41 protein-coding genes, 1 other RNA gene and 1 pseudogene (1 of these 43 running past the window's edge) are annotated in these 57,671 nt (G+C 72.6%); 21 read left to right on the top strand and 22 right to left on the bottom strand.

Annotated features, from left to right (window positions below; genetic code table 11):
* Together VT52_RS12830 and VT52_RS12825 are read right to left on the bottom strand one after the other, a co-directional pair.
* Window positions 1-1,133: the 5' portion of a winged helix-turn-helix domain-containing protein gene (locus VT52_RS12830; protein WP_046419975.1), read on the bottom strand. 43 nt of this gene lie to the left of the window's left edge; the window shows 1,133 of its 1,176 coding nt (coding positions 1-1,133); the start codon lies at window positions 1,131-1,133; the stop codon falls past the left edge of the window.
* A gap of 48 nt (window positions 1,134-1,181) precedes the next feature.
* Complete coding sequence (locus VT52_RS12825; protein ID WP_046419973.1) at window positions 1,182-1,754, bottom strand: GNAT family N-acetyltransferase; 573 nt, start codon at window positions 1,752-1,754, stop codon at window positions 1,182-1,184.
* 253 nt (window positions 1,755-2,007) lie between these two features.
* On the opposite strand from VT52_RS12825, the gene secA reads away from it, so the two are divergent.
* Window positions 2,008-4,821, top strand: coding sequence for a preprotein translocase subunit SecA (gene secA, locus VT52_RS12820; RefSeq protein ID WP_046419970.1), 2,814 nt, complete (start codon window positions 2,008-2,010; stop codon window positions 4,819-4,821).
* Between the two features lie 101 nt (window positions 4,822-4,922).
* Here the strand turns inward: secA and VT52_RS12815 are convergent, their stop codons facing one another.
* Window positions 4,923-5,453 carry an Rv3235 family protein gene (locus VT52_RS12815; protein WP_046419968.1) on the bottom strand — a complete coding sequence of 177 codons (531 nt, stop codon included), beginning with the start codon at window positions 5,451-5,453 and terminating at the stop codon, window positions 4,923-4,925.
* Window positions 5,454-5,740: 287 nt separating this feature from the next.
* Here VT52_RS12815 and VT52_RS12810 point away from each other — a divergent pair, with 287 nt between their 5' ends.
* Together VT52_RS12810 and VT52_RS12805 are read left to right on the top strand one after the other, a co-directional pair.
* Entirely contained in the window at window positions 5,741-6,244 is a 504-nt protein-coding gene (locus VT52_RS12810) for a DUF6912 family protein (protein WP_046419965.1), read from the top strand.
* A gap of 79 nt (window positions 6,245-6,323) precedes the next feature.
* On the top strand, window positions 6,324-6,992 hold the full coding sequence (locus VT52_RS12805; protein ID WP_046419964.1) for an HAD family hydrolase: 669 nt from the start codon (window positions 6,324-6,326) through the stop codon (window positions 6,990-6,992).
* 17 nt (window positions 6,993-7,009) lie between these two features.
* Here the strand turns inward: VT52_RS12805 and VT52_RS12800 are convergent, their stop codons facing one another.
* Entirely contained in the window at window positions 7,010-7,576 is a 567-nt protein-coding gene (locus VT52_RS12800; protein WP_046419961.1) for a DJ-1/PfpI family protein, read from the bottom strand.
* 582 nt (window positions 7,577-8,158) lie between these two features.
* Between VT52_RS12800 and VT52_RS12795 the strand changes: the two genes are divergently transcribed.
* Window positions 8,159-13,111, top strand: coding sequence for an NAD-glutamate dehydrogenase (locus VT52_RS12795; protein ID WP_046419960.1), 4,953 nt, complete (start codon window positions 8,159-8,161; stop codon window positions 13,109-13,111).
* A gap of 182 nt (window positions 13,112-13,293) precedes the next feature.
* Window positions 13,294-14,808: a hypothetical protein gene (locus tag VT52_RS12790; protein WP_240509735.1), complete on the top strand. Its 1,515-nt coding sequence runs from the start codon at window positions 13,294-13,296 to the stop codon at window positions 14,806-14,808.
* Between the two features lie 153 nt (window positions 14,809-14,961).
* Here VT52_RS12790 and VT52_RS12785 read toward each other — a convergent pair whose 3' ends face one another.
* The 4 genes from VT52_RS12785 to VT52_RS12770 all read right to left on the bottom strand — a co-directional run bounded on the left by VT52_RS12785 (window position 14,962) and on the right by VT52_RS12770 (window position 20,797).
* Window positions 14,962-16,635, bottom strand: coding sequence for a glycosyltransferase family 2 protein (locus VT52_RS12785; RefSeq protein WP_046419959.1), 1,674 nt, complete (start codon window positions 16,633-16,635; stop codon window positions 14,962-14,964).
* Entirely contained in the window at window positions 16,632-18,827 is a 2,196-nt protein-coding gene (locus VT52_RS12780; protein ID WP_046419958.1) for a CDP-glycerol glycerophosphotransferase family protein, read from the bottom strand. The genes VT52_RS12785 and VT52_RS12780 overlap by 4 nt, the downstream gene beginning before the upstream one ends.
* A 181-nt stretch (window positions 18,828-19,008) precedes the next feature.
* Entirely contained in the window at window positions 19,009-19,830 is an 822-nt protein-coding gene (locus tag VT52_RS12775) for an ABC transporter ATP-binding protein (RefSeq protein ID WP_046419991.1), read from the bottom strand.
* Between the two features lie 55 nt (window positions 19,831-19,885).
* A complete protein-coding gene (locus VT52_RS12770) occupies window positions 19,886-20,797 on the bottom strand; it encodes an ABC transporter permease (RefSeq protein ID WP_046419957.1) in 912 nt (303 codons plus the stop codon).
* Between the two features lie 208 nt (window positions 20,798-21,005).
* On the opposite strand from VT52_RS12770, the gene VT52_RS12765 reads away from it, so the two are divergent.
* Window positions 21,006-21,644 carry a TetR/AcrR family transcriptional regulator gene (locus VT52_RS12765; RefSeq protein WP_046419989.1) on the top strand — a complete coding sequence of 213 codons (639 nt, stop codon included), beginning with the start codon at window positions 21,006-21,008 and terminating at the stop codon, window positions 21,642-21,644.
* Window positions 21,645-21,650: 6 nt separating this feature from the next.
* Here VT52_RS12765 and VT52_RS12760 read toward each other — a convergent pair whose 3' ends face one another.
* The 4 genes from VT52_RS12760 to VT52_RS12745 all read right to left on the bottom strand — a co-directional run bounded on the left by VT52_RS12760 (window position 21,651) and on the right by VT52_RS12745 (window position 26,715).
* On the bottom strand, window positions 21,651-22,589 hold the full coding sequence (locus tag VT52_RS12760) for an ADP-ribosylglycohydrolase family protein (protein ID WP_046419956.1): 939 nt from the start codon (window positions 22,587-22,589) through the stop codon (window positions 21,651-21,653).
* Between the two features lie 83 nt (window positions 22,590-22,672).
* The gene (galE, locus tag VT52_RS12755) at window positions 22,673-23,668 is read right to left on the bottom strand and encodes a UDP-glucose 4-epimerase GalE (protein ID WP_046419987.1); all 996 of its coding nucleotides are present in this window, start codon (window positions 23,666-23,668) and stop codon (window positions 22,673-22,675) included.
* Window positions 23,669-23,758: 90 nt separating this feature from the next.
* The gene (locus VT52_RS12750) at window positions 23,759-25,399 is read right to left on the bottom strand and encodes a glycosyltransferase family 2 protein (RefSeq protein WP_079175013.1); all 1,641 of its coding nucleotides are present in this window, start codon (window positions 25,397-25,399) and stop codon (window positions 23,759-23,761) included.
* Window positions 25,400-25,443: 44 nt separating this feature from the next.
* Window positions 25,444-26,715 carry a glycosyltransferase 87 family protein gene (locus tag VT52_RS12745; protein WP_046419955.1) on the bottom strand — a complete coding sequence of 424 codons (1,272 nt, stop codon included), beginning with the start codon at window positions 26,713-26,715 and terminating at the stop codon, window positions 25,444-25,446.
* 204 nt (window positions 26,716-26,919) lie between these two features.
* Between VT52_RS12745 and VT52_RS12740 the strand changes: the two genes are divergently transcribed.
* Window positions 26,920-28,509 (top strand): glycosyltransferase family 39 protein, encoded by a 1,590-nt coding sequence (locus VT52_RS12740; protein WP_107481321.1) that lies wholly within the window; start codon window positions 26,920-26,922, stop codon window positions 28,507-28,509.
* On the opposite strand, the gene VT52_RS12735 is transcribed toward VT52_RS12740, so the two are convergent.
* Complete coding sequence (locus tag VT52_RS12735; RefSeq protein ID WP_046419954.1) at window positions 28,454-28,939, bottom strand: MarR family winged helix-turn-helix transcriptional regulator; 486 nt, start codon at window positions 28,937-28,939, stop codon at window positions 28,454-28,456. The genes VT52_RS12740 and VT52_RS12735 overlap by 56 nt on opposite strands.
* A 123-nt stretch (window positions 28,940-29,062) precedes the next feature.
* Here VT52_RS12735 and VT52_RS12730 point away from each other — a divergent pair, with 123 nt between their 5' ends.
* Window positions 29,063-29,476: an organic hydroperoxide resistance protein gene (locus tag VT52_RS12730; protein WP_046419953.1), complete on the top strand. Its 414-nt coding sequence runs from the start codon at window positions 29,063-29,065 to the stop codon at window positions 29,474-29,476.
* Window positions 29,477-29,551: 75 nt separating this feature from the next.
* Here VT52_RS12730 and VT52_RS12725 read toward each other — a convergent pair whose 3' ends face one another.
* From VT52_RS12725 to VT52_RS12695, 7 genes are all read right to left on the bottom strand, one after another.
* Window positions 29,552-31,756 carry a bifunctional glycosyltransferase/CDP-glycerol:glycerophosphate glycerophosphotransferase gene (locus VT52_RS12725; RefSeq protein WP_071387433.1) on the bottom strand — a complete coding sequence of 735 codons (2,205 nt, stop codon included), beginning with the start codon at window positions 31,754-31,756 and terminating at the stop codon, window positions 29,552-29,554.
* 2 nt (window positions 31,757-31,758) lie between these two features.
* Window positions 31,759-33,966, bottom strand: coding sequence for a bifunctional glycosyltransferase/CDP-glycerol:glycerophosphate glycerophosphotransferase (locus tag VT52_RS12720; RefSeq protein WP_071387432.1), 2,208 nt, complete (start codon window positions 33,964-33,966; stop codon window positions 31,759-31,761).
* 151 nt (window positions 33,967-34,117) lie between these two features.
* Window positions 34,118-36,367 (bottom strand): bifunctional glycosyltransferase/CDP-glycerol:glycerophosphate glycerophosphotransferase, encoded by a 2,250-nt coding sequence (locus tag VT52_RS12715; RefSeq protein WP_046426992.1) that lies wholly within the window; start codon window positions 36,365-36,367, stop codon window positions 34,118-34,120.
* A 156-nt stretch (window positions 36,368-36,523) separates the two neighbouring features.
* Window positions 36,524-37,426 (bottom strand): carbohydrate ABC transporter permease, encoded by a 903-nt coding sequence (locus tag VT52_RS12710; protein ID WP_046426993.1) that lies wholly within the window; start codon window positions 37,424-37,426, stop codon window positions 36,524-36,526.
* Window positions 37,423-38,766, bottom strand: coding sequence for a carbohydrate ABC transporter permease (locus VT52_RS12705; RefSeq protein ID WP_079175011.1), 1,344 nt, complete (start codon window positions 38,764-38,766; stop codon window positions 37,423-37,425). The genes VT52_RS12710 and VT52_RS12705 overlap by 4 nt, the downstream gene beginning before the upstream one ends.
* Window positions 38,767-38,773: 7 nt before the next feature.
* Window positions 38,774-40,150: an ABC transporter substrate-binding protein gene (locus VT52_RS12700; protein WP_046426994.1), complete on the bottom strand. Its 1,377-nt coding sequence runs from the start codon at window positions 40,148-40,150 to the stop codon at window positions 38,774-38,776.
* Window positions 40,151-40,351: 201 nt separating this feature from the next.
* Window positions 40,352-43,630 carry an FHA domain-containing protein gene (locus tag VT52_RS12695; RefSeq protein WP_046426995.1) on the bottom strand — a complete coding sequence of 1,093 codons (3,279 nt, stop codon included), beginning with the start codon at window positions 43,628-43,630 and terminating at the stop codon, window positions 40,352-40,354.
* A gap of 413 nt (window positions 43,631-44,043) precedes the next feature.
* Here VT52_RS12695 and VT52_RS12690 point away from each other — a divergent pair, with 413 nt between their 5' ends.
* The 4 genes from VT52_RS12690 (at window position 44,044) to VT52_RS12675 (ending at window position 49,452) form a co-directional block, all read left to right on the top strand.
* On the top strand, window positions 44,044-45,723 hold the full coding sequence (locus VT52_RS12690; RefSeq protein WP_046426996.1) for a serine/threonine-protein kinase: 1,680 nt from the start codon (window positions 44,044-44,046) through the stop codon (window positions 45,721-45,723).
* Between the two features lie 112 nt (window positions 45,724-45,835).
* On the top strand, window positions 45,836-47,068 hold the full coding sequence (locus tag VT52_RS12685) for a serine/threonine-protein kinase (protein WP_046426997.1): 1,233 nt from the start codon (window positions 45,836-45,838) through the stop codon (window positions 47,066-47,068).
* 104 nt (window positions 47,069-47,172) lie between these two features.
* The gene (prfB, locus tag VT52_RS12680) at window positions 47,173-48,279 is read left to right on the top strand and encodes a peptide chain release factor 2 (RefSeq protein ID WP_046429112.1); all 1,107 of its coding nucleotides are present in this window, start codon (window positions 47,173-47,175) and stop codon (window positions 48,277-48,279) included.
* Between the two features lie 306 nt (window positions 48,280-48,585).
* On the top strand, window positions 48,586-49,452 hold the full coding sequence (locus tag VT52_RS12675) for a hypothetical protein (RefSeq protein ID WP_071387431.1): 867 nt from the start codon (window positions 48,586-48,588) through the stop codon (window positions 49,450-49,452).
* Window positions 49,453-49,563: 111 nt separating this feature from the next.
* Here the strand turns inward: VT52_RS12675 and VT52_RS12670 are convergent, their stop codons facing one another.
* Window positions 49,564-49,755, bottom strand: a complete 192-nt coding sequence (locus VT52_RS12670) for a hypothetical protein (RefSeq protein WP_046423215.1) — start codon at window positions 49,753-49,755, stop codon at window positions 49,564-49,566.
* A 279-nt stretch (window positions 49,756-50,034) separates the two neighbouring features.
* On the opposite strand from VT52_RS12670, the gene ftsE reads away from it, so the two are divergent.
* The 6 genes and pseudogenes from ftsE to VT52_RS12640 all read left to right on the top strand — a co-directional run.
* A complete protein-coding gene (ftsE, locus tag VT52_RS12665; RefSeq protein WP_046423213.1) occupies window positions 50,035-50,724 on the top strand; it encodes a cell division ATP-binding protein FtsE in 690 nt (229 codons plus the stop codon).
* A 43-nt stretch (window positions 50,725-50,767) separates the two neighbouring features.
* Window positions 50,768-51,685 (top strand): permease-like cell division protein FtsX, encoded by a 918-nt coding sequence (gene ftsX, locus VT52_RS12660; RefSeq protein ID WP_046423211.1) that lies wholly within the window; start codon window positions 50,768-50,770, stop codon window positions 51,683-51,685.
* A 67-nt stretch (window positions 51,686-51,752) separates the two neighbouring features.
* On the top strand, window positions 51,753-52,919 hold the full coding sequence (locus VT52_RS12655; protein ID WP_206306498.1) for a S41 family peptidase: 1,167 nt from the start codon (window positions 51,753-51,755) through the stop codon (window positions 52,917-52,919).
* A 57-nt stretch (window positions 52,920-52,976) separates the two neighbouring features.
* Entirely contained in the window at window positions 52,977-53,519 is a 543-nt protein-coding gene (smpB, locus tag VT52_RS12650) for an SsrA-binding protein SmpB (RefSeq protein ID WP_046423210.1), read from the top strand.
* A gap of 92 nt (window positions 53,520-53,611) precedes the next feature.
* Window positions 53,612-53,980: a transfer-messenger RNA gene (ssrA, locus tag VT52_RS12645) on the top strand.
* Window positions 53,981-54,058: 78 nt separating this feature from the next.
* A pseudogene (locus VT52_RS12640) lies at window positions 54,059-54,331 on the top strand (ankyrin repeat domain-containing protein); the annotation flags it as partial.
* A gap of 9 nt (window positions 54,332-54,340) precedes the next feature.
* Here VT52_RS12640 and VT52_RS12635 read toward each other — a convergent pair.
* Window positions 54,341-55,156, bottom strand: a complete 816-nt coding sequence (locus VT52_RS12635; protein ID WP_046423208.1) for a class I SAM-dependent methyltransferase — start codon at window positions 55,154-55,156, stop codon at window positions 54,341-54,343.
* A gap of 86 nt (window positions 55,157-55,242) precedes the next feature.
* Here VT52_RS12635 and VT52_RS39390 point away from each other — a divergent pair, with 86 nt between their 5' ends.
* The 3 genes from VT52_RS39390 (at window position 55,243) to VT52_RS12625 (ending at window position 57,640) form a co-directional block, all read left to right on the top strand.
* Window positions 55,243-55,371: a hypothetical protein gene (locus tag VT52_RS39390; RefSeq protein WP_276207943.1), complete on the top strand. Its 129-nt coding sequence runs from the start codon at window positions 55,243-55,245 to the stop codon at window positions 55,369-55,371.
* Between the two features lie 186 nt (window positions 55,372-55,557).
* A complete protein-coding gene (locus tag VT52_RS12630) occupies window positions 55,558-56,970 on the top strand; it encodes an FAD-binding oxidoreductase (protein WP_206306497.1) in 1,413 nt (470 codons plus the stop codon).
* Between the two features lie 106 nt (window positions 56,971-57,076).
* The gene (locus tag VT52_RS12625) at window positions 57,077-57,640 is read left to right on the top strand and encodes a CGNR zinc finger domain-containing protein (RefSeq protein WP_046423207.1); all 564 of its coding nucleotides are present in this window, start codon (window positions 57,077-57,079) and stop codon (window positions 57,638-57,640) included.
* The last annotated feature ends 31 nt before the right edge of the window (window positions 57,641-57,671 follow it).

The following is a 57,671-nucleotide window of genomic DNA, read 5'->3' as shown; positions in this document are numbered from 1 at the left end:
AGGGCGGGATCGTCCACGCGTTCCACCCGTACGTTCGTGCAGTTCACCCAGCCGGCTGCCGTCAGCAGCGCCTGGGCGACCGCCGGGACCGCCCGGGGACCGTCCAGGGTGACCTGCCGGGCCACCAGGGTGCGGCCCTCCCGGGCCGGGTCGACACGCCCGACGAGACGGCCACCCGCGAGCACCGGCATGGCGAAGTAGCCGTACACCCGCTTGGGCTTGGGGGTGTAGGCCTCCAGACGGTGGGTGAAGCCGAAGATCCGTTCGGTGCGAGCCCGCTCCCAGATCAGCGAGTCGAAGGGCGAGAGCAGGGTGGTGCGGTGGCGGCCGCGGGCCGGGGTCGCCAGGGCCGCCGGATCCGCCCAGGCCGGCCTGCCCCAGCCCTCGACCTCGACCGGCACCAGGCCCGAGTCCGCGAGGACCGCGTCCACCTGTTCGCCCTTCAGCCGGTGGTAGTCGGCGATGTCCGCGCGGGTGCCCACGCCCAGGGACTCGCCGGCCAGCCGGACCAGACGGCGCAGGCACTCGGAGTCGTCCAGCTCGTCGTGCAGCAGGGCGGCGGGGACGGCGCGCTCGGCGAGGTCGTACACCCGCTTCCAGCCACGGCGTTCGACGCACACCACCTCTCCGTACATCAGTGCCCGTTCGACCGCGACCTTGGTGCCGGACCAGTCCCACCACTCGCTGGTGCGCTTCGCGCCGCCCAGTTCGGTCGCGGTCAGCGGGCCCTCGGCGCGCAGCTGCTTGACGACCTGCTCGTATACCCCGTCGGGGAGTTCGTGGTTCCAGTGCGGGCGGTCGCGGTAGGCGCGGCGGCGGAAGGCGAAGTGCGGCCACTCCTCGACGGGCAGCAGACAGGCCGCGTGCGACCAGTACTCGAAGGCGTGCGCGTCCTTCCAGTAGGCGTCCTCCACCGTGGTGCGGCCGACGGCGCCGAGGCGGGCGTACGGGACCAGTTCGTGCGAGCGGGCGAGGACCGAGATGGTGTCGAGCTGCACCGCGCCGAGGTGGCGCAGCACCCCGCGGACCCCGGCCCGCCGGTCGGGCGCGCCGAGCAGGCCCTGGGCCCGCAGGGCGATACGGCGGGCGTCGTCCGCGGTGAGCGCGATGGTCGGGCGCGGCAGGGTCGTCATGCCCCGGACGATAGAGGGTGGCACTGACAACCGGTCCTGAGCTGCGGCTCACCGCCCCGGGCCGGGCAGATAGGGGGCGGTGGACGGCAGGCCGAGGTCCGAGGGGAGCAGGGAGGCGATCCAGCAGTCCCTGCGCACCCCCTTGTTGTTGATCGCGGAGCGCAGGGTGCCTTCCAGGGTGAAGCCCGCGCGCTCGGCGACCCCGCGCGAGCCGTGGTTGCCGACCTCGGCGCGCCACTCGACCCGGTCGACGCCCAGGCCGGTGAAGATCCACCGGCAGGCGGTGAGCACGGCCTCCGTCACATGGCCGAGGCCGCGGTGCTCCTTGGCGCCCCAGAAGCCGACCTCCGCGGTCGCGGGGGAGCGCATGCTGAGGCTGAGCATGCCGGCCAGCTCCCCGCCGGTGAGGAAGATCCCCCAGGTGAACATCGAACCGTTCGCCCAGCCGCCCGGGACCAGCTCCTCCGTGAAACCGCGCGCGTGCTCGGGCAGGTACGGGGAGGGGATCGTGGTCCAGCGCTGGATGTCGGGGTCCTGCGCGGCCTGGTACACGGCCTCGGTGTCGGCCGGTCCGACGGCGCGCAGACGAAGCCGGCCGGTGGTGAGCGTGACGGGTTCCATCGGGCGATTCTGCTCGTACCGCCCCGCAAGGGCCATCGATTTCCGCGATCCGTGAGCGCGCGATCACATTTCGCACAAATCCCTGCGCCGATGCGGCACTATCCGCGTATCCCGTCCGTTGTTCCTGTGAAGCGGCGGCCCGGACACCGGGCACTCCCGGCGCGGCGCGGTCCTCGCATACGATGGCCGTTGCTCAGTACGTCACATGGAAAACCGACCGTCCCAGGCCCGACCGGCAAGGAGACCAGCCCCCGTGTCCGTCCTCTCGAAGATCATGCGTGCAGGCGAAGGCAAGATCCTGCGCAAGCTGCACCGCATCGCGGACCAGGTCAACTCCATCGAAGAGGACTTCGTCGACCTCTCCGACGCCGAGCTGCGGGCCCTCACCGAGGAGTACAAGCAGCGGTACGCCGATGGTGAGAGCCTGGACGACCTGCTCCCCGAGGCGTTCGCCACCGTCCGCGAGGCCGCCAAGCGCGTCCTCGGCCAGCGTCACTACGACGTGCAGCTGATGGGTGGCGCCGCGCTCCACCTCGGCTATGTGGCCGAGATGAAGACCGGTGAGGGCAAGACCCTCGTCGGCACCCTGCCCGCGTACCTGAACGCGCTGTCCGGCGACGGTGTCCACATCGTCACGGTCAACGACTACCTGGCCGAGCGCGACTCCGAGATGATGGGCCGCGTCCACAAGTTCCTCGGCCTCGACGTCGGCGTCATCCTCGCCAACATGACGCCCGCCCAGCGCCGCGAGCAGTACGGGTGCGACATCACCTACGGCACCAACAACGAGTTCGGCTTCGACTACCTGCGCGACAACATGGCGTGGGCGCAGGACGAACTGGTGCAGCGCGGCCACAACTTCGCGATCGTGGACGAGGTCGACTCCATCCTCGTCGACGAGGCTCGTACGCCGCTGATCATCTCCGGCCCGGCCGACCAGGCCACCAAGTGGTACGGCGACTTCGCCAAGCTCGTCCTGCGCCTGAAGAAGGGCGAGGCCGGAAACCCGCTCAAGGGCGTCGAGGAAACCGGCGACTACGACGTGGACGAGAAGAAGCGCACGGTCGCCATCCACGAGTCCGGTGTCAGCAAGGTCGAGGACTGGCTGGGCATCGACAACCTCTACGAGTCGGTGAACACCCCGCTCGTCGGCTACCTGAACAACGCCATCAAGGCGAAGGAACTGTTCAAGAAGGACAAGGACTACGTCGTCATCGACGGCGAGGTCATGATCGTCGACGAGCACACCGGCCGTATCCTCGCCGGCCGCCGCTACAACGAGGGCATGCACCAGGCGATCGAGGCGAAGGAAGGGGTGGACATCAAGGACGAGAACCAGACCCTCGCCACCATCACCCTCCAGAACTTCTTCCGCCTCTACGACAAGCTCTCCGGCATGACCGGTACGGCGATGACCGAGGCCGCCGAGTTCCACCAGATCTACAAGCTCGGCGTGGTCCCCATCCCGACCAACAAGCCGATGGTGCGCAAGGACCAGTCGGACCTGATCTACCGCACCGAGGTGGCCAAGTTCGAGGCGGTCGTCGACGACATCGCCGAGAAGCACGACAAGGGCCAGCCGATCCTCGTCGGCACCACCTCGGTCGAGAAGTCCGAGTACCTCTCGCAGCAGCTCAGCAAGCGCGGCATCCAGCACGAGGTGCTGAACGCCAAGCACCACGAGCGTGAGGCGTCGATCGTCGCCCAGGCCGGCCGCAAGGGCGCCGTGACGGTCGCCACCAACATGGCCGGCCGCGGTACGGACATCAAGCTCGGCGGCAACCCCGAGGACCTCGCCGAGGCGGAGCTGCGCCAGCGCGGCCTCGACCCCGAGGAGCACATCGAGGAGTGGGCCGCGGCGCTGCCGGCCGCCCTGGAGAAGGCCGAGCAGGCCGTCAAGGCGGAGAAGGACGAGGTCGAGGAGCTCGGCGGCCTCTACGTCCTCGGCACGGAGCGGCACGAGTCGCGGCGCATCGACAACCAGCTGCGCGGTCGTTCCGGCCGTCAGGGCGACCCCGGCGAGTCCCGTTTCTACCTCTCCCTCGGCGACGACCTGATGCGCCTGTTCAAGGCCCAGATGGTCGAGCGCGTGATGTCCATGGCGAACGTGCCGGACGACGTGCCGATCGAGAACAAGATGGTCACCCGTGCGATCGCCTCCGCGCAGTCGCAGGTCGAGCAGCAGAACTTCGAGACGCGCAAGAACGTCCTGAAGTACGACGAGGTGCTCAACCGGCAGCGCGAGGTCATCTACGGCGAGCGCCGGCGCGTGCTGGAGGGTGAGGACCTGCACGAGCAGGTCCAGCACTTCATGGACGACACGATCGACGCGTACATCGCCGCGGAGACCGCCGAGGGCTTCCCCGAGGACTGGGACCTGGAGCGGCTGTGGGGCGCCTTCAAGCAGCTCTACCCGGTGAAGGTCACCGTCGAGGAGCTGGAGGAGGCCGCGGGCGACCGCGCCGGTCTGACCGCCGAGTTCATCTCGGAGTCCATCAAGGAGGACATCCACGAGCAGTACCAGGCCCGTGAGGGTCAGCTCGGCTCCGAGATCATGCGTGAGCTGGAGCGGCGGGTCGTGCTGTCGGTGCTCGACCGCAAGTGGCGCGAGCACCTCTACGAGATGGACTACCTCCAGGAGGGCATCGGTCTGCGCGCGATGGCGCAGAAGGACCCGCTGGTCGAGTACCAGCGCGAGGGCTTCGACATGTTCACCGCGATGATGGAGGGCATCAAGGAGGAGTCCGTCGGCTACCTGTTCAACCTGGAGGTCCAGGTCGAGCAGCAGGTCGAGGAGGTGCCGGTCGCGGAGGCCGAGCCGGCCGGCGAGGGCGCCGAGGACGCGGTGCCGGCGCAGGCGGGCGCGGGGCGCCCGGAGATCCGCGCCAAGGGGCTCGACGTCCCGCAGCGCCGGGATCTGCACTTCTCCGCGCCGACGGTGGACGGCGAGGGCGGCATCGTCGAGCGCGACCTGGAGGACGACGGGCCGGTGCGTTCCGAGTCGGACGGGCTGACGCGGGCGGAGCGCCGCAAGCAGGCCAAGGGCGGGCGGCGTCGCAAGAAGTGACGCGCACGCCGTGAGGGGGCCGGGTTCCTTTGGAGCCCGGCCCCCTTCGCGTCGCCGGCTGCTCCGGGCGGCGACCGCCCGCGGCCGCGGCGGGCCGGGGCTCAGGGCCTCGCGCGTGGGCCTGTCTCCACCGCGGTGCAGCGCCAGCGCAGGTCCGGGCCCAGTTCGAGGCGGAAGGCGAGGGCGCGGAGCCGGCTGCCCGCGGCGATCCGGGCGAAGACCTCCAGGGCGCCCTCGCCGGCGACGTAGTAGCCGATGTCGCGGACGACCGGGCGGGTGCCCCGGGCGCGCAGGGGGCCCTCGGCGGCCAGGCGGGCCAGGTCGTCGTAGGCGCGGCCCGCGGTGTGGCGGAGCATCCAGTGCACCGGGCGCTGACCGCTGAGGACGGCCAGCAGGCGGTCCGCGAAGAGGTCCGTGGGGCGAGTGGGCCGGACGGGCGCCCGAGGGGCTGTGCGGGGCGGCTGGGCCGGTGCCGGCGGCCCCTGGAGCGGCTGGGGGCGTGCGGCGCGGGTGGCCGTACGGCCGTCGGCGGACGCCCGGCGCGGGCCCGGGGAGGGGCGGCGGGTGTCGTGGCGGGTCGGCGGGCGGTGCCGGGGGCGGGGGTGAGGGGTGCGGCTCATGACCTTGTTCATGGGGTCCCCGTTCGACGGCCCGGGGGGTACCGGGCGGTAACTAGGTGGTGGGGATCTTGTACGGGGCCGGGGACCGCGCGGCAAGGACGTGGGCGGTGGTGGCGAGGGGGCGAGGGGATTCACCCTCCGGGGGGATGGACAGAGGGCCGGGCCCCGAGATGACGCGGGTCCGCCGGGTGAAGAGCGACGCGTGGGGCTGACACTTACGGGGTGTGGGCAGGGACTCGAAAGGGGACAGCCGCACGTATCCTGAAGCCCCCCGGAACGACCAGAAGAGAGCGGCGAGCATGCGCGTCTACGTCCCCCTGACCCTCCCCGGTCTCGCCGAGGCGCACAGGACGGGTGAGCTGGGGGCCGGCCCCTTCGCCGCGTACGCCGTCACGCCCGCCCTGCGCGCCTGGTACCGCTCCGACGACGTCGAGGAACTGGAGTACGCCGCGCTCGGCCGGGCCGCGCTGGCCTCGCTGCGCCTGCTCGCGGCCGACGAGGACGCGCCGCGGCGCCGGATCGTGGTGGCCGTGGACGTGGCCGACGGCGCGGTCGCGGCCGGCCCGGAGAGCGCGGCCGAGCCGGGCGGGGTGACCGTGAAGGTGACGGTGCCGCTCGCCAAGGCGGCGGCGGTCCACGCCGACGCCGACGACGCCGAGCGGGAGGTGACCGCGGCGGCGCGGGCGCTGGCGGCGGCGGACGGCGGGGACGAGGACGCGCAGTCGGCCGTGGACGGGGCGGAGGACCACGAGCTGCTGTGGTTCGCCACGCAGGAGATCCCCAACCTTCTCGGGCGGGGCTGACCGGGCGGGACCCGGCCGCCACCGGGGGATCGCCGGCCGCCCCGGGGCATTGTCAGTGGGGGCGGGTACGGTCTTGGACATGGGGAAGCACGCACGCGCGCACATCGTCTGGGACTGGAACGGCACGCTGTTCCACGACAACGAGGCGATCATCGAGGCGACCAACGCGGCCTTCGCGGAGCTCGGCCTGGCGCCGATCACGCTGGAGCAGTACCGCGCGTTGTACTGCGTGCCGGTGCCGAAGTTCTACGAGCGGCTGATGGGGCGGCTGCCGAGCGAGGCCGAGTGGGAGCTGATGGACGGGATGTTCCACCGGCGGTACACGGAGCGAAGGGCGCGCTGCACGCTGACCGAGGGGGCGGCGGAGCTGCTCCGCGGCTGGCGGACGGCGGGGCACAGCCAGTCCCTGCTGAGCATGTACGGACACGAGGAGCTGGTGCCGCTCGTGCGGGGGTTCGGGATCGAGGAGCAGTTCGTGCGCGTCGACGGTCGGACCGGGCCGTCCGGGGGGAGCAAGGCCGAGCACATGGTGCGGCATCTGTCCCGGCTCGCGGGGTCGGTGGAGCCGGGGCGGACGGTCGTGATCGGGGACGCGGCGGACGACGCGGTCGCGGCGCGGCACGTGGGGGCCGGGGCGGTGCTGTACACCGGGGGCTCGCACGGCAGGGCCAGTCTGGAGGAGGTCGGCGTCCCGGTGGTGGACACGCTGGCGGAGGCGGTGGAGATCGCGGAGCGAATAGCCGTGTGACGGACGCCGCGCGGACCTCAGTTCGCCGGGGCCTTCGCCCGCAGCACCTTGACGAACTCCCGCATCCACCCCGGATGGTCCGGCCAGGCGCGGGCGGAGACCAGCGTGCCGTCCGTCACCGTCTCCGTGTCCTGGAAGCTCGCGCCGGCGGCCTGCATGTCGGGTTCCAGGGCCGGATAGGCCGTGACGCGCCGGCCGCGCAGGGTGTCGATCGCGGCGGTGAGCAGCGGGCCGTGGCAGATCTGGGCGACCGGCTTGTCCGCGTCGAAGAATGCCTTGAGGATCTTGCGCAGTTCGGGGTCGTTGCGCAGGTACTCGGGGGCCCGGCCGCCGGGGATGACGAGGGCGGCGTACGCGCCGGGGTCCACCTCGGCGAAGGCGAGGTCGGCCGGCCAGGTGTACCCGGGCTTCTCGGTGTACGTGTCGTAGCCGGGCTCGAAGTCGTGCACGACGAAGCGGAGCGTCTTGCGGGAGGGGGCCGCGATGTCGACGTCGTAGCCCTCCTCGCGCAGCCGCTGGTAGGGATACATGACCTCCAGGGACTCCGCGGCGTCGCCGGTGACGATGAGGATCTTCGCGGGCATGTCGGCGCTCCTCCGGGACAGACGGGGACGGACTCCTCGGCCGGTCCGGTCCCCTGGGCCGTAGCTCTCAGGGTGCGGCGGAAGGCGCGGGGCCGCTACCCCGCGCGGCCCCTCACCTGGCCGAATCCGGTTACGCCACCCGGGCGCCCCCCGGCGCTGTGCAGAACGTCAAAGTTTGACCCCCTGTTTTGTACACATACGGCTCATGACGGTTCCGGGGTGAGGGGCGATAGCCTTGTGGCGTGATCAGCGCGATAGCTCGCGGGAGCGTTACGGCTCCCGCCCCGCGCCCGGGTTGCACGGACGACCTCCGTGACCGGGCGGCGGTCGCTGGTCCTCGCGGGCGGGACGGGGGCACCGCTGCCCCCAGGACGCCTGGCCCGGCCCGGAGGACGACGGTGCCGAGAGCAGCGTCACACCCCGTGGTCGTGTCGGAAATGGCCGAATACCCCCCGCTCATCTCACCTGTCGGCATAGCGTCGGAACGGACCGGAAACTCCGGGCCGTGGCGTCGAGCCGCAGGGGAAGAGCCAGTACTTCCTTCTACGTCACGCAACGGCGCGCGACAGGAGCCAGAGGACAATGCAGACCAAGCTGGACGAAGCCAAGGCCGAGATGCTCGAACGGGCCGCTCGGGTAGCTGAGAACAGCCCGGTCGGGGGGAACCTACCGACCGGGTCGACGGGCGAGGGCTCCCCGGACACCCCGGACAGTGAGTCAACCCTCGCGTTCCTCCAGCGCTACTTCCTGCACACCGCACCGGAAGACCTCGCCGACCGCGACCCGGTGGACGCCTTCGGCGCCGCGGTCTCGCACTACCGTCTCGCCGAGAACCGCCCCCAGGGCACCGCGAACGTCCGGGTGCACACCCCGACGGTCGAGGAGAACGGCTGGACGTGCAGCCACACCGTCGTCGAGGTCGTGACCGACGACATGCCGTTCCTGGTCGACTCCGTCACCAACGAGCTGACCCGGGGCGGGCGCGGCATCCACGTCGTGATCCACCCCCAGTTCGCGGTCCGCCGCGACATCACCGGCAAGCTGCTGGAGATCCTGCCGGTCCCGGCCCCCTCCGCCGAGCTGCCGCACGACACGCACATCGAGTCGTGGATCCACGTCGAGATCGACCGCGAGACCGACCGCGCCGACCTCAAGCAGATCACCTCCGACCTGCTCCGTGTGCTCTCCGACGTCCGCGAGGCCGTCGAGGACTGGGACAAGATGCGCGAGGCGGCGGCGCGGATCGCCGGCGAGCTGGAGGACGAGCCGGTCCCGGCCGACCTGCCGAAGGCCGAGGTCGAAGAGGCCCGTGAGCTGCTGCGCTGGCTCTCCACCGACCACTTCACCTTCCTGGGCTTCCGCGAGTACGAGCTGCGCGGCGACGACATCCTGGCCGCGGTGCCCGGCACCGGCCTCGGCATCCTGCGCTCCGACCCGCAGCACGCCGAGGACGACCAGCACCCGGTCAGTCCCTCCTTCGAGCGGCTGCCGGCGGACGCTCGCGCCAAGGCCCGTGAGCACAAGCTGCTCGTGCTGACCAAGGCGAACAGCCGGGCCACCGTGCACCGGCCGTCGTACCTGGACTACATCGGCGTCAAGAAGTTCGACAAGGACGGCAACGTCGTCGGGGAGCGCCGCTTCCTCGGCCTGTTCTCCTCGGCCGCGTACACCGAGTCGGTGCGCCGCGTCCCGGTCATCCGCCGCAAGGTCGCCGAGGTCCTCGACCGCGCCGGGTTCTCGCCCAACAGCCACGACGGCCGCGACCTGCTCCAGATCCTGGAGACCTACCCGCGCGACGAGCTGTTCCAGACGCCGGCCGCCGAGCTGCAGTCCATCGTCACCAGCGTGCTCTACCTCCAGGAGCGCCGCCGGCTGCGGCTGTACCTGCGCCAGGACGAGTACGGCCGCTACTACTCGGCCCTCGTCTACCTGCCGCGCGACCGCTACACCACCGGCGTGCGGTTGCGGATCATCGACATCCTGAAGGAGGAGCTCGGCGGCACCAGCGTCGACTTCACCGCCTGGAACACCGAGTCGATCCTGTCCCGGCTGCACTTCGTCGTCCGCGTCCCGCAGGGCACCGAGCTGCCCGAGCTGTCGGACGCCGACAAGGACCGCATCGAGGCCCGCCTGGTCGAGGCCGCCCGCTCCTGGGTGGACGGGTTCGGCGAGGCGCTCAACGCCGAGCTGGGCGAGGAGCGCGCCGCCGAGCTGCTGCGCCGCTACACCAACGCCTTCCCCGAGGGCTACAAGGCCGACCACACCCCCCGCGCGGCCGTGGCCGATCTCGTGCACCTGGAGCGGCTCACCGAGGAGCCCGGCAACGACTTCGCGCTGAGCCTGTACGAGCCGGTCGGCGCCGCCCCCGACGAGCGCCGCTTCAAGATCTACCGCAAGGGTGCCTCCGTCTCCCTGTCCGCCGTGCTGCCGGTCCTGCAGCGCATCGGCGTCGAGGTCGTGGACGAGCGGCCGTACGAACTGCGCTGCTCGGACCGCACCACCGGCTGGATCTACGACTTCGGCCTGCGCATCCCCAAGTCGCCCGGCGGCACGGGCGGCGACTACCTGGGCGACGACGGCCGCGAGCGCTTCCAGGAGGCGTTCGCCGCGACCTGGACCGGCCACGCGGAGAACGACGGCTTCAACTCCCTCGTGCTCAGCGCCGGGCTGAACTGGCGTGAGGCGATGGTGCTGCGCGCCTACGCCAAGTACCTGCGCCAGGCCGGTTCGACCTTCTCGCAGGACTACATGGAGGACACCCTCCGCAACAACGTCCACACCACCCGGCTGCTCGTCTCCCTCTTCGAGGCGCGCATGTCGCCGGAGCGGCAGCAGGCCGGCCTGGAGCTGACGGACGCGCTGCTGGAGGAGCTGGACGCGGCCCTGGACCAGGTGGCGAGCCTGGACGAGGACCGCATCCTGCGCTCCTTCCTGACCGTCATCAAGGCGACCCTGCGCACCAACTTCTTCCAGCGGCGCCCCGACGGCCACCCGCACGACTACGTGTCGATGAAGTTCGACCCGCAGGCCATCCCGGACCTGCCCGCGCCGCGCCCCGCGTTCGAGATCTGGGTGTACTCGCCGCGCGTCGAGGGCGTGCACCTGCGCTTCGGCAAGGTCGCGCGCGGTGGTCTGCGCTGGTCCGACCGGCGTGAGGACTTCCGTACCGAGATCCTCGGCCTGGTCAAGGCGCAGATGGTGAAGAACACCGTCATCGTGCCGGTCGGCGCCAAGGGCGGCTTCGTCGCCAAGCAGCTGCCGGACCCGGCGCAGGACCGGGACGCGTGGCTCGCGGAGGGCGTCGCCAGCTACAAGACGTTCATCTCGGCGCTGCTGGACATCACCGACAACATGGTCGGCGGCGAGGTCGTCCCGCCCAAGGACGTGGTGCGGCACGACGGCGACGACACCTACCTGGTCGTCGCGGCCGACAAGGGCACCGCCACCTTCTCCGACATCGCCAACGGGGTCGCCGAGAAGTACAACTTCTGGCTCGGCGACGCCTTCGCCTCCGGCGGTTCGGCGGGTTACGACCACAAGGGCATGGGCATCACGGCGCGCGGGGCGTGGGAGTCCGTCAAGCGGCACTTCCGCGAGCTGGGCGTGGACACCCAGTCCGAGGACTTCACGGTCGTCGGCATCGGTGACATGTCCGGTGACGTGTTCGGCAACGGCATGCTGCTGTCCGAGCACATCCGCCTGGTCGCCGCCTTCGACCACCGGCACATCTTCATCGACCCGAACCCGGACGCGGCGACCGGGTACGCCGAGCGTCGCCGCCTGTTCGAGCTGCCCCGCTCCAGCTGGGCCGACTACAACACCGAGCTGCTCTCGGCGGGCGGCGGGATCTTCCCGCGCAGCGCCAAGTCGATCCAGCTCAACGCGCACATCCGCGAGGCCCTCGGCATCGAGGACAAGGTCGCCAAGATGACCCCGGCCGACCTGATGAAGACGATCCTCGGGGCGCCGGTCGACCTGCTGTGGAACGGCGGCATCGGCACCTACGTGAAGTCGTCCGCCGAGTCGAACGCGGACGTCGGCGACAAGGCCAACGACGCCATCCGCGTCGACGGCGCCGACCTGCGCGTGAAGGTCGTCGGCGAGGGCGGCAACCTGGGCCTGACCCAGCTCGGCCGCATCGAGTTCGCCCACCAGGGCGGCAAGATCAACACCGACGCGATCGACAACAGCGCCGGCGTGGACACCTCCGACCACGAGGTGAACATCAAGATCCTGCTGAACGGCCTGGTCGCGGACGGCGACATGACCGTCAAGCAGCGCAACAAGCTGCTCGCCGGGATGACCGACGAGGTCGGCGCGCTGGTGCTGCGCAACAACTACGCGCAGAACACCGCGCTCGCCAACGCGCTGTTCCAGGCCAAGGACATGCTCCACGCCCAGCAGCGCTTCCTGCGCCACCTGGTGCGCGAGGGCCACCTGGACCGGGCGCTGGAGTTCCTGCCCACCGACCGCCAGATCCGCGAGCGCCTGGGCCAGGGCCAGGGCCTGACCGGCCCGGAGACGGCCGTCGTCATGGCGTACACCAAGATCACGGTCGCCGAGGAGCTGCTGGCCACCTCGCTGCCCGACGACCCGTACCTGCGCACCCTGCTGCACGCCTACTTCCCCTCCGCTCTGCGCGAGCGGTTCGCGGAAGCCGTCGACAACCACCCGCTGCGCCGCGAGATCACCACCACGGTGCTGGTCAACGACACGGTCAACACGGGCGGTACGACGTATCTGCACCGGCTGCGCGAGGAGACCGGCGCCTCCCTCGAGGAGATCGTCCGCGCCCAGACCGCGGCCCGCGCGATCTTCTGCTCGGCTCCGGTGTGGGACGCGGTTGAGGCCCTGGACAACCAGGTCGACGCCGCCGTGCAGACCCGTATCCGGCTGCACTCGCGCCGCCTGGTCGAGCGCGGCACCCGCTGGCTGCTCAACAACCGGCCGCAGCCGCTGCAGCTCGCCGAGACGGTGGAGTTCTTCGCCGAGCGCGTCGAGCAGGTCTGGCAGCAGCTGCCCAAGCTGGTGCGGGGCGCGGACCTGGAGTGGTACCAGCACGTGTACGACGAGCTGTCCGCGGCCGGCGTCCCGGACGAACTCGCCACCCGCGTGGCCGGGTTCTCCTCGGCCTTCCCGGCGCTCGACATCGTCTCGGTGGCCGACCGCATGGGCAAGGAGCCGCTGGACGTCGCCGAGGTCTACTACGACCTCGCCGACCGCCTCGGCATCACCCAGCTGATGGACCGCATCATCGAGCTGCCCCGCAACGACCGCTGGCAGTCCATGGCCCGAGCCTCCATCCGCGAGGACCTCTACGCGGCGCACGCGGCGCTCACCGCGGACGTGCTCGCGGCGGGCAACGGCACCTCCTCGCCGGAGCAGCGCTTCGCGGACTGGGAGCGGAAGAACGCCCCGATCCTGGGCCGGGCGCGCACCACCCTGGAGGAGATCCGCGGTTCGGACTCCTTCGACCTCGCCAACCTGTCGGTGGCGATGCGGACGATGCGGACGCTGCTGCGCACGCACTCGTAGCGACACCCGTGAGCGGGTGAGAACGCCCCGGGCCGACGGAGAGTCGGTCCGGGGCGTTCCTTTTCTTGCCGTCCTTTGTACAAAGGAGATAGGCGGATTTACCGTTTCCTGCTTATCGATCCGTTTCGGATAGGGTCTGCGCTGTAATTACCTGGGCTTCCGCGATTGGGTGTTCCAGCAGAATGCACGCAGCACAGTCCGACCTCGAAGAACAGCTGCGCCGCCCGGAGTCGCCGGGCGGCGGCGCGCGGGTGGCCCGTGCGGTGCCGCGGGTGGCCGCGGCGCTGGTGGTGGCGCTGCTGCTGGCGGTGATCGTCCGGCTGCCGTGGATCGGCGACCTCGGCATGCACGCGGCCACGATCCAGCGGCTCGCCCACAGCCTGCTGCACCCCGGCAATCCGCTGGTCGACGCGGACACCCCGAGTCCCTACTACTCGCCGTGGATGCTGCTGCTGGGCGCGCTCGCCAAGCTGACCGGTCTGTCGGTGTTCGTGGTGCTGCGCATCGGGGCGCTGGTCGGGCTGACCACGCTGGTCACCGGGGTGTGGCGGTACGTCCGCACGCTCAGCGCCCACCCCGCGGCCCCGGCGCTCGCGCTGCTGGGCCTGGTGCTGCTGTGGGGAACGGCCGTCCTCAACTGGAGCGGTTTCATCGGGCTGCACTCGCTCGCCCTCACCATCTCCTATCCGAGCGTGTTCGCGCTCGGTCTGACCTTCCACTTCTGGGCCTGGCTCACCCGGGCGCTGCGCGCGGAAGCGTCCTGGGGGCGGTGGTCGGCCCTCGGGCTGCTGTGGGCGCTGATCCTGCTCTGCCACCAGTTCACGGGCGTCGTCGCCACGCTCGGCGCGCTGGCCATGATCGTCTCCGCGCGGCCCGGACGGCGGGTGTGGCTCCGGCTCGGGGGCGGGCTGGTGCTCGGGGCGGTGCTGCTGTGGGTGTGGCCGTACTACGACTTCTTCTCGCTGTTCTCCGCCGGGGCCGATCTGGAGGCCATCCACAAGTCGCTCTACCAGCATCTGTTCGCTCGGTTCGGGCTGGTGCTGCTGGGGGTGGCGGCGCTGGTGCCGCGGCTGCGGCGGGACCGGTGGGACGTGCTGGCGCTGTTCTTCGCGCTGGGCGTGCTGGTCGTCACGGCGGGCGGGCTGACCGGGCACTACTCCTGGGGCCGTGCGCTGCCCGCCGCGCTGATCCCGGCGCAGCTCGCGGCCGCGCTGGAGGTGGTGTCCGCGGGGCGGCGGACGGTGCGGGCCGGGTGGGCGTGTGCGCTGGGGCTCGCGCTCGCCGTCGGTTTCTGGGGCCAGGCGGGGACGATCGGGTACGCGACGGGGAAGTCCGCGCTGCCCTCCGTGCTCGCGGACAAGTACGAGACGCCGTGGGCCGGTTACCACTGGATCACGCCGTGGGTGCGGTACGGGGACGTGGTGATGGCGCGGACGGTGCCGGCGCGGCAGATTCCGGCGTACGGGGGGTACACCGTGGCGCCGGGGTATCCGGATGTGTTCCTGCGGGACTCGGCGCGCCGGTCGGAGGCGGTGTCCCGGTTCTTCGCGCCGGGGACGTCGGCGGCGGAGCGGCGGGGGATTCTGCGGGAGTACGGCGTGCGGTGGGTCGTGGGGTCGGCGGACTTGGCCGGACCTGGACTGCGGCAGGTGACGACGGGGCCTGCGGACCAGGTCCTGTACCGGGTGGTGCCCTGAGCGGGGCCCCGGCGGCACGCCTGCCCGCGGTCCGAGGGGGCCGGCCGGAGCGCCCCTGTAAGGGGCGCGGGGAACCGCGCGGGACGAGCCACCGCGGGCCCGCGGATGTCCACGGGCCCGCGGTGCTACGGCGCTGAATACCGGAACGCGGCGCTACTTCAGCAGGCTCGCCACCAGTTTCGCCGCCTTGCGGATCCTCGGCCGCGCGACCTTGTGCAGGACCGGGCGGATCACCGCCGTCACCCCCACCGGCTCCCAGCGCAGCTGCAGCCGGCCGGGATTGCGGCCCTCCGGTTCCACCGTGACCGCGTGCGGTGTCGCGCCGGAGCGGTAGTCGACGCGGGTCGTGGCCGGGGGGAAGTCCAGGGGGGCCAGGAGGACCCCGGAATTCCACAGACCCTGCTGGTTCAGGCGGACCAGCGGATGGCGGATGCCCTGGAAGCCCTGGAGGGGCAGGCGCGCGGCGGAGAGGTCCAGCCGCACCGTGCCCTCGAAGACGCCGGGGCTGACCGGGTCGAGCCGGAAGGGCACCGTCATCCGGCGCCCGCCGGGGGAGACGATCAGACCGGCGCGCTGGGGCCCGACAGGGAGCCGCAGCCCGGGATCGTACGTGCGGACGGCCAGCGTGAGGGTCGCCCCGCTGCCCCGGCTCAGCTCCGTGATCTCGTGCCGGAACCGCGCCGTCGGGAACGGCCGCGTCTCCAGTTCCAGGTCGGCGACGGACAGTTCGCGCCGGCCCCGCTCGGTGCCGGGGACGCTGCCGCCCCAGTACGGCACGCCCGCCGCGTCCGTCGTGACCTGGCGCGGTGCCACCTCCTGGCCCAGCCCGCGCGCCGCGAGCCGGGCGTCGGCGAGGCGGCCGGAGCGCAGTAGTTCGAGGACCACCCGCTCGGGCCGGGGCAGCCGGGCGAACGCGCCCTGCGCCAGGGTGTCCAGGTACGGGTTCATGATGTCCGCGAACGCGGCCAGCCACTCCTCGTCCCGGTACGGCAGATCGCCCGCGTACATCCGGAAGTCGTGCTTGAGGAACTTGAAGTCCTTGTCCTCGCGCAGCCCCGCGTGTCCGCTCTCCACCAGGAAGTCGTCGATGAGCCGCTGCACATGGACCCGGTCGCGCACATTGGTGACCTTGTGCCGCTGGTTGGAGATGGACGCCGACGCGGCCGCCGCGTACGGGTCGATGTACCAGACGTACACCGGCTCCGGGATGATCGTGAACGCCTTCGCCAGGCAGTACGCCTGGGCCGAGAACAGCTGGTCCTCGTAGTGGATGCCCTCGGGGAAGCGCAGCTCGTGCCGGTCCAGGAAGGAACGCGCGTACATCTTGCTGGTCGACAGGTGCTCGAACAGCAGCCGCGGGTCCGCCTCGATGCCCTCGACGGTGCGCCGCTCGGCGACCAGGTGCGGCATCCACGTCGTGCGCCGCCCGCTGTCCGCCCGCACCCGGCGCACCGCGCCCATGGTGAAGTCGACCTCGCGCTCCCGGTGCGCGGCCAGCAGCGACTCCACGGCCCGCGGCGGGAGTTCGTCGTCGCTGTCCAGGAACATCAGGTACGGCGCGCGGGCGATCTCGATGGCCCGGTTGCGCGGGGCGCTGCACCCGCCGCTGTTCTCCGGCAGCCGCAGGTAGCGCACCCGCGGGTCCGCCGCCTCCAGACGGCGCGCCACCGCGGGCGTGTCGTCGGTGGAGTGGTCGTCGCTGATGACGATCTCGATGTTGGCGTGCGTCTGCGCGCGCAGCGAGGCGACCGCCCGGGGCAGGCGGGCCGCGTCGTTGTACACGATGACGGTGACCGTGACGTCGGGGGTCGTGGCCGGGGCCGTCATGCCGTGGCCTCCTCGGGGGTCGGGGCGGGGGTGCGGTCCTCGATCGGCAGCACCGGTGGCAGTGCGTCCTCCGGCTCGCCCAGGAACACCCGCCGTACGACCCGTTCGGCGGCACGGCCGTCGTCGTACTCGCAGAACCGGCGCCGGAAGGCGGTGCGGGCCTTGGCCGCGGTCTCGTCGCGCCAGGCGCCGGAGCGGAAGATCTCCGTCAGCTCCTCCTGGGTGCGGGCGACCTGTCCCGGATGGTCGGTCATCAGGTCGAAGTAGACGCCGCGAGTGGTGCGGTAGGTCTCCCAGTCGTCGGCATAGACGACGATCGGGCGGTCCAGGTTGGCGTAGTCGAACATGATCGACGAGTAGTCCGTGACCAGCGCGTCGGCGGCCAGGCACAGCTCCTCCACGGGGTCGTAGGAGGAGACGTCGATGAGCCGTCCGGAGCGGCGCAGGCCGGTCAGCGGGGAGGTGGCGCCGCCGTAGAAGTAGTGGGCGCGCACCAGCAGGACCGTGTCCTCGCCGAGCCGGTCGGCGAGTTCGGCGAGGTCGAGGCGGGGGGTGAAGCCGGCCTCGTAGTCGCGGTGGGTGGGGGCGTAGAGGACCGCGGTCTTGCCGGGGGCGATGCCGAGCCGGGCGCGGGCCGCGCGGACCGCGTCGGCGCCGCTGGTGTAGAAGACGTCGTTGCGCGGATAGCCGTGGTCCAGCGAGGTGTAGCGGGCCGGGTAGGCGCGCTCCCACATCCGGGTGGAGTGGCTGTTGGCGCTGACGCTGTAGTCCCAGCGGTCGATGCGGGCCAGCAGGGCGTCGAAGTCCAGTCCCTTGGCGGCGGCCGGGTGCTCGATCTGGTCCAGGCCCATGCGCTTGAGCGGGGTGCCGTGATGGGTCTGGAGGTGGATAGCCCCGGGCCGCTTGACCACCGCGTTGGGGAAGTTGACGTTGTTGACGAGGTACTTGGCGGTCGCCAGCACCTCCCAGTAGCGGCGGGTGCCGGGAACCACATGGTCGGTGCCGGGCGGCAGCAGGGCCGTGTTGTCCTTGGACACCACCCACACCGGGTGGATGTGCGGGGCGAGTTCGGCCGCCTTCGCGGCGATCGCGGCCGGGTTGCAGGCCACCCCGCGCTCCCAGTAGGCCGCGAACACCGCGAGGTCCGGATCCACGGGGCGGCTCAGGGCACGCCGGTACTGCTGCTCACGCAGCTTCGCGCCGACCTGGCGCTTGCGGGCGCGTACGGCCTTGCGGGCGGCGCGGCGGGCGCGGTTGGCGGCCTGGAACGCGCGGTACTTCGTGTACGCGCCCTCCTCCAGCAGCGAGTGCCGTACGCCCTCCACGCCCGCCGGGTGCTCGTGGCGCTCGGGGCGCCAGCGCACCGCCGCGAGGGAGGCGCGGCGGAAGAACTCGCGGGCCACCTCGTCGGGCAGGTTCTCGCCGGCGAAGGTGCGCACCAGGTCGCGCATCATCAGGTCGTAGAGCACCACGCGGGGGGCCGGGCGGTCGCGGGCGAGCGGCATCAGCGACTCGTAGCGCTCGACCAGCTCGAAACGGTCCTCGGGGGTGAGCGGCGGCAGGCTCTCCGGGCGCAGCTCCCGGTTCTCGTAGGCCACCTGGTTGAGGCAGGCGACGCGGCCCGCGCACAGCAGGGCGGCGTGGGCGGCGCGCGGCTCGTCGTCGGTGGTCAGCAGCTCCTCGTGGGCCGTCCAGAACTCCCTGCGCAGGGTGCGGTTGCCGAGCAGCGGGGTCAGGCGGAGCAGGTCGACCGCCTCGTCCAGGGGGAGGGCGGAGCGGCCGACGGCGGCGAGAAAGCGGCCGTCGCGGGAGGGCCGGGCGGCGCTCTGCCAGGTGGTGGTGAGGTGGTCGAGGAGGAGGACGTCCACGGAGTCGTCCAGCTCGGCGGCGCGCTCGGCGATCAGGCGGGGCGCGCCGGCCGGCAGTCCGTCCTTGGCGTGCACGAAGTGCAGCCAGCGGCCCGTGGCACGGGCGGCGCCCGCGGCTCGGGCGGCCGCGTCGCCGGTGCCGTCGGGCAGCGGGACCACGACGGTGCCGTGGGCGTGGGACCCGGCCGTCTCCCGGGCCCAGTCACCGACCGCGGCGACCACGATCTCGGCGTCGGACAGGGGGTGCGCTTCGAGGGAGTCGAGCAGTTCCGTCAGATGCCCCTGCGCGTTGGGTCCGTAGACGATGACGCTGAGTTGGGGCATCGCGGTGGACTCCTTCGGCTCGTCTGTGGAGGATCACCCTTCATAACATACTGTCACTAAGCGGATGAAAGGGATGGCCACGTTCGGGGTAAGAAGAAGGGGACCCGGCTGTTAGACAGACGTCCCGGGTCCCTGGTTGCCCTCTCGGCCACCTTCACGAGGTGAGGAGGTTGTGAGCGCGTTACGCGGCCTTCTTCGGGGCCGGTTTCTTCGCCGTCTTGTTCGACTTGTCACCGGTGAAGGCCTCGTACTCCTTGAGGACCTCCTCGGTGGGGCCGTCCAGGCGCAGCTCGCCGCGCTCCAGCCACAGCGTCCGCTCGCAGGTGTCGCGGATCGAGTTGTTGTTGTGGCTGACCAGGAAGACGGTGCCCGCCGTCTCGCGCAGCTCGCGGATCCGCTCCTCCGAGCGCACCTGGAACCTGCGGTCGCCGGTGGCCAGGGCCTCGTCGATGAGCAGCACGTCGTGGTCCTTGGCGGCGGCGATGGAGAAGCGCAGCCGGGCGGCCATGCCGGAGGAGTAGGTGCGCATCGGCAGGGTGATGAAGTCGCCCTTCTCGTTGATCCCGGAGAAGTCGACGATGCCCTGGTAGCGCTCCTTGATCTGCTCGCGGGACATGCCCATGGCGAGGCCGCCGAGGTGGACGTTGCGCTCGCCGGTGAGGTCGTTCATCAGCGCGGCGTTGACGCCCAGGAGCGAGGGCTGGCCGTGGGTGTAGATGTGGCCGTTCTCCACCGGCAGCAGCCCGGCGACGGCCTTGAGCAGGGTGGACTTGCCGGAGCCGTTGGTGCCGATGAGTCCGATCGCCTCGCCCTTGTAGGCGACGAACGACACGTTCTTGACCGCGTGCACCCGGCGCACGCCGGCGGCCTTCTCGGCCTGCTTGCGACGCATGATGCGGTTGAGGGCGGCGGTGGCGGAGCCGCGGCCCGAGCCGGTGCCGTTGATCCGGTAGACGATGTCGACGCCGTCGGCGACGACGGTGGGGATCCGCTCGCTCTGCATGATCTGCCCGGTCTGCTGGGTCCGATGGGTGGTCTGCTGGATCTGCTCGCTCTGCTCAGCCACGGCCGTACGTCTCCTCAGACTTCCAGAAGTAGATGAAGCCGCCGAGGCCGGCGAGCAGGGCCCAGCCGACGGCGATCGGCCACACGTGCGGGGGAAGCTGCTTGGCGTGGAAGCTGTCGATCAGCGCGAAGCGCATGAGGTCGATGTAGACCGCGGCCGGGTTGGTCTGGAGCAGGACCATGACGACGTGCGGCAGGTGGTCCTTCTTGGTGAGCTTGTCGATGCTCCACATCACGCCGGACACGTACATCCAGGTGCGCAGGATGAACGGCATCAGCTGGGCGATGTCCGGGGTCTTGGCACCCCAGCGCGCCATGATCATCGCCACGCCGGCGTTGAAGGTGAACTGGAGGACCAGCGCGGGGATCACCAGCAGCCAGGAGGCGCTGACCGGCACGCCGAAGCAGAGCAGGATCACGACCAGGGCGGCCATCGAGAACAGCAGCTGCTGGAGCTGCTGGATGCAGAAGGAGATCGGCAGGGCGGCGCGCGGGAAGTGCAGGGCGCGCACCAGGCCGAGGTTGCCGGAGATGGCCCGGGTGCCGACCTGGATCGAGCTCTGCGTGAACGTCCACACGAACACGCCGGTGACCAGGAAGGGGATGTAGTCCGGGACGCCCTTCTTGGTGCCGAGCAGGACACCGAAGATGAAGTAGTAGACCGCCGCGTTCAGCAGCGGGGTCATGACCTGCCAGACCTGGCCCAGCTTCGCCTCGCTGTACTGCGCCGTGAGCTTGGCGGTGGCGAACGCGGTGATGAAGTGGCGCCGGGCCCACAGCTGGCGGACGTACTCCGGGAGGGAGGGGCGGGCGCCGCTCACCGACAGGCCGTGCCTGGCGGCCAGCGCCTTGAGGTCGTCGGCCGGGGCCTGGATCGGGGGCGGTGTGTCGAGGACCTGGCTCACATCCGCTGCTTTCGCTCGGGGGGAGGGGGGTGCCACGGCTCCGACTGTGTCCGGAACCAGGGCGGGCCGGTCCCGTCGTCCGGCGTTTCCTTACGTTTCTCTTCACGTTCTCTTACGACGGGACGGGACCGTATCGTCGCAGCGTGAGCGTAGAACCAATCGACGTCGCAACGCAACCGTTCCGTCGTAACGCCCTATGCTGGCTTCCATGACCACGAACGCCGCCGGGACCGCCGCCGAACCGCCGCAGCGCGCGCGCCGCCGCACTCCTGCCGGGGCCGCGGTGCTGCGCCCGGACGTGACCGAGGCCATCCGGGCGGCCGTCTTCGAGGAACTGGCCGCGGTCGGCTACGCGCGCATGAGCATCGAGGGGATCGCGCGGCGGGCGGGGGTCGGCAAGACGGCGGTGTACCGGCGCTGGCGCTCCAAGCTGCACCTGGTGCTGGACGTCGTCTCCGCCATGGCGGTGCTGGGGCTGCCGGCGCCGGACACCGGCTCCCTGGAGGGCGACCTGCGGCTCCTGTACGAGGTGACCTCGCGCGCGCTGCGCCACCCCGTGGCCTCCCAGATCATCCCCGACCTGCAGGCGGAGGCGGCCCGCAACCCCGATATCGCCGAGGCGTTCCAGAAGGCTCTGCGTGACGGTCAGGAGGGCGTGGCCAGCAAGGTCATCGCGGCGGCGACGGCCCGCGGCGAACTCTCCCCCGGCCTCGACCCCGACCTCGCCCTCGACCTCATCTCCGGCCCGCTGTACTGGCGCTCGGTGGTCATCCGCTCCCCGAAGCCGCCGAAGGGGTACCTGGACAAGCTGGCCAGGGCCACGGCGGGGGCGCTGAAGGCGCTCTGAGGGGGCTCAGCGCGAGACGAGGCGGCGGGCGAGGGCGGTCAGCTCCGGCGCCCGCAGCACCCGCCCGGCGAAGCCGGGGAGCGGTACGTGCAGGACGTGCGTCCACCGCTCCGGCACGGCCCCGATGCCGTGCACGGCACCCGCGAGCGCCCCGGTGACCGCCGCCACGGTGTCCGTGTCGCCGCCCAGGTCGACGGCCGCGCGGACGGCCTGCTCGTACGACGCCGTGGTCCGCAGCGCCCACACGGCGGACCCCAGGCAGGGCCACACCGCGCCGTTGAACTCGGTCGCCTCGTCCGGATGCCAGTCCGGTGCGAGGACCGCCGCGAACCGCTCACGCTGATCGGCCCGCACCGCGGCGAGCGCGCGCGGCACGGCGTCCAGCGGGTCCCCGCCGGCGAGTGCGACCCGGATGAGGTCGTGCAACACGGCGGTGCCCTCGCCGGCGGCGGGGTCGCCGTGGGTCAGGGCGGAGAGGCGGCGGGCCGCGTCGAGCGTGGCGGTGCGGCCGTGCCGCGCGAAGTACACGGCGGAGGGCGCGGCCCGCATCAGCGCACCGTTCCCGGCGGCGCGTCGGCTGTCCCGGAAGTGCCGGGCCGCGGCGGTGTCCCAGGGGTGCCCGCCGGTCAGCACCGCCTCCGTCTGCAACCCGATGTCCTTCGGCTCGGCCGCGGCCCAGCGCTGAAAGCGCCGGAAGACGTCGGCCGGGTCCAGCCCGCCGCGTTCCAGGAGGGACTCGCCGACGAGCACGGCCATCTGCGTGTCGTCGGTGGCCTCCCCGGGGTCCCATCCGCCACCGCCGCACATCTCGCCGCCGGCGGCCGGGAACCGGTCCGAGAAGGCGTCCTCGGGCCCGAACTCGAAGGGTGCGCCGAGGGCGTCGCCGACGGCGGAACCGACGACGGCGCCGACGGCTCGGTCGAGGGTGGCGGGGTCCGGGGTCACCGGCTCAGGGTACTGAGGCGGGCCGGGAGGCCGGGACGCGACCGCGCCCGGCGAACGGCCCGTGCCCCGCGGCGAGGCCCCGTTCAGTCCCGCAGCATCTTGTCGCGGACCGGGATCCACTCCAGGGCCGAGCGGATGCCCTCCTCCAGGGACAGGGCCGGGGTCCAGCCCAGCAGGCGGGCGGCGCGGTCGCTCGTGGTGTAGCCGCCGGCCACGTCGCCCGGCCGGGGGTCCGTGTCGATCGTGGTCAGGGGCGCGCTCACGACGTTGTTGAAGGCCGCGCAGAGCTCGCGGACCGTCGTGCCGGAGCCCGTGCCCAGGTTGATCGCGATCGACGGCGCCGACGCGGTGAGCACGGAGTCGAAGCGCTCGATCGCCGCGATGTGGGCCGCCGCGAGGTCCCAGACGTGCACGTAGTCACGGATGCCCGTGCCGTCGCGGGTCGGGTAGTCCACGCCGGTGACCGGGAACGGCGTCCCCGCCTGGTGGGCCTGGATCAGCATCCCCAGCGCGTGGCTGGGCCGCTTGAGCTGGAGACCGGTGCGCAGCAGGGGGTCCGCGCCGACCGGGTTGAAGTACCGCAGCGACAGCACCCGCAGCTTCCCGGCCGCGGCGATGTCGGCGAACATCCCCTCGCACACCGCCTTGGTCCGCGCGTACGGGCTCTGCGGGGCCAGCGGCGAGTCCTCGGTGACGGGCGAGCCGTCCTCGGCCCGGTAGATGGACGCCGAACTGCTGAACACGAGGCGGTCGCACCCGTTGCGCCGCAGATGCTCGACGAAGGCCAGGCTCTTGGTGACGTTCGCCTGGTAGTAGCCGATCGGGTCCGCCACCGACTCCGGCACCACGATCAGCGCCGCGCAGTGCACCACCGCGGAGATCTCCGGGTGCTCGGCGAAGATCCGGTCGACCAGGGCGCCGTCCGCGATGTCGCCCTCGTAGAAGATCCGGCCGTCGGTGAACTCGGCGCGGCCGCGGACCAGGCTGTCGAGGATCACCGGGGTGATGCCCGCGTCCAGACAGGCCGACGCGACGGTGCTCCCGATGTAACCCGCCCCGCCGGCGATGAGGACAGACACGTTGATTCCCTTCCCGGTCTCGTTCCAGACCCAGTAGTTCCAGACGGTCCAGCGGTTCCGCACACGGTACGAGTGCGGCGGCCCGCCGTCTCAGCGCCGCAGGCGCCGCAGTCGCCCGCGCAGTATCCGGAAGAGCCCGCGCAGCCCCGTCGCCACGCGCAGCGCCAGCGCGCCGGAGTGCGTCGCGTACGGCTGTACGAGCAGTACGCCGTGGCGGAGGCCGGGTACGGCCCGCCGGCGCAACCGTCCGGCGCCCGCGCGGGCGGCCGCCGTGACCTCGCGCCGCGCGCCGTTCGCGAAGCGCACGGTCAGCCGCAGATCCCAGACGCCCGCGCCGAGCGCGCCGATGTCGACGGGCGGCTCGGCCGACCAGAGGTCCGGGCCGGCGGGGGCGAGAGCGGCCGTCGCGCGCCCCCGGACCCGCGCGTCGTCCCGGGACTCCCAGCGCACCTCCAGTTCGCGCGGCCCCGCCTCGGCCACCCTGCCGTACAGCTCGTGCAGCCGCAGTGTGAGCGTGCCCGTGCCCGCCCGTGGCCGCAGCTCCGCGTCCAGCGCCAGGGGGAGCGTCTCGACGGGGCTGGCCAGGAAGGGGGCGAGGGACACCTGGGGGAGGTCCGCGGACCAGACCGGGGTGCCGTCCGGGGTACGGGCGTACGGCGGGAGCAGCCGGCCCGGCCGCGCGGCCAGGTCCCGCAGCCGGGGCAGATCGCGCGGCTCGGGCGACTCCAGGAGCAGCCGGCCCAGCAGCCGGCCGGGCGTGGCCGGGTCCTGTTCCCAGTCGGCGGCGTCGTAGCGCCCGAGATACTCACGGGTGTGCGTCCACCACGCACGCCGGTACTCCGGGTCGCGCAGGCCCAGTTCCCGCGCGTACATCCGCACGTCGTGGTCGAGGAACTTCGCCCGTGCCGCCCGCGCCAGCTCCTTCTGACCGGCGGTCAGCAGAATGTCGTACGCCAGCGCGCACGCCCGCGTACGCGCCTCCCAGTTGTCGATGTGCCCCCGGTCCAGCGAGAGCGACAGCCGCTCGGCGGCGCGGCGCACGTGCCAGACGTACACCCGGTCCGGTACCAGTGCGACGCGCGGGCCCGCGGCCAGGACCCGGGCGGTGAAGACGAAGTCCTCGTAGAGGAAGCGGCCTTCGGGGAAGCGGATGCCGTGTTCGCGCAGGAAGTCGGTGCGGTACAGCTTGTTGACGCACAGCGTGTCGTGGACCAGGCGCGGGCGCTGGCCGGGGCGCGCGAGCACGGAGTGCGCCGCGTAGAGGGACTCCTGCCAGGGCTGTTCACGCCCCGAGGGCAGCTCCCGGCGCACGCACAGCCCGCTCGCCACCGAGGCTCCCGCCCCCTCGGCGGCCGCCAGCAGCGCGTCCACCGCGCCCGGCGGCAGCAGGTCGTCGCTGTCCAGGAACATCACGTACGGCGCCGTCACCGCGTCGATCCCGGTGTTGCGCGGAGTGCCGCAGCCACCGCTGTTGACGTCCCGCCGGATCACCCGCAACCTGCCGTCGTCCGCGGCCAGCCGGTCGAGCGAATCGGCGCTGCCGTCCGTGGAACGGTCGTCCACCGCGACGACCTCCGCGACCGAGGGCCCCTGCGCGAGCGCCGAACGCACCGCGTCGGCCACATGGGCACGGTCGTTGTACCCGATCACGACGACGCCGACGGCGCCGGTGCGCGGTGTGCTCTGTGGGGTCTGTGTGTTCTCTGACTGGGCGGGCGAGTCGGGAAGCATGGAGTCCACAGGGCGGGAGCGTAGAAATCTTCGGTAATACCCCGTTAAGAGAGGCTTAGGGCTCGGTTTGGTAGACGGTCGGAATCAGGACAGGGTTGTGCTCTTTGCCCACCCTTTGCCGTCGGCGCCTCCGTGGCCCGCCACAGCCGGACGAAGGACAGCGCCGCCGCGGCCGTCAGCGTCCCGTTGCGGCCCAGCATCAGCAGGCAGCCGGCCCAACTGCCCCCGATCACCTGCCCGTAGCACAGCGGGTACACCACCGTGCTCAGCGCGGACGCCGCCAGCACCAGCGCCGCCACCGGGCGTTGGCCGGTGTGCCGCGAGACCAGGCACACCGCGGCGAGTCCGAGCAGCCAGACCATGTACTGCGGACTGATCACCCGGCTGGTCACCGTGAACAGCAGCACCGCGCACAGTGCCGCGTCGGCCGCCGTCGCCTCGGTCCAGCGGCGCGCCCGCACCCGCCACAGCACCAGCAGCCCGAACGCGGCCGCCGTCAGCGCGAGGGACACGGCGGCGACGACGGGTACGTACGGGCCGACCAGCTCGATGGCGCCGTACCGGTAGCGGGGCCGGCCGGACCAGCCCGCGTGCCGGGCGAGGTTGAGGGCCGTACCGCCCAGCGACTCGATCTGCACCCCGCGCCCGCCCTGCTCCGCCAGGAAGGACAGCGGATGCCGGAACGAGAGGGACAGCAGCCCCAGGGCGACGGCCCCGCCGCCCGCCGCCCACGTCCACGCGCTCCGTGTCGCCGCGCCCCGGGGCGTGCCCAGCAGCACCAGCGCGGGCCAGCCCTTCACCAGCGCGCCGAGCGCCCCGAGCGCACCGCCCGCGCGCGGGGAGCGCGCCAGCGTCAGCAGGGACAGCACGGCGAGGGCGGTGACCTGGACGTCGTACCGCGCGAGCGGCAGATGCAGCAGCAGCGGAGGCCCGCCCGTCCACAGCGCCGCGCCGAGCAGGCTGCGCCCCGGCCGTCGCCCGGCGCGCACGAGCGCCACCTCGATCAGCGCGTCCGCGGCCAGCGTGAGCGTCACGAACGCCCGGACGTACGACAACCCGGGCACCAGGCCCGGCGCCAGCAGCACCGCGCCCGCGCCCGGCGGGTACTGCCACAGGGTGTCGTGCACCGGGTACGACCCCTGTTCGAGCACGCCGTACCAGTGGAAGTACAACCGGCCCACCTCGCGCGCCACCGAACCGCCGCTGAGCAGCGGCGAACTGTCGTGCGCGAGCAGCCACAGCATCAGCGCGCGGGTGGCGAGCCAGCCGGCGGCGAGCTTGAGGACGGGGCCGGGGGTGACACGGGGACCGTTCATCGCGTTGGAGCCTAAGCCGGGTGGATGGAGTATCGGCGGCGATACGCCGCAATCACCCACAAACATCGTCTCATCGCAAAAGATCGGGCCGTGGTGAACGTCGGGCTCCCTGTGGAAGCTGTGGAAGCTGTGCCAGCGCCGTCGCGGAAGCCGCCCGGGGGGCGAGGGCGGCGCGGGGTCGTGGCGGGGGTGCCCGCGGCGGTGATGCTGACGTTCGGGCTGTGGGGGCTGGACCGGGGCGGCATGTGGCGGGACGAGGCGGTCACGTTCCAGGTCGCCGGGCGGACGGTGCCGCAGATCTGGCGGCTCGTGCACGGGGTCGACGCGGTGCACGGGCTCTACTACGTCCTCATGCACGCCGTGCTCGCCGTGCACGCCGACGAGGTGGTGCTGCGCCTGCCGTCGGTGGCCGGAGCGGTGGTGACCGCGGCTCTGGTGGCGGAGGTGGGGGCGCGGCTGGCGCGGCCGCGGGTGGGCCTGTGGGCGGGACTGCTCTACGCCGTGAACCCGATGGCCGGCCACTACGCGCAGGAGGGCCGGTCCTACGCGCTCGTCGCGGCCGGCGTGATGGGGGCGACGCTGCTGCTGCTGCGCGGGGTGGAGCGCGGGGCGTGGTGGGGGTACGGCCTCGTCCTCGGCGTCACCTGCTGGCTGCACGAGTTCGCCGTGCTGCTGCTGCCGGCCCACGCCGTGGCGCTGGCGCTGGCCCGGGTGCGGGGACGGGTGTGGCGGGGATGGGGATGCGCGGCCTCGGCGGTCCTGCTCTGCCTGTTGCCCATGGTGGTGGTGTCGCGGGCGCAGGCGGCGCAGGTGGCGTGGCTGCGCCGGCCGACGGAGGAGACGGCGGCGGGGCTCGCGCGGCAGTTCTTCGGGGCGTCGCAGGAGGTGTACTGGGTCTGCCTGGGACTCGCGGTGGTGGGGCTGCTGGCGGGGATGGCCGGGCGGAAGGGCGAGATCACGCTCGCGGGGGTGGCGGCGCCGCTGGTCGTGGTGCCGCCGGGGGTGCTCATGCTGGCGTCGCAGTCCTCGCCGCCGCTGTACGTCGACCGGTACGTGCTGTACGCGCTGGCGGGGGCTCCGTTGCTGGTCGCGGCGGGGGGCGATCGGGTGGCGGCGATCGCGGGGCGCCTGTGGCCCGGTGGCCGCTGGGCGGACGTCCTCCCGTCAGGCCGGCGGCGTTCGCGCGGGGGCGCATCCGCCGACACGCGCGGCCCCCGCCCGCCGGCCGGTCCGGGGCCGTCGGCGCGCCGTCCTCCGAGGGCGTACCGCGCCGCCCTCCTCGGCCTCCTCCTCATCGCCCTCGTCCCCCTCCTGCAGTTCCCCCTCCTCCGGCAGGACCGCGACCCGGCCCGGCGCCCCGACGACCTGGCGGCGATCGCGCGGGCGGCGGCGCGGGGGATGCGGAAGGGGGACGCCGTGCTGTACCTGCCCGGCTACACGCGCAACACCGAACTGGCGTACCCGCAAGCGTTCCGCGGCACCCGGGATCTCGCGCTCGCGCGGGCCGGGGACGTGTCCGGGACCCTGTACGGGATGGAGGCCCCCGCTGTGGACGTGCGGCGGCGGATGGCCGGGGTCCGGCGGGTGTGGGTCGTCGCGGACCGGTCCGTACTGGCCGGCCGGTGGACACCGCGCGACCCCGGCGAGCGGGCCGGACTCGATCTCCTCCGGCGGGAGTTCGCCGTGCGCGGTGAGGCCGTGCGCGGGCGGACCGCCGTACGGCTCTACGCGCGGCCCCTCAGTCCCGCGGGTCTTCGGCCTCCGTCGCTGCCGCCGCGTCCAGTGCGTTGGTGAGCCGGTCGAGGCGGGCGCGCAGATCGGCGATCTCGGCGCGGTCGAAGCCCGTGGAGCGGATGATGCGGCGCGGTACCTCCAGGGCCCGCCCGCGCAGAGCCGCGCCCTCCTCGGTGAGCAGGACCCGCACCGAGCGCTCGTCCTGGACGCTGCGCTCCCGGCGCACCAGGCCCGCCGCCTCCAGTCGTTTGACCAGCGGGGACAGTGTTCCGGAGTCGAGCCGCAGCTGTTCGCCGAGCTTCTTGACCGGCAGGTCGCCCCGCTCCCACAGCACCAGCATGACCAGGTACTGCGGATAGGTGAGGCCGAGGTCCTTGAGGACCACGCGGTAGACGCCGTTGAAGGCACGGGACGCGGCGTGCAGCGAGAAGCAGATCTGGTTGTCCAGGCGGAGCCAGTCCGTCTCGGTCTCGGCGGGAGAAGCGGTCATGGGTCCAGGGTAGCCCTTCACCCGGCATTTGATTGTGCACAACTCAATTGTGTGCTCTACTTGTGGCGACAGGAACGCAACGAAGCAACACGACGCAGGACACATCGAGAGGGATGGTTCGTCATGGACGCGCTGTACACCGCCGTCGCCACCGCCACCCACGGCCGTGAGGGCCGTGCCGTCTCCTCCGACGGCAAGGTCGACGTCAAGCTGGCCCCGCCGGTGGAGCTGGGCGGCAACGGCGAGGGCACCAACCCCGAGCAGCTCTTCGCCGCCGGTTACGCCGCCTGCTTCGGCGGCGCCCTCGGCGTCGTCGGCCGCCGGGAGAAGGTGGACGTCACCGACGCCGCCGTCACCGCCGAGGTCGGCATCGGCAAGGTGGGCGAGGGCTTCGGCCTGAAGGTCACCCTGCGCGTCGAGCTGCCCGGATCCGTGGACCAGGAGACCGGCCGCAAGCTCGTCGAGGCCGCCCACCAGGTCTGCCCCTACTCCAACGCGACCCGCGGCAACATCGAGGTCGACCTCGTCGTCGAGTAGGTCCCGCGACCGCCGGACCCGCCGTGGCCCCGCGCCACCGGCCGGTCCGGCTCCGCCGCCGCGGTCGTACGGCCCTCACGCCGAGGTCAGCGCGCCCCGCCCGGTCGTCGCCTGCCCCGGCAGCCGCACCGCGCCCGGCATCGGCTCGTCCAGCAGCAGCGTGCGTACGACGCGTTCGGCGGCCCGGCCGTCCTCGAACTCGCAGTAGCGGGAGCGGAACCGGGAGCGCAGCCGCGCCGACTCCTCGTCCCGCCAGCGCCCCGAGGTGAACAGCCCGGCCAACTCCCGCTGGGAGCGGGTGACATGGCCCGGCGGCTCGGCCGTCAGATCGAAGTAGGCGCCCCGTGTCCGCCGGTAGACCTCCCAGTCGTCGGCGTGGATCACGATCGGCCGGTCCAGGTTGGCGTAGTCGAACATCACGGACGAGTAGTCGGTGATCAGCACGTCCGCCGCGAGCAGCACGTCCGGCAGATCGGGCTCGTCCGTCGCGTCGAGCACCGCGCCGCGCCGGGCCAGCTCCGTGAGGCCCAGGCCGCGGGCCGGACCTGCCGCCAGCGCGGGATGCAGCCGGACCACGAGCGTGTGGCCCTCGCCGAGGTCGGCCGCGAGCCGGGCCACGTCGATCCGGTCCACATGACCGCCCCTGCGGTAGTCCCGGAGGGTCGGCGCGTACAGCACCACCGTGTGGTCGTCCGGGATGCCGTGCCGCCGGCGGAAGTCACTGGGACCGCCGTCGACCAGCACGTCGTTGCGCGGGCTGCCGGTGCGCGCCGAGGCGAAATGGCAGGGGTAGGCCCGCTCGTACACCAGCTCCGAATAGCGGCTCGCGACCAGGCTGTGGTCCCAGCGGTCGGCGCGGCGCAGCAGCTGCGGCACGTCCACGCCGAGCCGGGCGCCCGGCTTGTCCAGCAGATCGGCGCCCAGGTACTTCAGCGGGGTGCCCTGATGGGTGTGGATGTGCACACCGCCGGGCCGCTTGGCCGGGACGCCGGTCCAGGGCACGTCGTTCACCAGGAACCCGGCCCGCGCCGTGACCTCCGCGCAGCGCCGGGTGCCCGCGATCACGTGCTCCACGTCCGGCGGCAGCCCCGCCGCCGTCTCCGCGTCCCGCACCACCCACACCCCGCGCAGCCGCGGGGCGATCCGCAGGGCCGCGCGGTGGACGGCGGCCGGGTCGCCGAGGAAGCCCCGGTGCGCGGACGACGAGTACACCACCAGCTCGGGGTCGAGCGGACGGCGGGCCTGCAGCAGGGCCCAGCCGGTGCGGGCCCGGCCGGCCGCCACGCGCCGTGCCGCGGCCGCCCGCCGCGCCGCCCCCCGTCCGGCCCGGCCCGCCTGCAACCGCAGCCGGTAGCCCGCCCAGCCACCCTCCAGCAGGGCCGCCTCGCCTTCCACTCGGGCACCCTCGGGCTTCAGCCGGCGGAACAGGCCGGCCGTGCGGCGGAAGAACTCGGCTTTGTCGGCGGGCGGCAGCCGGTCCGGCTTGGCCAGGATGTCCAGGCAGTGCTCGCCCATCTTGCGGTGCAGGTACGGCCGCCAGGAATCCAGTTCGGGGTGCTCGTCCAGGAACGCGAACACCCGCAGGTACTGGTCGTGGACGTCGAAGTGCTTGCGGCTGGTGGTGGACAGGATGTTGCCCTGCCTGCGCTGGCGGTAGTTCAGGCAGATCCGGTCCAGCGCGGCGATCCGCCCGGCGCTGAGCATGACCGGGAAGGTCCAGGGGGTGTCCTCGTAGTAGCCGGGCGGGAAGGTGAAGCCCTCCGCCGCGACGAACTCCCGCCGGTAGACCTTGTTCCACACCACCATCAGCAGATCCAGGATCCGCGGGTACCCGGCCGCCGTGAAGGTGTCCGGACCGGCCTCGGCGAGCACCTCCGCGAGGGCGTTGCGCCGGGTGCCGCCCCACCAGTACGTGCGCGCGTAGTCGAACACGAGCACGTCCGGGTCGCCGCTCTCCGCCAGCCGGTCGGCGATCGCCGCGAGCGCGCCCGGGGTGAGGGTGTCGTCGCTGTCCAGGAAGAAGAGGTAGTCGCCGGTGGCGTGCGGCAGCCCGGCGTTGCGGGCGCGCCCGAGGCCCACGTTCTCCGGCAGGTGCAGCACCTTCACCCGGGGGTCGCGCGCGGCGTACTCGTCGAGGATCGCGCCGCAGTCGTCCGGCGAGCGGTCGTCCACGGCGATCACCTCCAGGTCCCGGCACGACTGCGCCAGCACCGAGTCCAGGCATTCGCGGAGGTACGCCTGCACCTGGTAACAGGGCACGATCACACTGAAGCGGGGCATGGTCAGCTCCTCACGGGGGTCGCGGGGGCGGGGGCGGGGGCGGGGACGCGTTCGCCGAGCGGCAGCACCGGCGGGAGCGCCTGCGGCGGCTCGCCCAGCAGCACCCGCCGTACGACGCGTTCGGCGGCCCGTCCGTCGTCGAACTCGCAGAAACGCTCGCGGAACCGGGCCCGCAGCGCCGCCGGCTCCGGGCCGGCGTACCCGCCCTCGCGGAAGACGGCGGCCAGTTCCCCGGGGGTGCGGGCGACCGGTCCGGGCGGCTCGGCCATCAGGTCGAAGTAGACGCCCCGTGTCTGCCGGTAGACCTCCCAGTCGTCGGCGTAGATCACGATCGGCCGGTCCAGGTTGGCGTAGTCGAACATGATGGACGAGTAGTCGGTGATCAGCGCGTCCGCGGCCAGGCACACGTCCTCGGCGGAGCGGTGTCCGGTGACGTCGATGATCCGGTCCGAGTGCCGGGCGCGGCCCTGGTCGTAGAAGTAGTGGGCGCGCAGCAGCACCACCACGTCCTCACCCACCGCCGCGCAGAACTCCTCCAGGTCCAGGCCGGGTTCGAACCCGCTGTGGTGGTCGCGGTGGGTGGGGGCGTAGAGCACGGCGAACCGGTTCTCGGGGATGCCCAGCTCCCGCCGGATCCGGGCCACGTCGGCCGCGGTCGCCGTGTAGTAGACGTCGTTGCGCGGATAGCCGTACTCCAGCGCCTCCCAGGAGCCGGGGAAGGCACGCTCCCACACGCGGGTGGAGTGCCGGTTGGAGGAGAGGTTGAAGTCCCAGCGGTCGACCCGGCCCAGCAGCCGGGTGAAGCTGCCGGAGCGCGCGGCCACCACGGGGTACGTCGACTGGTCCACGCCCATCGTCTTCAGCGGGGTGCCGTGCTGGGTCTGCAGGTGCACGCTGCCGGGCCGTTTGACCACGCCCTCGGCGAAGTTGGCGTTGTTGACCAGGTAGCGGGCTCGGGCCAGCAGCTCCCAGGCGCGGTGGGAGCCGAGCACCGCGTACTCCACGTCCGCGGGCAGGGTGTGTTCCTGCCCGGCCTCCACCAGGAACACCGAGCGCAGATGCGGGGCGAGTTCGCGGGCCTTGGCGTGGATCGCGGCCGGGTTGCAGGCGTAGCCCCGGCCCCAGTAGGCGCAGTACACCACGAGGTCGGGGTCGAGCGGGCGGCGCAGGGCGGCGCGGTAGCGCAGCCGGGTGCGGACCGCGTGCGGGCGCGGCACGGTCTCGACGGCCCGGCCCGCGAGCCGGTTCGCGTCGCGCAGGGCGCGGAAGGCGTCGTACGCGCCGACCGCGAGCAGCCGGTGCTGCACCCCGAGGCTGCCGCGCGGCATCCGGTGCCCGGCCGGCCGGAATCGCCGGTACAGGCGGGCCGCGCGGCGGAAGAACGCCCGGTGCCCGCCGGCCAGCCGCTCCGGCCGGGACACGGTCTTCAGCACCAGCGCGAACAGCTGGTCGAAGAGCGGCCCGGTGCGCTCGGCGGGCAGGGCGTGCCCGGCGGCCCGCGCGAGGACCAGCTCCACCTGGTCGAGCAGGTCGTGCCGGCGTTCGCCGGGCAGGTTCAGCCGGCTGCCCTGCCGGCGCAGCCGGTGCCGGACGACGACCCGGCGCAGCACGGCGACGCGCCGGGCGGCGACCGTGGTCAGCCCGCCCCAGCCGAGATCCGTGAAATGGCCGTCGGGAAAGGTGAGTTCGTGCTCGGTCAGGAAGGTGCGGCGGTACACCGCGCTCCACGCGGGCAGGACGGCGCCGGTCAGCCCCGGCAGTGCGGCGGGGGCGAAGGCGCCCTTCGGTGCACCGGCGAACAGCGGCGCGACCGGGTTCACCGGATCGCCCTCCCACCAGGGCGCGCGCTCGTGCTCCACGTACAGCACGTCCACCCCGGCGGTCCCGGCCAGCCGGGCGTCCACGGCGGCCAGCGCGCCCGGCAGCAGCAGGTCGTCGCCGTCCAGGAAGAGCACGTACGCGCCGGTCGCCGCCCGCATCCCGGCGTTGCGCGCCCCGCCGAGCCCGGCGGACGGCGGTGAGTGGACCGGCATCACCCGGGGGTCCCGCCCGGCGTACCCGGCGGCCACCTCGGCGGCCGGGGCGTCGGGCGCGTCGCAGACGGGGATCAGTTCCAGGTCGCCGAAGGACTGGCCGAGGACCGAGTCCAGCGCCTGGGACAGCCGGCCGGCGACCCCATGGGTGGGGACGATAATGCTGAAGCGGGGCATACTGCTCTTTCTGTCGTTCTTCCTGCCGTCCTGCGGACGTGTCTCTACTGCGCCGCGCGCACCCGCCCCGGCCGGCCCGCCGGGCGCCGGCTGGACGGCCGGGGCGGGGTGGGCCGCGTCGAGCCGAGGCGCATGGGAACTCCCGGTGGGATCAACGGTGTTCGGCGGGCCAGGTGACGGGGCGGGGGCCGGCCGGATGCGGCACCGAGACCAGCGGGGAGCGCGCCGGGTGCACGGCGTTCGCCATGGCGGAGCGCACCGGGCGGCGCTCGCCGAGCGGCACCACCGGGGACGGCTCGGTGCGGCCCAGCACGATGTGCCGTACCACCCGCTCGGCGGCCCGCCCGTCGTCCCACGGGCAGAACCGCTCCCGGAAGGCGGCCCGCAGCAGCGCGGCGCGCGCGCCGTTCCAGGTGCCGTCGGTGAACACGTCGACCAGTTCATCCTCGTCGCGCCCCACCGCGCCGGGCGGGGCGCCGGGCAGGTCGACGTAGACGCCGCGGACCGCCGCGTACGCCGCCCAGTCCCCGGTGTGCAGCACGATCGGCCGGTCCAGGCCGGCGTAGTCGAACATGAGCGGCGACTGGTCGGTGAGCAGCGCGTCCGCGGCCAGGCACAGGCCCTCGGGGCAGGGGTGCGCGGAGACGTCGATGACCCGGGCGCCCTCCACCGGCACGTCCCCGTGGCCGCGGGCGAGCAGCACGAAGCGCGGGCCGAGGCCGCGCGCGAGCTTCGGCAGGTCCAGCGGGAGGTGCTGGGTGCGGCGGTGGTCGCGGCGGGCCGGCGCGTAGAGGACGGCGACCTTGCCCGCGGGGATGCCCAGGGTGGCGCGCAGCCGGGCCACCTCGTCCGGGGTGGCCCGCTGGAAGACGTCGGTGCGCGGGCTGCCGTACTCGAGCGCGGTCCAGCGGCCCGGGTGGACCCGCTCCCAGGTCAGGGTGGAGTGCCGGTTGCCGGAGACCACGTGGTCCCATTGGTCGACGTCCCGCAGCAGCGCCACGGGATCGGAGCCCGGCACGGCCCCCGGGCGCTCCTGGAGGTCGAGTCCGGTGTGCCCGAGCGGAGTCCCGCCGAGGGCGCACACCAGGATCTGCCCGTCCCGCTTGCGCAGTCCGCGCGTGAGGTGGGCGTCGCCGAACAGGTACGTGGAGCGGGCCAGTGCCGTCCAGTGGGCGGCCGTGCCGGGGGCGACGAGCCGCGGGCCGGCCGGGAGCGGGCGCGGGTGCGCCGGGTCGGCGATCCAGGTGGTGCGCACATGCGGGGCGTACCGGCGCATCGCCTCCTCCAGCGCGGCCGGGTCGCCGCCGTACCCGCCCTCGGCGGCGAACACCGCGCGCTCGGGCCGCAGCGGCAGCCGCAGCTGGATCCGGTAGTGCAGCCCCAGCGCGGCGCGGCGCCCGGCGCGCGCCGGGCCCAGCACGAGCTCTCGCAGGCGCCGGCGGGCGGCGGCGGCGTACCGCAGGGCCCGGAAGGTGCGGTGCAGCCCGAACCGGATCAGCAGGTGCCGCCGCCGCAGCCGCGCCTTCGGCACCCGGTAGCGACGGTGGTGGTCGCGGGCCCGGCGCAGGAACTCCCCGTGGCTGCCGCGCGGCAGCCGTCCGGGGCGGGTGAACACGACGCCGTAGTGGTCGACCATCCGCCGGTACAACTCCGGCTTCCAGAAGGCGAGTTCCGGGTGGTCGGCGACATAGGCGAAGACCCGCTCGTACTGGTCGAACAGGTCGAAGTGCTTGCGGCTGGTGGTGGACAGGATGCTGCCCTGGCGGCGCTGCCGGTAGTGCACGCACACCCGGTCCAGGGTCGCGATCGAACCGGCCGCCATCAGCACCGGGAAGGTCCAGGGGGTGTCCTCGTAGTAGCCCGGCGGGAAGGCGAAGCCCTCCGCCGCGACGAACTCCCGCCGGTACGCCTTGTTCCAGGCCACCATCAGCACCCGCAGCAGCCCCGGCCGGTCCGTGAGCCGGAAGGGCGCCCGGCCCCACTCGCTCAGCTCGGCCGCGAGATGGTTGCGCACCCGCCGCCCGTCCCAGTACGTGCGCTCGTAGTCGTACACCAGCACATCGGGCCCGCCGGTCGCCTCGATCCGCTCGGCGACGGCCGCGAGCGAGCCGGGGGTGAGGGTGTCGTCGCTGTCCAGGAAGATCAGGTACTCGCCGGCGGCCCGCGCGATCCCGGCGTTGCGGGCCCGTCCGAGCCCCCGGTTCTCGGCCAGGTGTAAGGGTTTCACCCGGGGGTCACGGGCCGCGTACGCGTCGATGATCTCCCCGCACGCGTCCGGCGAACCGTCGTCCACGGCGATCACTTCGAGATCCGAGAACGACTGCGACAACACGGAGTCCAGGCACTCGGAGAGATACGCCTGGACCTGGTACGCGGGGACGATGACACTGAACCTGGGCACGGGACATCCATGGGTCTGACGGCGCGAGCGTTCTGCCCGGGAACGGCCGAAAGGGTGACGGGGTTACGGCCCGTACGGCATTCGGGGGACGGCCGGTGAACGAGTGGGGGCGGGCCCGTGCCCGGACCCGCCCCCTGAACAGCCTTCTGGTATGGGCTATTTGACCGCGCCCGCCATCACTCCGGACACGAACTGCCGCTGGAACGCGAAGAACACGGCCAGCGGGATCACCATGGAGATGAACGCGCCGGGTGCCAGCACGTCGATGTTGTTGCCGAACTGCCGTACCTGGGTCTGGAGCGCCACCGTGATCGGCTGGGTGCCGGACTTGGTGAACACCAGCGCGACCAGCATGTCGTTCCACACCCACAGGAACTGGAAGATGCCGAGGCTGGCGATGGCCGGGCCGCCCAGCGGCATCACCACCCGGGCGAACAGCCGCAGCTCACCGGCACCGTCGAGGCGGGCCGCCTCCAGCAGTTCACGCGGGATCTCGGCGAAGAAGTTCCGCAGCAGGAACACCGCGAACGGCAGTCCGAAGCCGGTGTGGAACAGGACCACGCCGAAAATCGTGCCGAACAGGCCGACCTTGCCGAACAGTTCGGCGATCGGGATCAGCGCCACCTGCACCGGCACCACCAGCAGGCTGACCACGCCGAGGAACCACCAGTCCCGGCCCGGGAACTCCATCCAGGCGAACGCGTATCCGGCGAGCGAGCCGATGACCACGACCAGGACGGTCGCCGGGACCGTGATCAGGACCGTGTTCAGCAGGGAGTGGGTGATGTCGCCGTTCTCCAGCAGCTTCCGGTAGCTCCCGAAGGTCAGCTCGGAGGGCTTGGTGAACACCGTCCACCAGCCGCTCGCGCTCATGTCGTCGGGGGAGCGCAGCGAGGAGATCAGCAGGCCGATGGTCGGCACCAGCCAGAACAGGCCGACGAGGACGAGGAGGACGCGGACCAGGGTGCCGCCCAGCTTCTGGGTGATCCGTGCGCCGAGCGAGGGCCGGGCGCCGGTGGCGGGCGCGGCCGCCCGGGTGTCGGTGGCGATCGCCGTCATCGCCGTACCTCCCGCCTGAGCCGTCGGATGTTGAACAGCATCACCGGGATCACCAGCAGCAGCAGGAACACCGCGATCGCGCTCGCCACGCCCGGCTGGCCCTCCGCGAAGCCCCTGCGGTACAGCTCCAGGGCGAGCACGTTCGCATCGTCCTGGGAGGAGCCGGGGGCGATGATGTAGACGAGGTCGAACACCTTGAGCACGTTGATCATCAGCGTGACGGCGACGACCGCGAGGACCGGCGCGAGCAGCGGCACGGTGACCCTGCGGAACACCTGCCACTCGCTCGCGCCGTCCACCCGCGCGGCCTCCAGCAGCTCCCGGGGCACGCCCGCGAGTCCGGCCGCGATCAGCACCATCGCGAAGCCCGCCCACATCCAGACGTACGCCCCGATGATCGCCGGGGTGACCAGCGACGGGCCGAGCCACTCGACACCGTTGTACGGCTCCCGGAAGTTGCTCGCGGGCAGACGCAGCCGGGCCCCGTCGGCCGCCGCGGGCAGCGTGAAGGTGCCGTCCGCCGCCGCCTTCGTCGAGGCCACGACCTCGCCGCCCTTCACCGCCTCGATCCGCATCCCCGGATAACCCAGCTCGCCCGGGTCGGGCGCGCCGAGCCGGCCGACGCCCTTGCCGCGGGTGAAGTCCTGCCAGGTGGTGCCGGTGACCTCGCCCGGCGCGGCCGGCGCGGCCGCCGCCTTCTTCGCGTCGCCGGGCATCCGGTCCGGGGCGACCCCGACGAGCGGCAGCGTGACCGGCTGCCCGGCGTGGACGACCGCCTTGGTGACGAAGCCGCCGCCCTGCGGGACGAGCGGCGACTCGCGGCCCGGGTGCGCCATCGGGAACGCCGAGGCCCGCGCGAACGTGTCGTGCACCGACACCCAGGCGGCGTTGGCGACGCCCTTGTCCGGGTCCTGGTCGTACACCAGCCGGAAGATGATCCCGGCCGCGAGCATCGAGATCGCCATCGGCATGAAGACGACCAGCTTGAACGCCGTTCCCCAGCGCACCCGTTCGGTCAGCACCGCGAAGACCAGCCCGAGCGCGGTGGCGACGGCGGGCGCGAACACCACCCAGATGACGTTGTTCCTCAGCGCGGTGAGGATGCCGTCGTCCGTGAAGACCGTCTTGTAGTTGTCGAACCCCGCGAACCCGTGCCCGGAGTTCGTGCCGAAGCTGCGGACGACCGAGTACCCGATCGGGTAGACCACGAGCGCGCCCAGCAGCACCAGGGCGGGCAGCAGGAACAGCACCGCCACGGCCTTGCGGGTGCCGGTCACGCTCTTGCGCGCGCGGGGCGCGGCCGGACCCGGTGGGGCCCCGGCCGCCGCTGCCGACGCCATCGCCGGCTCAGCTCCCGCTTCCGTACGCGGCCGCCGCGTCCTTCTCCAGCGCTGCCTGGGCGCCCGCGACGTCGCCCGGGTTCTTCAGGAAGTCCTGGAGATCCTTCCACTCGCCCTTGCCGGGGGTGCCGCCGAACGCCTGCGGGGCCTGGTCGGACATGTCGAAGCGGAAGTCGTCGCCCGACGCGATCAGCGACTTGGCGATCTTCTGCTGGACGCTGTTCGGGTACGACGAGATCGCCACGTTCTTGTTCGGCGAGAGGTAGCCGCCCAGCTTCGCCTGGATGGTGGCCGCGTCCGGGGAGGCGAGGAAGGTCAGCAGGGCCTGCGCCGCCTTGGAGTCCTTCAGGAGGACCGCCGCGTCGCCGCCGGAGACCACGGGCGCGGTGGAGCCGACGGCCGGGAACGGGAACACCTTGGCGTCCGTGCCCACCTTCGCCTTGGTCTCACCGATGTTGACCTGCACGAAGTCGCCCTCGTAGACCATCGCGGCCTTCGGCTGGTCGCCGCCGGTGAAGGTCTGGGTGACCGAGTTGGGGAACTCGGTCTGGAGCGCGCCGTCCTGGCCGCCCGCCAGGTAGTCCTTCTTGCCCCAGATCTGCGCCAGCGTCTGGAGCGCCCGCTTCACCGAGGGATCGGTCCACTTGATCTTGTGCTGGGCGAGCTGGTCGTACTTCTCGGGCCCCGCCTGCGAGAGGTAGACGTTCTCGAACCAGTCGGTCAGCGGCCAGCCGTCCGCGCCCGGCACGGAGAAGGGCGTGACCCCGGAGTCGTAGACGGCCTGCGCGGTCGTCAGCAGGTCCTTCCACGTCTTGGGCTCCTTGGCGCCCGCGTTCTCGAAGACCTTGGCGTTGTACCAGATGAGCGACTTGTTGGCGGCCTTGTAGTAGACGCCGTACTGCTTGCCGCCGACCTTGCCGATGTCCTGCCAGCCCTGCGAGTAGTTCTTCCGGACCTCCTTGAGCGCGTCCGCTCCGACCGGCTTGGCCCAGCCCTTGTCCACGGCCTGCTTGATGGCGCCGGGCTGCGGCAGCATCGCGATGTCCGGCGGCTGGCCGCCGGCGATCTTTGATCCGAGGAAGTTGATGATCGGGTCCTGCGCGGGCACGAAGGTGACCTTCGCGCCGGTCCGCTTCTCGAACTCCGCCAGGACCTTCTTGAAGTTCGTCTGCTCCTGACCGGTCCACACGGCCGCGATCTCCAGATGCGCGCCGTCCAGCCGGGGCAGCGACACGGAGCCGCCGGCGGACGGCGTACTCCCCTGGTCCTTCTTGTCGCCGCCGCCCCCGCCGGAGCACGCGCCGAGCACGAGGCCCCCCGCGAGCAACGCGGCGACCGCGCCTGCGGCCCTGCCGGTCCGGATGGTGCTGCTCCTGCTGTGCATCACTTCCCCGTTCGTCGTCCTCCGTCGCGCACCCCGCGCGTCCTCGCACGGTCCACGGCGGAACGCTGTCCGTGCGCTCCGGTGTACGCGGGCCGTGGAGGCGGGGCAAGAGCGCCTGCGGGCGCGAGGGGACGATCGTGACCGGGTCGTGATCAGCGGTGTATGCGCCTTGATCCAGAGGGAGTTGGCGCTTTTTGGCGCCTAGAGGAGCGAGGGTGCCTGGGCGGCCGCGACCTGGCGGGCGGCGCGTTCCACGGCACTGGCCAGGAGGGCCAGGTCGGTGGGGCCGTTGCCGAGTTCGCGGACGGGGCGCCGGGTCGGAGGGTCGCCCATGCGGTGCCAGTCCAGGGGGACGACCGTGGGGCGCTGGGTCGCGGTGCGCGGGATGCGGCCGGTGACCCGGCCGGCCTGGAACTCCACCGAGGGGGCGTCCGGACGTGCCAACCCGCCGCGGCCCGGGGCCGGTTCGTCCGGACCCTGCTGGGGGGACGCGAGCCTGACGCGGAGGGTCGCCCGGCGGGCCGGTTCGCTCTCCGCCGTACGGCCGTCCGTGCCGGCCGCCGCCACCAGGTGCACGCCGAGCCGCTCGCCCTCCCGGGCCACCGCCTCCAGGGCCCGCGTCACCGAGCCCGCGGCGGGCCGGCCCGGGGCGCCGAGCGCGGGGGAGACCAGCGCGTCCAGATCGTCGACGACCACCACGAGCCGGGGCAACGGCGTCACCGTCTCGGCGCGTTGACGTGCCGCCGCGCCCGGCCGCAGCCGCAGCGTGGAGCTGGGCGGCGCCTCGATGTCCCCCGCGCCGGGCGGGGTGCGCTGTGCGACCACCCGGCCCGGCGCCGCCCGCCCCGCGTGCCACCGCGCGAAGTCGGTCCGGCCCAGCAACTCGGCACGGCGCTTCAGCTCCGCGCTGAGCGACTGCGCGAACTCCCGCATGCGCACCGGGTCGTTGGCGATCAGATGGGTCGTCACATGGGGTATCTCCACGCAGACCCGCAGCCCCTCGTTGCGTCCGTCGCCCGTACCGACGCCGTCCCGGCCGTCGATGAGCACCATGCCGAGCCGGTCCGGCCGTTCGGCCGCGGCCAGCGAGGCCACCACGGCCCGCAGCAGCTCGGTGCGGCCGCTGCCCGCGGGGCCCTCGATCAGCAGATGCGGGCCGTCGGCCACCAGGTCCGCGGTGACCGGGCCGTGCGGTCCGGCGCCGAGCACGGCGCGGGCCCGGCCGCCCAGCGCCTCCGGGTCGTCGGCCGCGTCCGCCCAACGGGCCATCAGCGAGGCCGGGGTGGCACGGGCGAGGCCCAGCTCGTCCAGCAGCCGCGCCGACCTGGGCAGCGGCGTCGCCACCCGTGCGTGCCCGGCATCGGCCGGGCCGTCCGGCCGCAGCGGGGCCAGCGCCCGCGCGAACCGCTCCGCCCACGCCGGGGACACCGCGTCCACGGTGGCGAGCACACCGGGCGCCACGGGCCCGCCCGGCGCGACCCGCATCAGCTGGAGGGTGCCCGCCACATCGCCGCCGAGCAGGGCCACGGCCCCGCAGTGCCGGAGCGTCGGGGCCACGGCGCAGGCCGCCTCGTAGGTACGGGCCACCGGCGACGCCGCCGAGGACGCGGACACCTCCGCCAGGCACAGCACGTGCACCCCGGCTCGGGGGCCCACCGCGGCGAGCCGGGCCAGGGCCTCCTGGAGTCCGGTCCCGCCGGGGTCGCCGTCGACCACGACCACCGTGTAGGGGCCGGGGAAACCGCCGCCGCCGAGTTCGGCCTCGTCCTTGGCCCAGGAGGGGCGGCGGGGGCTCGGGGCCGGGGTGCCGAAGGCGGGGGAGAGGGCGCCGGGGGCCGGGCCGCCGAGCGGGCCGGCGGGGGCCTGCCCCTGGCGGGGGACCAGCGGGGCGTCGTACGGCCGCGCCCCGGAGCCCCCCGCGCCCCGCGCCGGGACCGATCCGGGCCGGGCGGTCCCCGCGCCGCGCGCCGTGAGGTCGTCCACCCGGCGCAGCAGTTCCTCCGTGCGGGCGGCGGCCTGTTCACGGTCGTGGGCCAGCAGGAGGCGGCAGTCCTGGCCGTGGTTCGGGCGGACGTGCGGGAGCCAGCCCAGCCAGGACCACTCGGCCGTGCGCTCCTCCATCGGGCGCGAGCCGTCCGCGCTGATCAGCACGATCTCCAGCAGGTCGGGGGAGTGCAGGGCGGCGAGCTGGGCCAGCACCGCGCGGGCCAGCCCGGACAGTCTCGGCCGGGGACCGGCGAGGCCCAGCGCGCCCGCCTCCCGCAGCGCTGCGGTCACCGGCACGGCGGGCAGCAGGGCCGAGCCGTCCGGTGTGCTCCGGTCGGCCGTGCCGAGCCGTACGGTCAGCGCCTCCGGGTGGCCCGGCCCGCGCTCCCACAGCCGGGGGCCGGGGCCGAGCGCGGTGAGCAGCAGCGCGGCGGGGTCCGGCCAGGTGTCGGGCCGGAACGGGACACCGGGGTCCGGAGCGGCACCGGCCGGGGCCGCGTCGCCGTACGACGGCGCGTCCTGCGCCGGCTGCTCGCCGCGCCCGCCGGCCAGCCGCCGGGCCCAGGCGCCGAACCCCCGCCGCCGCATGCTCTGCGCCCCGCCGCCGACCCCGAAGCGGCCCGCGTGGGTGTCCCCGTCGCCCCCGGTGAGTCCTTCGTCCGCGGCTCCCCAGGGGGCGGAGCCGAAGGCGTGCCCGGTGCCCGCTCCGACCCCGGGCACGGGCGGCGGCTGTGAACCGGGGGGACCGGTCCATGTCCCGCCCGGAGCCGTGTCCGGCAGGGGCGGCGGTGTGGGGGGCGCGGGGGCGGGGCCGGCGTCCGGCGCGTCCGCGCCGGGCCCGACGCGCAGGCAGCCCTCCCCGTCCGCGGTCACCGGCACCCGCGCCCGCGGGCCCCCGGGCGCGACCCGCAGCGCCGACTCCCCGATCCGCAGCAGGCCACCGGCGGGGACCCGTACCGCCCGTTCCCCGATCCGCGTGCCGTCCAGCGTCGTGCCGTTCGTGGAGCCCAGGTCCACGACGAGGACCCGGCCGTCCGCGCCCACCGTCACCGCGCAGTGCAGGCGCGAGACGTCGGGATCGTCCAGTGGCACGTCCGCGTCCACGGAGCGCCCGACCGTGATCCGGCCGCCGTGCAGCAGATGCACCCCGCCCGCGTCCGGCCCCGCCACCACGTGCAGCTGTGTGGGCGCGTCGTCCAGCTCGGGATGCGGTTCCGCGGCCAGGGGCCCGCCCAGCGCCAGTACGGCGCCGTCGACCAGCGGCGGCTCCCCGAGAACGGCGCGGCGCGGATCCAGCCGCTCGGCACCGGCGTACAGCACGACCGCGGCGCCCCCGGTGTCGCGGCCCGTGCCCTCCCCGGTGACCGCCCCGGCCAGCGCGGACGCGACCGCGGCGAGGTCGGTGCCCGCGGGCGCCGTGACCAGCACGTCGCGGCTCGCGCCCCGCTGCGGGGGCGGGCTCAGCGGGTCTACGACGGTCAGCCGGATCTGCATCGGCGTCAGCGGTCCCTTCTGCGCGGGTCTGCGCGGGCGCGGACTACCCCCCACCCCACATGAGCACGTCGGCCAGTACGGGAAGCATCCTCGCACCTGCCGCCGACGCCGTGCCCGCCACCCGGTGCGAAGTGATCTTGATTGGTCGGCTCTGACCCCAAAAGTGCCTGACACGGACCACGGCGGCGATCAGTTGAGATCGGTCACGTCCCCTCTTATGGCCGCTTCCGTCGGCTTCCGTCGGCCTGCCCCGGCTTCCGCCCGCTCCGGGCAACCACGGACGAAAGACGCGCGTCTTTCCTTCGAGCCTGCCCGGGAACGCTTACGTGGCGCCCCACCCGGCACCACTACAGTGGTTCGGAACATCCGGAATGCAGGCAAGCAGCATCAGCAAGCAGCAGGGAGCGCGTGACGTGCGGCCAGTCGGCAGCAAGTACCTGCTTGAGGAGCCGCTCGGACGCGGCGCCACAGGCACCGTCTGGCGTGCCCGCCAGCGCGAGACCGCGGGCGCGGAGGCGGCCGTGCCCGGTCAGCCGGGCGAGACGGTCGCGATCAAGGTCCTGAAGGAAGAGCTGGCGAGCGACCCGGACATCGTGATGCGCTTCCTGCGCGAGCGCTCCGTCCTGCTCCGGCTCACCCACCCGAACATCGTCCGGGTCCGCGACCTGGTCGTGGAGGGCGAGCTGCTGGCACTGGTCATGGACCTGGTCGACGGCCCCGACCTGCACCGCTACCTGCGCGAGAACGGCCCCCTGACGCCGGTCGCCGCCGCCCTGCTGACCGCCCAGGTCGCCGACGCGCTCGCCGCGAGCCACCGCGACGGCGTCGTCCACCGCGACCTCAAGCCCGCCAACGTGCTGCTGAGGCAGCAGGACGGCGAGATGCACCCGATGCTGACCGACTTCGGCATCGCCCGCCTCGCCGACTCCCCGGGCCTGACCCGCACCCAGGAGTTCGTCGGCACGCCCGCGTACGTCGCCCCGGAGTCCGCCGAGGGCCGCCCGCAGACCTCCGCCGTCGATGTGTACGGCGCCGGCATCCTGATGTACGAGCTGGTCACCGGCCGTCCGCCGTTCTCCGGCGCCACCTCGCTCGAGGTGCTGCACCAGCACCTCAGCGCCGAGGCGCGCCGGCCCTCCACCGTGCCGGACCCGCTGTGGACGGTGATCGAGCGCTGCCTGCGCAAGAACCCCCTGGAGCGGCCCAGCGCCGAGAACCTCGCGCGCGCCCTGCGGGTCGTCGCCGAGGGCGTCGGGGTGCACGCGAACTCCGCCCGGATCGCGGCGGCCGAGGGCGTCGGCGCCCTGCTCGCCCCCGACCCGGCCCCGACCACGGTGCCGGGCGAGCCCGGCGGCATCGGCGCGGCGGACCCCACGCAGGTGCTGCCTTCCGGCGCACCGCAGGGGGCGTACGACCCGAACGGCGCCACCAGCGTCCTGCCGCACACCGCCGGGCCCGCCGGTGCCGCGGACCCCACCGCCGTGCTGCCGCACACCGGCACCGCCGATCCGACGGCCGTGCTGCCGAACACCGGACCGCAGGGCCAGGCGTCCGACCAGCCGCACCCCTGGCAGAACCAGCTGCGGGCCGCCCGGGACCGCAACGAGCAGACGCAGATCCAGTACCTCTCCCCGGAGGACGACCCGCTGCACCACCGGCCCCAGCGGCAGGTGGCCCGCCCGCAGCACCAGCCGCGGCAGGCGCCGCAGCCGCGCCCGCAGCAGCCGCAGCAGCGCGGACGGCAGCAGGGGTACCAGCAGGGATACGGCTACGCACCCCAGCAGCCTCAGCACCACCAGCCTCAGCAGTACGCCCCGCCGCAGCAGCCTCAGCGGCCCCAGGAGCCGCAGCGGCCCGCGCGGGAGCCCCGGGCGCCGCGGCAGCGCAGTGCCAACCCGATGAAGATCCCCGGGCTCGGCTGTCTGAAGGGCTGCCTGTTCACCATCGTGATCCTGGTGGTGGCGAGCTGGCTGATCTGGGAGCTGACACCGCTGCACACCTGGGTCGGCCAGGGCCGCGGCTACTGGCACGAGCTGTCCCACTGGGCCGGCCAGGTGAGCGGCTGGGTGAAGGACCTGGGCAGCAACAACTGACCTGCGGGGTAGGTGATTTGTCGACATCTGGCGGGTGATTTCCGCCTCTCCGGTGAAGGTTGGCTCGCCGGACGCGTAGTTTTAACGACAACACGCGTCTGTAGGAGCAGTCTTGGCACGGAAGATCGGCAGCCGGTACACCGCGAACCAGATCCTGGGGCGGGGCAGCGCCGGCACGGTGTGGCTGGGCGAGGGGCCCGAGGGACCCGTCGCGATCAAGCTGCTGCGGGAGGACCTCGCCTCGGACCAGGAGCTGGTCGGGCGCTTCGTCCAGGAGCGCACGGCGCTGCTCGGGCTGGAGCACCCGCACATCGTCACCGTGCGCGACCTGGTGGTCGACGGCAACGACCTGGCCCTGGTGATGGACCTGGTGCGCGGCACCGATCTGCGCACCCGCCTGGACCGGGAGCGCAGGCTGGCGCCCGAGGCCGCGGTGGCGATCGTCGCCGATGTCGCGGACGCGCTGGCGGCGGCGCACGCGGCGGGGGTCGTGCACCGGGACGTCAAGCCGGAGAACGTGCTGCTCGACATGCAGGGTCCGCTCGGCCCCGGCGGGGCGCATCCGGCGCTGCTGACCGACTTCGGGGTGGCCAAGCTGATCGACGCGCCGCGGCGGACGCGCGCCACGAAGATCATCGGTACACCGGACTATCTGGCCCCCGAGATCGTCGAGGGGCTGCCCCCGCGGGCCTCCGTGGACATCTACGCGCTGGCCACGGTGCTGTACGAGCTGCTGGCGGGCTTCACGCCGTTCGGCGGCGGCCACCCGGGCGCGGTACTGCGCCGCCATGTCACCGAGACGGTGGTCCCCCTTCCGGGCATCCCCGAGGAGCTGTGGCAGCTGATCGTGCAGTGCCTCGCCAAGGCGCCCGCGTCCCGGCTGCGGGCCTCGGAGCTGGCGGCGCGGCTGCGGGAGCAGCTGCCGACGCTGGCCGGGCTGCCTCCGCTGGACGTGGACGAGCCGGACCTCGCGGAGGAGGCGGCCGAGGAGGAACCGGCGGCGCCCACGGCTCCGGCGCGGGGTGAGCCGGCACGACGACGGGGCGCGGTCTCCCTCGTCCAGGGTGCCCGGCCCGACTCCAACCGTGACACGCACACGTCGATGCGGGTCCCCGCCCCCGACGAGCTGGCCGGCGGCGCGCACGGCACGGCGCGGGCGCCCCGCCCCTCGGGAGCCCCCCGGCCGGGCTCGGCGAAACACCGCGCGGCGGTACGGCGCCGGCGGATCACCCTGGGGGTGGCGGGGGTGGCCACGGCCGCGCTGGTGTCGGTCGGCGCGTGGTGGGCGACCTCGGACGCCCCGGCCGGCTCCCCGCACCCGGCGGCCACGTCGTCCTCCCCCTGACCCCCCCCTTTCCCGCCCGCCCCCGCTCACCCGTCCCGCCCGGCCGGGACGAGCACGGGAGCAGCGCGGCGGAGGCCGCTTGCCACAGCCGTTACGCTTGAACCGTGGCAGTCGTCGATGTATCCGAAGAGCTGAAGTCCCTCTCCTCGACCATGGAGTCGATCGAGGCCGTCCTGGACCTCGACAAGATGAGGGCAGATATCGCCGCGCTTGAGGAGCAGGCGGCGGTCCCGTCCCTGTGGGACAACCCGGACGAGGCGCAGAAGATCACCAGCAAGCTCTCCCACCTCCAGGCCGAGGTCAGGAAGGCGGAGGCGCTGCGCGGTCGCATCGACGACCTCTCGGTCCTCTTCGAGATGGCCGAGGAGGAGGACGACCCGGACACCCGCGCCGAGGCCGAGTCCGAGCTGGCCGCCGTGCGCAAGGCGCTGGACGAGATGGAGGTCCGTACCCTCCTGTCCGGCGAGTACGACTCCCGCGAGGCCCTGGTCAACATCCGCGCCGAGGCCGGTGGCGTCGACGCCGCCGACTTCGCCGAGAAGCTCCAGCGCATGTACCTGCGCTGGGCCGAGCAGCGCGGCTACAAGACGGAACTCATCGAGACGTCGTACGCCGAAGAGGCCGGCATCAAGTCGACCACCTTCTCCGTGCAGGCGCCGTACGCCTACGGCACCCTCTCCGTCGAGCAGGGCACGCACCGCCTGGTGCGCATCTCGCCCTTCGACAACCAGGGCCGCCGCCAGACGTCCTTCGCAGGCGTCGAGGTGCTGCCGGTGGTCGAGCAGTCCGACCACGTCGAGATCGACGAGTCCGAGCTGCGCATCGACGTCTACCGTTCCTCCGGTCCCGGCGGCCAGGGCGTCAACACGACCGACTCCGCGGTCCGCATCACCCACCTGCCCACCGGCATCGTGGTCTCCTGCCAGAACGAGCGGTCGCAGATCCAGAACCGCGCCACCGCGATGAACGTCCTCCAGGCCAAGCTGCTGGAGCGCCGCCGCCAGGAGGAGCAGGCCAAGATGGACGCCCTCAAGGGCGACGGCGGCAACTCCTGGGGCAACCAGATGCGTTCGTACGTGCTCCACCCGTACCAGATGGTCAAGGACCTGCGTACGGAGCACGAGGTCGGCAACCCCGAGGCCGTGTTCAACGGCGAGATCGACGGCTTCCTCGAAGCCGGTATTCGCTGGCGCAAGCAGCAGGAGAAGTAACTTAGTCGACATGGCAACTGCCGCCCTCCTGGCGGCAGTTGTTGTTTTGTCCGGCTTTTACATCACAGTCACACGCTCCAAATCCCCCTGAATACCCTCCAGTTCGGACAAAGCGGCCAGAATGCTCTTGACGTTGCTTTGAAAAATCGGAAGGGTGAGCGCGGCATGCGTGTATCTGGGGTGCATGTGAACCGGGGGTGCCGAATCGCTCGACCTTGATTCGGGCTTCGTCAGCTGCCTCCGTCGATCACGGCCAGCCCCATCGCGCGGCCTCATTGACGAACAGCTACTGGGGGTAGCAACCATATGACGAAGAAGACGCGCATCCGCGTCGCGCGGATAGCCGCGGGCGCTGTGATCGCGGCCGGTGCGTCCCTGACCGCCGCCGGCGCGGCCTCCGCCCTGGATCTCGACGTCCAGGCGGGCCCGATCAGCCTGGGCGTGAAGGCCGACCCCTGCGACCCCGTGGGAATCTGCAACGGCGACGGCGACCAGTCGTCCTCCGGTGGCGACCAGTCCTCGTCCGGTGGCGACCAGTCGTCCTCGGGTGGGGACCAGTCGTCCTCGGGCGGTGACCAGTCCTCGTCGGGCGGTGACCAGTCGTCCTCGGGCGGGGACCAGAGCTCGTCGGGTGGGGACCAGTCGTCCTCGGGCGGGGACCAGTCCTCGTCGGGCGGTGACCAGTCGTCCTCGGGTGGCGACCAGTCCTCGTCGGGTGGGGACCAGTCGTCCTCGGGCGGTGACCAGTCCTCGTCGGGCGGTGACCAGTCGTCCTCGGGTGGCGACCAGTCCTCGTCGGGCGGTGACCAGTCCTCCTCGGGCGGTGACCAGTCCTCGTCCGGCGGTGACCAGTCGTCCTCCGGTGGCCAGGGCAACTCCGGCGGCAACGGCGGCGGCCACCACGGCGGCGGCTCCGGCACCGGCGGTTCCGGCACCGGTGGCGACAGCCCCCAGGGCGGCGGCAATGACAACGTCTCCCAGGAGGAGGGCTCCTCGGCGCTCACCAGCACCGGGTCCGACAACCCGCAGCCGCAGACCGGTGGCAAGCAGCTCGCCGAGACCGGTGCCGGGCAGACCGCGTTCCTGCTGGTCGGCGCCGCGACGATGATCGCCGGCGGCATCGGCTTCCGGATCCTGCCGCGCCTGGCGGGCCGGGGCGGCGCGGCCGCCTGACGGTGACCGGGCGGTAGCCGCCCGCGCACCCGGCGTACGCACAAGGGCCCGGAGCATCCGCTCCGGGCCCTGACGGGTTTCTGAGGCTTTTCTCGGCCGCTTCTTACCTGGTCAGGCCGTCTGATGGGCCAGCAGCGCCACCGCGGCGATCAGCACCGCCAGCAGTGCGATCAGCGCCATCGGGTTGATCCCGCCCAGGAAGCCCTCCTGCTGGAGACGCTCGCGGTTGGCACGGCACACCGGGCACCGGCCCTCGCTCACGGGCGCCGCGCAGTTCGCGCACACCAACCGGTCGTACGTCATGCGCTCGCCCTCCTCGCACCGGCCGTATCACTTCGTACAACGCTCACAGGAACGGGAACGTTCCCCTCCCACTGTGCCAGTTTCCGCCGCGCCGTGCGCGGGGCCCGTGCCGCGGCACCCGAAAAGGCCGCCGCCGCGCCCGGCTCCCCGTCCGGACCGGTGACCGGTGACCGGTGCAAAAGCGTACAAGTCTTGCCCAACCTCAGCCTGCGCCTGCGCTTGCACACCCGGTTCGCGTATGGTCACGCTCATCTACCCCCGGCGACCCGTGGTGCATCCGTGATCCGATTCGACAATGTCTCCAAGGTCTACCCCAAGCAGACCCGTCCCGCACTCAGGGATGTCTCCCTGGAAGTGGAAAAGGGCGAGTTCGTCTTCCTCGTGGGGTCCTCCGGCTCCGGAAAGTCCACCTTCCTGCGGCTGATCCTCCGCGAGGAGCGATGCAGCCACGGTCAGGTGCACGTGCTGGGCAAGGACCTCGCCCGTCTCTCCAACTGGAAGGTGCCGCAGATGCGCCGCCAGCTGGGGACCGTGTTCCAGGACTTCCGCCTGCTGCCCAACAAGACGGTCGCCGAGAACGTGGCCTTCGCGCAGGAGGTGATCGGCAAGTCCCGCGGGGAGATCCGCAAGTCCGTGCCCCAGGTGCTCGACCTCGTCGGCCTCGGCGGCAAGGAGGACCGCAGGCCCGGCGAGCTGTCCGGCGGTGAGCAGCAGCGGGTGGCCATCGCGCGCGCGTTCGTCAACCGGCCCAAGCTGCTGATCGCCGACGAGCCCACCGGCAACCTCGACCCGCAGACCTCCGTCGGCATCATGAAGCTCCTCGACCGGATCAACCGGACGGGCACCACCGTCATCATGGCGACGCACGACCAGAACATCGTGGACCAGATGCGCAAGCGCGTCATCGAGCTGGAGAAGGGCCGCCTCGTCCGCGACCAGACCCGCGGCGTCTACGGCTACCAGCACTGATTCCGCGCCCCAGTTCGTCCACGGAAAGGCACAACCCGACGCCATGCGCCCCCAGTTCGTCCTGTCGGAGATCGGTGTCGGTCTCCGCCGCAACCTCACGATGACCTTCGCGGTCATCGTCTCCGTCGCCCTGTCCCTGGCCCTCTTCGGCGGCTCCCTGCTGATGAGCGACCAGGTGAGCACCATGAAGGGCTACTGGTACGACAAGGTCAACGTCTCGATCTTCCTGTGCAACAAGCACGACGCCGAGCAGGACGTGCACTGCGCCAAGGGCGCCGTCACCGACGACCAGAAGAAGCAGATCCTCTCCGACCTGCACAAGATGCCGATCGTCGAGAAGGTGTCGTACGAGTCGCAGGACGAGGCGTACAAGCACTACAAGCAGCAGTTCGGAAACTCCCCGCTGGCCGGCTCGCTCACGCCGGACCAGATGCAGGAGTCGTACCGGATCAAGCTCAAGGACCCGCAGAAGTACCAGGTGGTCGCGACCGCGTTCAACGGGCGGGACGGCGTGCAGTCGGTGCAGGATCAGAAGGGCATCCTGGACAACCTCTTCCAGCTGCTGAACCTGATGAACCGGGGCGCGCTCGGCGTGATGGCGCTCATGCTGTTCGTGGCGCTGCTGCTGATCGTCAACACCGTGCGCGTGTCGGCGTTCAGCCGTCGGCGTGAGACCGGGATCATGCGCCTGGTCGGCGCCTCCGGCTTCTACATCCAGGCGCCGTTCATCGCCGAGGCCGCGGTCGCCGGGCTCATCGGCGGCGGACTCGCCTGCGTCTTCCTGGTGGTCGGCCGGTACTTCACCATCGACCACGGCATGGACCTGTCCCACAAGCTGACCCTGATCAACTTCGTCGGCTGGGACTCGGTGCTGACCAAGCTGCCGCTGATCCTCGCGACCAGTGTGCTGATGCCGTCCCTGGCCGCGTTCTTCGCGTTGCGCAAGTACCTGAAGGTGTGACGCATACCAAGACGGCGGTGAGGACAACGGGCCGTGACACCGGGCCCGTTGTCCTAGACTCACCGCCATGTCCGGCCGCGACCCGCTCTGTCCGCCCCACCGCGCCCGCCAAGGGGCCGCGCTGACCTTGGTCTTCGCCGGAGTCCTCGCCGCCGGAGCGGTCACCGGGGCCTTCCCGGACTCCGGTCACACGGCGCGCAGTACGGCGGCCGTGCCCGTGGGCGCCTTACACGACGAGGACGTACGGGAGGCCGCCGCCCGCGCGATGGCCGAGGGCACGTCCCCGATGGAGGCCGCCGAGCGGGCCGTCAGCCGCAGCGGCGACCGCTGGGGCGCCGTCTACTCCGAGGGCGAGTACCAGGAGTTCCAGGACTCCCTCGACGGCCGCTACACCGGCGTCGGTCTCCTGGCGGCGCGCGGACCGGACGGCCGGATCGAGATCACCGGGGTGCGGCCCGGCTCGCCCGCCGCGGCGGCCGGCATCCGCTCCGGCGACCGGCTGCGCAGCGTCGACGGCGCCCGCGCCGACGGCCTCCCGGTCACCGAGGTGGTCGCCCGGCTGCGTGGCGACGCCGACGACGCGCCCGCCGGTACGGCCGTCACGCTCGGCCTCCAGCGCGGCACCCGCGCCTGGTCCGAGACCCTGCGCCGGGCGACCCTGTCCACCGACCCGGTCAGCGTCCGCCGGCTGTCCGCGCGGGCCACCCTGATCAGGATCGCCGCCTTCACCAAGGGCACCGGTGCCCAGGTCCGCGAGGCCCTGCGGGCCGCCCCGGCCGGCGACGGGATCGTCCTGGACCTGCGCGGCAACTCCGGCGGCCTGGTCACCGAGGCGGTGGCCACCGCCTCCGCCTTCCTCGACGGCGGCGTGGTCGCCACCTACGACGTCGGCGGTGCCCAGCGCGCCCTGCGCGCCACGACCGGCGGGGACACCGGCCGCCCGCTGGTCGCCCTGGTCGACGGCGGCACCATGAGCGCGGCCGAACTGCTCACCGGCGCCCTCCAGGACCGGGGCCGCGCGGTCGTGATCGGCTCCCGCACCTTCGGCAAGGGCTCCATCCAGATGCCGACGGAACTCCCCGGCGGCTCGGTGGCCGAGCTGACCGTCGGCCACTACCGCACCCCGTCCGGGCACGCGGTCGACGGCCGGGGCATCACGCCCGACCTGGAGGCCGGGGACGGCGTCCTGCAACGCGCCGAGACCGTTCTCACCGGCCTGGGCGACGCCGATTAAAGGCTGGCCGGGAGCCCCCCGCGTAGTGCGAAAATGGACGGCACTATGAGCAAGGGAATGTACGTACCCAAGGAGTCCCAGCCCAAGCAGGGCGGCGGGGCGGGCAAGGCCAGGGACGGCGAGAAGGGCGGCAAGCGCAAGATCGTCGCCCAGAACAAGAAGGCCCGGCACGACTACGCGATCATCGACACCTACGAGGCCGGGCTCGTGCTCACCGGCACCGAGGTCAAGTCGCTGCGCGAGGGCCGGACCTCGCTGACAGACGGCTTCGTCCAGATCGACCGGGGCGAGGCGTGGCTGCACAACGCCCACATCCCCGAGTACCACCAGGGGAGCTGGACCAACCACTCCGCGCGCCGCAAGCGCAAGCTGCTGCTGCACCGCGAGGAGATCGACAAGCTGGAGTCCAAGGCCCAGGAGACGGGTCACACCATCGTGCCGCTCGCCCTGTACTTCCGGGACGGCCGCGCGAAGGCCGAGATCGCGCTCGCCCGGGGCAAGAAGGAGTACGACAAGCGGCAGACCCTGCGGGAGAAGCAGGACCGGCGCGAGTCGGACCGTGCCATCGCGGCCGCGAAGCGCAGGCAGCGCGGCGTGTAGCCCGGGAATACGGTGGCACCGAGCCGCGTTGTTCCCGTACGATGGCGGCAGCATGGGGCGCGAGTCCTGTGCGCACCTTGAAAAAACAACATGGGGATGATCGGTTTCGACAGCGGCTGTCGAAGCAGGGGAAGCGTGTCGAGGAAGCGGCCATGATCTCGTAAACCACAGGCCGAAACCAATAATCGCCAACACCAAGCGCGATTCCTTCGCCCTCGCTGCCTAAGTAGCGACTTGCGAAGTGTCAGCCCGGGGCTGTTCCCGACCCGGATCCTGGCATCAGCTAGGGGACTAAACCTTGATCCCGGTCACGGGGTGAAGAGGGAAATCAAACAGTGACTGAGCCCGTCGGCGACTTGTTCGCGTGATCGCCGGGGCTGAGAAAATCACAGCGGACTGCGCACGGAGAAGCCCTGATTCCGCACCGTTGGACGCGGGTTCGATTCCCGCCATCTCCACGAACCCCCTCGGGGGTAACCCCATGTGGGCGAAGGCCCCGCCGCGTGATGCGGCGGGGCCTTCGCCGTACGCGCGGCACGGCGTCCGTGAGCGGCGACGCCGAGATCGTCCTGCTCCTCCTGGCGGCCGGGGCCCGTCCCGACACCGAGAGCGCCGGGCCGCGGGCGGAGGGGACGCCGTTGTGCGCGGCCGCGTGCTGGGGACACGCCGAGACGGTGAGCGCGTCGCCGGTCCACGGCGCCGACCCGGAGCTCCATGAGGATCACGGCACGGGCCGTACGCCCCTCGAATGGGCGCCGGCCGGCCCGCATGCCGAGACCGTCGGCCACCTGACCGCCGCGGGAGCGGTGTGAGGGAGCCGGTCAGGCGATCCGCGCCGAGGCGAGGCGCACCTCGAACCCGCAGGGCACCAGGCCCTCCGGCGTGACCAGGTCCGCGACATCGGCGAAGAAGTCCCGACGGAGCCGGGCGACGGCCCGCTCCTCCATCGGCGCGAGATCGTAGAGCCCGGACACGGAGTCCCACACCTGCTCCGGTGTCCCCCCGATGTCGATCGGCACGGTCTCCCACTCGACATCCTCGAATCCCACCGGCCGAAGAATCTCCTCGAAACCCTCCCGATCGCGCATCCGCCTGTCCCCCAGCGCGGGGATGCGCGCGGTGGTTCGCTCGCCCGCGCGCCGCAACAGCCCGACGAACCGCTCGTACGCCTCCCCGCCGACGGCCCCGCCGCCCAGCACGCAGGCGAGCACCCCACCGGGTACCAGCACCCGCGCCACCTCGGCCGCGACCTGCTCGATGTCGCCCATGAGCATCAGCGCGAGATGGGAGACGCAGGCATCGAAACTCCCTTCGGCGAAGGGCAGTTCCTGCGCCCGCCCGGTGTGCAGCCGCGCCGCGGAGAGGGCCGGCCGCCGCCGCGCGAGGGCCAGCGACTGGGGCGACAGATCCACCCCGGCGAGCTGTCTGCCGCCGTCCCGCGCGAGCAGTTCGAGCAACAGCCCGTCCCCGCAACCGAGATCGAGCACCCGCCGGTGCCCGGCGACCCGGTCACGCAGAAGCTCGTAACTGGACCGTCCGTCCGGCCCCCGGCCCCGCCCGAACGCCTCGGCGGTCACGGCGGGCCGCACGGCGTGGAAGGCCCGGAGAAAATCTTCCTGCACGGTGCTGTCTGTCATGCCCAGAATCTACGGCTCCCCCTGCCGCCGCCGTGCGTCCGGGCGTTAGGGTTTTGTGTCACATCGTCATACGAGGGGGATTGTCGATGAACTCCATGAAGGGCGGCGACGACACGGGGAACAAGACCTCGATGTCGCTCGCGTACGGCATGATCGGTATGTCCTTGCTGACGGCGCTGCTGGTCCTGCTGTGGATGGTCGTACGAGGCCACTGAGCGGCCGCCGGCACGCGGGTCCGATCAGTCCCCGCCGCGCGAGTGCGCCGCGGCGGGCCGCTGCGGTGATCGCCGGCGCGCCCCTCCCGAGGCCCGCCCCGCCCCGGCGTGCAAGAGCCGCTCCCCGGACGGACAATATTTGCGGCGTTGGCAGGGGTTCCGTTGTGCGAACCGAGGTGTTCGGCCATGAGCGTCATCGACGAGACCGCTCTGGACATTCTGCGGGGGGCTCTGCGAGGAGGCGTCACAGGACCGGGGGATCCCGGGTACGACCAGGCCCGCGGCATCTACAACGCCATGATCGACCGGCGGCCGGCCGCGTTCGCGCGGTGCGCGGACGTGGCGGACGTACGGACCGTGCTCGCGTTCGCGCGGGACAACGGCGTGGCGACGGCCGTACGCGGGGGCGGGCACAGCGGGCCGGGGCTGTGCCTGGTGGACGGTGCGCTCACCCTCGATCTGGCGCCCATGCGCTGGGTGCACGTGGAGCCGGAGGCCCGGACTGCCCGGGTCGGCGGGGGGAGCCTGCTCGGCGATCTCGACCACGCGGCGCACACCTTCGGGCTGGGAGTGCCCTCGGGGATCATGTCGACCACCGGGGTCGGCGGGCTCACCCTCGGCGGTGGGCACGGTCATCTCACCCGCCGCTACGGTCTGACCATCGACAGCCTGCTCTCCGCGGACGTCGTGCTCGCCGACGGGAGCTTCGTCACCGCGTCCGCCGACCAGCACCCCGATCTGTTCTGGGCGCTGAGGGGCGGCGGCGGCAACTTCGGTGTCGTCACCTCCTTCGCCTTCCGGCTGCACCCGGTGGACGCCGTCGGGGTCGCGATCACGCTGTGGCCGGTCGACCGGGTACGTGAAGTGCTGAGCTGGTACCGGGAGTTCCTGCCCGCCGCGCCGCGGGAGCTGAGCGGGTTCTTCGCGCTGCTGACCGTCCCGCCCGGCCCGCCGTTCCCCGAGCCGCTGCACGGCGAGAAGGTGTGCGGCGTGGTGTGGTGCCACACCCCGACGCGCCCCGGGGCACCGGTGGAAGAGGAACAGCAGCGGCTGGAGAAGGCCGTCGCCGCGGTGGCCGACGCCGGGCCGCCCGCCTTCCACTTCGCCACGGTCATGCCCTACCCCGCCCTCCAGACCATGTTCGACCAGCTGCTGCCCAGAGGGCTCCAGTGGTACTGGCGCGGGGACTTCTTCGACGCCATCTCCGACGACGCCGTCGCCGTGCACGCGGAGTACGGCCGGAACCTCCCCACCGGCCTGTCCACCATGCACCTCTACCCGGTGGACGGAGCGGCCCACCAGGCAGGCCCCGACGAGACGGCCTGGGCCTACCGGGACGCCCTGTGGTCCGGTGTCATCGCGGGCATCGACCCGGACCCCGCCAACGCCGAGCCGATCCGCCGCTGGTGCGTCGACTACTGGAGCGACCTGCACCCCCACTCCATGGGCGGCGGCTACCTCAACTTCCTGGGCCAGGAGGAGGCCGGCGACCGGGTACGGGCGACCTACCGCGGCAACTACGACCGGCTGGCCGAGGTCAAACACACCTACGATCCGGACAACTTCTTCCGGGCCAACCAGAACATCCCGCCGGCCTGAGCGCGACCGCCCCCGGTGCGAGGGGTTCCGGGGAGGCGTCCGGGCGGGCACTGTGGGAGGGAGGCGGTCTGTACGACTCCCCGTATGCCTAGGCGGTGACAGGCACATGGCGCTGCGGTTCGATGCCGGACGGGTTTGTCTGGACCTGTTGGCGACCGGCCATCCAGGTGAACGGCTGGACTCCGTCGGGGCGTTGTGCGGCTGGATCGAGGAGGCCGGGCTGGTGCCGGCCGGTACGGGGCTCGGGCACGCCGACGGGACCTGGGTCGCGCGGTTCAGGGAAGTGCGCGAGGACATAGGGAAGCTGGTGCGGCCCGGCGGTGGGCCGGTGTCCTACGGGAGGGCGCTCGGGCGGGTGAACGAGGTGGCCCGGGGGACGCCGCCGGTGCCCCGTGCCGTACGGCGTGGCGACGGGCTGCTCGTCCGCGAGCTGGTCGCGCCGCCCGGACCCGCCGCACTGCTCGCGCTCCTGGCCCGGGACGCCGTGGAACTGCTCACCGACCCGGTCGCGCGGGCCGCCCTTCGCGAGTGCGAGGGGGACAACTGCCCGCTCCTCTACCTCGACACCTCCCGGGGACGCCGCCGGCGCTGGTGCTCCAGCGAGGTCTGCGGCAACCGGGAGCGGGTGGCCCGCCACCGGCGCCGGGCGGCCGCCCTCACCCGCGCGTGACCCCCGGCGCCCGCGCACGGCCCCGCCCCTG

Origin of the sequence: Streptomyces malaysiense (assembly GCF_000980885.2) — a bacterium.
Classification (GTDB): domain Bacteria; phylum Actinomycetota; class Actinomycetes; order Streptomycetales; family Streptomycetaceae; genus Streptomyces; species Streptomyces malaysiense.
This window is presented reverse-complemented; position numbering and strand designations above follow the sequence as displayed.

Excerpts from the sequence above, each read along its gene's own strand:
- VT52_RS39390 (WP_276207943.1), top strand. The coding sequence starts at position 55,243 with ATGAACTCCATGAAGGGCGGCGACGACACGGGGAACAAGACCTCGATG.
- VT52_RS12790 (WP_240509735.1), top strand. The coding sequence starts at position 13,294 with ATGCACGCAGCACAGTCCGACCTCGAAGAACAGCTGCGCCGCCCGGAG.
- VT52_RS12725 (WP_071387433.1), bottom strand. The coding sequence starts at position 31,756 with ATGCCCCGCTTCAGTGTGATCGTGCCCTGTTACCAGGTGCAGGCGTAC.
- VT52_RS12630 (WP_206306497.1), top strand. The coding sequence starts at position 55,558 with ATGAGCGTCATCGACGAGACCGCTCTGGACATTCTGCGGGGGGCTCTG.
- VT52_RS12810 (WP_046419965.1), top strand. The coding sequence starts at position 5,741 with ATGCGCGTCTACGTCCCCCTGACCCTCCCCGGTCTCGCCGAGGCGCAC.
- VT52_RS12745 (WP_046419955.1), bottom strand. The coding sequence starts at position 26,715 with ATGAACGGTCCCCGTGTCACCCCCGGCCCCGTCCTCAAGCTCGCCGCC.
- VT52_RS12700 (WP_046426994.1), bottom strand. The coding sequence starts at position 40,150 with ATGCACAGCAGGAGCAGCACCATCCGGACCGGCAGGGCCGCAGGCGCG.
- VT52_RS12765 (WP_046419989.1), top strand. The coding sequence starts at position 21,006 with ATGACCACGAACGCCGCCGGGACCGCCGCCGAACCGCCGCAGCGCGCG.
- VT52_RS12625 (WP_046423207.1), top strand. The coding sequence starts at position 57,077 with ATGGCGCTGCGGTTCGATGCCGGACGGGTTTGTCTGGACCTGTTGGCG.
- VT52_RS12735 (WP_046419954.1), bottom strand. The coding sequence starts at position 28,939 with ATGACCGCTTCTCCCGCCGAGACCGAGACGGACTGGCTCCGCCTGGAC.
- VT52_RS12775 (WP_046419991.1), bottom strand. The coding sequence starts at position 19,830 with ATGCAGAGCGAGCGGATCCCCACCGTCGTCGCCGACGGCGTCGACATC.
- VT52_RS12675 (WP_071387431.1), top strand. The coding sequence starts at position 48,586 with ATGACGAAGAAGACGCGCATCCGCGTCGCGCGGATAGCCGCGGGCGCT.
- VT52_RS12740 (WP_107481321.1), top strand. The coding sequence starts at position 26,920 with ATGCTGACGTTCGGGCTGTGGGGGCTGGACCGGGGCGGCATGTGGCGG.
- VT52_RS12750 (WP_079175013.1), bottom strand. The coding sequence starts at position 25,399 with ATGCTTCCCGACTCGCCCGCCCAGTCAGAGAACACACAGACCCCACAG.
- VT52_RS12710 (WP_046426993.1), bottom strand. The coding sequence starts at position 37,426 with ATGACGGCGATCGCCACCGACACCCGGGCGGCCGCGCCCGCCACCGGC.
- smpB (WP_046423210.1), top strand. The coding sequence starts at position 52,977 with ATGTACGTACCCAAGGAGTCCCAGCCCAAGCAGGGCGGCGGGGCGGGC.
- VT52_RS12815 (WP_046419968.1), bottom strand. The coding sequence starts at position 5,453 with ATGAACAAGGTCATGAGCCGCACCCCTCACCCCCGCCCCCGGCACCGC.
- VT52_RS12635 (WP_046423208.1), bottom strand. The coding sequence starts at position 55,156 with ATGACAGACAGCACCGTGCAGGAAGATTTTCTCCGGGCCTTCCACGCC.
- VT52_RS12720 (WP_071387432.1), bottom strand. The coding sequence starts at position 33,966 with ATGCCCCGCTTCAGCATTATCGTCCCCACCCATGGGGTCGCCGGCCGG.
- VT52_RS12780 (WP_046419958.1), bottom strand. The coding sequence starts at position 18,827 with ATGCCCCAACTCAGCGTCATCGTCTACGGACCCAACGCGCAGGGGCAT.
- VT52_RS12785 (WP_046419959.1), bottom strand. The coding sequence starts at position 16,635 with ATGACGGCCCCGGCCACGACCCCCGACGTCACGGTCACCGTCATCGTG.
- VT52_RS12655 (WP_206306498.1), top strand. The coding sequence starts at position 51,753 with ATGTCCGGCCGCGACCCGCTCTGTCCGCCCCACCGCGCCCGCCAAGGG.
- VT52_RS12695 (WP_046426995.1), bottom strand. The coding sequence starts at position 43,630 with ATGCAGATCCGGCTGACCGTCGTAGACCCGCTGAGCCCGCCCCCGCAG.
- ftsX (WP_046423211.1), top strand. The coding sequence starts at position 50,768 with ATGCGCCCCCAGTTCGTCCTGTCGGAGATCGGTGTCGGTCTCCGCCGC.
- VT52_RS12670 (WP_046423215.1), bottom strand. The coding sequence starts at position 49,755 with ATGACGTACGACCGGTTGGTGTGCGCGAACTGCGCGGCGCCCGTGAGC.
- VT52_RS12795 (WP_046419960.1), top strand. The coding sequence starts at position 8,159 with ATGCAGACCAAGCTGGACGAAGCCAAGGCCGAGATGCTCGAACGGGCC.
- VT52_RS12800 (WP_046419961.1), bottom strand. The coding sequence starts at position 7,576 with ATGCCCGCGAAGATCCTCATCGTCACCGGCGACGCCGCGGAGTCCCTG.
- VT52_RS12730 (WP_046419953.1), top strand. The coding sequence starts at position 29,063 with ATGGACGCGCTGTACACCGCCGTCGCCACCGCCACCCACGGCCGTGAG.
- VT52_RS12705 (WP_079175011.1), bottom strand. The coding sequence starts at position 38,766 with ATGGCGTCGGCAGCGGCGGCCGGGGCCCCACCGGGTCCGGCCGCGCCC.
- VT52_RS12825 (WP_046419973.1), bottom strand. The coding sequence starts at position 1,754 with ATGGAACCCGTCACGCTCACCACCGGCCGGCTTCGTCTGCGCGCCGTC.
- VT52_RS12805 (WP_046419964.1), top strand. The coding sequence starts at position 6,324 with ATGGGGAAGCACGCACGCGCGCACATCGTCTGGGACTGGAACGGCACG.